Genomic DNA, 56,263 nt, shown 5'->3' on the forward strand with positions numbered 1-56,263 from the left:
CTCGACGATGTAGTCCTCCGGCTGCAGATCGGTGAACAGATAACGACCATCGACTCCGGTCAACTGTGTGGCCAGAACCGTGCCGTCCGGCAGACCATCGCCATCGGCATCGACGTACAGGTTGACCCGCACACCGGGCAGGCCCGGCTCGCCGGAATCCACTCGGCAGTTGTTGTCGCTGTCGACCCAGACCTGATCGCCCAGCGCCAGCGCGCCGACGCCCGAGGTGCCGATGCGGTAGTCCTCAACCTCACCATCGCTGGCCTCGCCCACCGGCGAACAGGTCGGATCGGTGCTGAGCCGGAACCGCGCATAGGCCGAGGCCACCGCGTTTGCGGGCACCAGGCCGAACTGCAGCTGCAGGCTGCCATTGCTGGTGCCGGCCGGCACGGCGATCGTGGCCTGTTCGCTGGCGTCGTTGAAATCGCCGTCGTCGTTCCAGTCGATGAAGCCGCAGACCTGCGCCGGCGCGACCAGCAGGTTGGTGGCGCGCACATTCACCCGCGCCGGGCTGCCGAGATCGTAGGGCTCCAGGAAGCTGACGCCGTCTTCATCATCGACACCCGCCGTGTCATCGCCGGTGGCAGTGACGCCCGGCGGGCCGTCACCCTCGGCATCCACCGTCGCGCCGAGGAGCAGCCCGCTGACGATCACATGGCGCGGGCCGTTCTGGGCCAGCAGGGTGGCGTAGTTGCCGGTGCCCTGCCCTGCGCCGGTGTCCGGCAGGTCGCCGAAGTCGAACACGCGGACCCGTGCCGTGTAGTCCTCGACTTCACCGTCGCGCTCCAGCCCATTCGCATTGGCAGCCGTGCACGCACCGGCTTCGGTGCTGAGGCGGAAGCGTGCATAGGTGGCGCCGCCCGTGGCGCTGGCCGGCACCGCGAAGCTCAGGCTGAACTCGACATCGTTGCTGCCGGCGGGCACGCCGACCTGGGCCACTTCGCCTGCGCCACCGAACACGCCGTCGGCGTTGAAATCGATATAGCCGCAGACGCGGGCTGTACCGGTGCTGGTGTTGGTGGCACGCAGCCGCACCGCCGCTGAGCGTCCAGCGATCAGATTGCTGTCGGTCAGGTCAACCAGGTTGACGCTGTCCTCGTCGTCGACACCGGCGAGGTCGTCACCATTGGCAGCGACGCTGGGCGCGCCGTTGAGCTCATCGTCCACCAGCGCCCCCATGCGCAACCCCGGCCGCAGCACGTGGCGCGGGCCGTTATCGGCCAGCAGGGTCGAGTAGTTGCCGGGCCCTGCGCCTGCAGCGGTGTCCGGCAGATCACCCAAGTCCAGGCGCTCGCTGATATTCACCACGTAGTCCTCGATCTCGCCATCCGGCGCCTCGCCATTGGCACTGCAGGCACCGGCCAGATCGGTGGACAGACGGAAGCGCGCGTAGGTGCTGGACGGTGCGCCCAAAGCCGGCGCGCCGAAGTTCAGCGCGGCGGTGCCTGCCACGGTGCCCGCGGGCACGTTGGCATTGGCGGATTCGCCGGCATCGTCGAAGTCGCCATCGCCATTCAGATCCACGAAGCCGCACAGGCGTGCCGCGCTGCTGGTCGGGTTGTTCACCCGCACATCGATCTGCGCCGGCAGCAGGGCGATCAGCTGCAGCTGCGCGGAGTCGACGCCATCCTCGTCATCGGTGCCGTTGAGGTCATCGCCGTTGGCGGTCACGCTCGGTTGGCCGTCGAAGTCGACATCCACGCCGAGGCCCATGAACAGGTTCGGGCTGGCCGGGAAACCGGGCAGCAGCAGATGCCGCGGGCCGCCGTCGGCCAGCAGGGTGCGGTAGTTGCCCGGGCCGGTGCCCGCGCCGGTATCCGGCAGGTCGCCGAGGTCATAGGCGTTGATCAGCACCGCGTAGTCCTCGACTTCACCGTCGAGCAGCGCGCCTTCGGCCGAGCAGGTCGCACCAGCGTTGGCGGCGCCGGTGTAGATGCGGAAGCGCGCAAAGGTGCTGCGCACGGCATTGGTCGGCACGTTGAACAGCAGGCTGCCATTGAGCGCATTGGCACCCGCCGCGACCGTGGCCTGAGCCAGCTCGCCGGCCTCGCCGAGCACGCCATTGGCGTTGAAGTCGATGTAGCCGCAGACCGTCGCCACCGCGCCGCCGAGGTTGGTCGCGTTGAAGCGCACCGTGTTCGGGCCACCGACGCGCAGCGCCAGATCGGCGACCACGATGCCGTCTTCGTCATCGGGCTGGCCGACCGGTGCACTGTCGTCGCCATCGGCGCCGCCGCTGGGCTGGCCATCCATCTCGGCATCGACCACCGCACCCAGCAGCAGGCCGCTGCGGATGATGTGGCTTGGCCCATTGCCGGCGATCAGGGTCGGATAGCTGGGCAGAGCCGGCAGGCCGGCAGGCAGATCGCCGCGGTCGATTGCGATGATCGATGCACGGTAGTCCTCAACCTCGCCGCTGGCCGAGGGGCCATTGGCGAACGCAGCGCTGCAGGCGCCGCCATCCAGGCTCAGGCGGAAGCGCACATAGGTCGGGTCAATCGTCGCGCCGGGAAACGGCACACTGCCCCAGTTGACGTTGACCACGGTGCCGCCGGCACCGCTGCCGCTGGGGATGGTCAAGGTGGGCGCCAGCTCCGCGCTGCCGCCGACGGTATCGCCGAAGTCGCCGTCGGCATTCCAGTCGACATAGCTGCACAGGCGTGCCGCGCTGCCGCTGTCGTTGACCACGCGCAGTTGGACGATGGCGGGCTGGCCGCGGAAGAACTGCAGCTGGGCCGGCGTGATCACAGCGTCCTCGTCGTCGCCGGCAGTCAAGTCATCGCCATCGGCGCCGACGCCGGGCTGGCCGTCGAGTTCGGCATCCCACAGCAGGCCAAGCGTGAGGCCGGTGGTCTGCAGATGGCTGGGGCCGTTGTTGGCCAACAAGGTGCTGTAGTTGCCCGGGCCGGTGCTGTTGCCGGTGTCCGGCAGATCGCCGAGGTCGGCATTGTTGATGCTGCCGGCAAAACCGATGTCGACGCTGTAGTTGGACATGCGGTCCGGCCACAGGTCGGTGCCGCCGCCGTTGTCGGGGTCGTCATCGGTGCCTGAGCCGTTGAAGATGCGCTCATTGGTCGGCTCGTTGGCGCTGGGGTCGCCGAGCGTCAGCACCGGAGTGGACACATAGCCCGGGCCGGCGCCACAGATCGCGGCAGCCGCCGCGCCCTGCGCGTTGTTGTCGTTGTCGGTGCGATTGTTCGGGTTTTGGCCATTGTTGTTGGTCGACACCTGCAGCCCGGTGAGCGCGGGCTGCGTGCTCGGAACGCCGAGGTAGTAGTCGGGCTGGCGCAGCAGCTCATCGAAGCGGTACTTGCCGCTGCGGCCACCGACCGTGGCGCTGACTGTGCTGTCGACCAGCAGGTCGCCCGCGCTGGGGCCGGCGGTGCCATCGGTGTCGCGGCACAGGCGCAGCTCGACGCCATCAATTCCGGGCTCGCCCTGGTCCAGCACACCGTTGTTGTTGGTGTCGCGCCAGACCCGGTTCCCCAGGCGATAGCGCTCGGGCAGAATCACGCCAGCCTTCACCGGCTCGGCAGTCGGCAGCAGGTTGGTCGGGTTCAAGGGCGTGGCGGTGGCGCGATAGGCGCGATGCGCGAAGCTGATCCAGGCCGGGTTGAACACATTCGTATTGGCAACCACCGAGGGCAGCGCGCCGCCGGCCAGGGTCGGCGCCACGAACACCGGTGCCGCCATCGGGAAATCGAACACCGCGGATTCCAACCGACCCCAGTTGTCGGTCGGGCCGTTGAAGGTTCCGTTCGGGTCGATGAAGGCGCGGATGCGGATCGCGCGCACATTGGCGAAGTTGCCAGCCGGCGGCGTCGCGCTCCAGTCGTTGGTGCAGCTGCCCTGCCAGCCGCTGGTGTCGTCGTCGTTGGAAACCTCGGGCCGGCACGGGTTGGTCGACGCCGAATACTCGATCAGATGGTTGCCGGCGATGTTGGCCGTGGTCTGCGCAGCGACCAGGGTCGGCGCGCCGGTCAGCAGCGGGCGGAAGCGGGTGTTGCGGGTGACGCCAGCCTGCGGCTCGCCGACGCCGGTGTCGCCGATGAAGGGCAGCACCTCGTAGAACACGTAGTTGTCGAAGGCCACGTTGCCCGCGTTCTGGATGCGCACGCGGTAATTGAACGCCGCGCCGAAGTCGGTGCGCGCCACGCAGGGGAAACGGGTGAAACGCGGGCTATCCACGCCGACGCCGGGGGCGCCGGCGAAGGTGTCGGCATACACCGGGCACGCGGCGGACGCGACCGCCGGCGGCTCGGTCGGGTCGTCGACCAGATCATCCGTCGGGTTCTGGTACGGGCCCGGGCCGCTGACCCACTTGGTGCCATCCAGCACCGCCGCCTGCAGGATGGTGAAACCGGCCGATCCGGCGCAGTACTCGGTGGTCCCGGCGTTGCCGTCGATGTTGTCGCTGTCGGCCACGAAGCTGGAAGAACAGGTGCTGTCCGGATCACCGCTGAACACGCCGATGCGGTTGCTGTAGCTGCCGTTCAAGGTGCCGGCGCGGATGCGCGTGCGGATGTCGATGCGCGGCATCTGCGCGGCGGTGCGCGGGAAGCTGCCGACATAGGCGATGCGCACCAGGGTGTGGCCCGGCACGCCGCCAAAAGTGAAGCCTGGCACGGTGGTAATGGTCGGTGTCGGGCTGCCGGGCTGGATCACCGAGGTGCCGAGGAACTCAAGCTCGGGCGGCAGCACATCGACGATGACAGGGTCGACGATGTCGCCGGTGGAATCGCCAACCGCATGGTCAACGCCCACGCGCCAGACGATCTCATCCAGCGGGCGCAGCGAGGACGGCGCCGACTGCACGGTCTTGATCGGGTTCAAGCCCGGCCGCGCCTCTTCAATGCGCTGGATACGGCAGGTCTGCTCGAACTGCGCACCGCCGGCATTCCAGCGCGCGATGAAGCAGTTCTGCGGATCGATCGAGCCCGGCAGCGGCGGCGGGTTGATGCTGGCGGGCACCGGCTGGCTGATCACCGGCTGGGTGGTGAAACCGAAATCACGCGGCAGCTCATTGGCCGGCGGCAGGCCCGGGCCGGTGTTGGTATTGGCGAAGCGCCAGCAGATGCCGGTGATGCCGCCCAGGCCGCTGCTCACCGTAATCGCATTGTTCGCCGGCGCAGCAGTCGCGACCTGGGTCCAGCTGGCGTCGCCGCAGTTCGCCGTCGGCGCGGGCTCAACCGTGCTGACGAACACATCGGCGACCACCGTGTAGTTCGGCAGGCCACTGTTCCAGTTGCCCAAGGTGAAGCTGCTCACCTGCAGGCGCGCCGGCACGCCGGTGTTGACCGTCGGCAGCACATCGAAGAACTGTACGCTCTGCACGCCGACGTTGGACTCGAAGCCCGCGCCGATGCGCCAGTTGATGCGGCCAACGCCGGAGTTGTTCGGGGTATCACTCGGTGTCGCGTCGTTGCCGGTCTTGCTGAACGGCGCCAGGATCGACTGCGGACCTCCGCGCACGCCGGGTGTCTGCCCGAAGCACTGCGGGTTGCCGGTATCGCCGACCGGCGGGGTGCCGAGGCCACTGGCCGAGCAGTAGACCGGATCGTCCGCCCGCACGTGCGCACGGTTCGGCGCCGGCGCCACGCCCGCCGGCAGGTCGTAAGTGACGAAGAACTCCAGGCACACCTGCGCGCCCAGATTCGAGCCCGGCGGGTACAGCGTGTCGATGGCAATGCGCGCGGCTGGCACCGTCCAGGTCACGCGGTTGCCAATGATCGTTTCGGTGATCGGCGGCGCGCCGGCCGGGATGACCGTGCGGATGTTGGTCGCGCCCGGCGGCGTGTCGTCGAAGATCTGGATGCCGTTCAAGGACACCTGATCGATGCCACCGGCGGCGCAGAAGCGCACGCGATCGGTGACAAAAGTCGGCTGATCGGAGATCACCAGGGCCGGGATCGGATCGAACCGCTGCTTGCTGATGCTGTAATTGCGCTGCGAGGCCGCGCTGATGTTGATCGGCGCGCTGATTGCCGTGATCGGCAGCGGCTGCCCGCCCGGGTTGTTGCTGAACACCAGGCTGGCCGAGTTGAGCACGCCGGTGGCGGCACCTGCACCCGGCCGCACCCGGGTCACGATAAACGCCTCTCCGGCGGTGCCCGAAGACACGTTGGCGCGCTGCGCGGTTACCGTGTTGCCACCGACCGGGCAGCTGAGCGTGCCGAACAGCGGGAAGTCGCAGCTGACGATTTCGAGCTGGGGCGGCAGGGTGTCGGTGATGCTGACATCGCCGCAACTCGGCTGAGCGACACCGTTGCAGGCATAGGTCAGGCGATAGCGCACCGTGCTGCCGGGCGGCACCGTGGCGTTGGCGGCGGGTTCGAGCAATTGCTTGCCCAAAGTCATGTTCGGGTCCTGCGCCAGCGCCGGAGCCACCAGGCCCCACAGCAACAACGCCCCCAACAGCCACCGGAGGCTCACGCCTCCGCACACGAACCCAAGCTTGCTCACGCGCCACCTCCAATCATCAAGATCGTTCATTGCCGAAACGCACGCAGCCCCCGTCGCGCATCATGCGGGCGCGGCTGCTCAGATTGACAGGGTTCGATGGCATCCCGCCGCACAGCGGCGATCGAAAGCGCCCCGCGAGCGCAGCGCGCAGGCCAGGATCAGACAGATAGTCATCAGATCCGTCGCCATCAGCGCCGCCCTCCCCCGTTTGACTCCCGACCGAGCGGCCAGGGTCGGAAAACCACAGCGGATCGGGTATGCAAGAGCCGTACCCCTCAGGCGCGAAGGGTGGGCGGGCACGACCTGCAAGTCAGTTCCGGAGACTTGCGCTTGCGCTCAACTGCGCGCGGGGCGAGAGGCTGAAGGGGAAGCCGCGGCTCAGCAGAGACACGTGGCGCCGGATCGCCAGCGAGCGTGTTGGCGAGGGGCTCGACCACGCGTCGCGGCAAGCCACAAGCACGAACCCGAGTGCCCTGACGTATCCCCAGCGACCCGGTCGCTCACAGCCGCAAGCGACCTCGCTCTCCTCGTCGCGAACGAGCTGGGCGATTCCTGTGCCTGCCAGCAGCCTGTCGGACTCTGGTTGGCCGGGCTGCAAATCCGTCTGCGCGATCCACTTTTCCGCCGATTCCTGGCCGAGCGCCCACCGGCGCCTGCACATCGTCGAGAAACTGTCCTCTGGCAGTCGACTGTCGCCTCGCCCCCCCAAAGCCCGACAGGCTGCTGGCCCGGGCTTTTCTCCGAGCAGCGCGACGCCCCTGCGCTGTCCTCACTCGCCCTCGCGCTGCTCGGCCTCGATGCGTGCAGCGTCCAGTTCGGCTTGAAGGGCGCTGGCCTGGTCGATGAAACCAGACAGCGGTCGCTCAGGCGCAATGCGCAGGGTCGCCGGACCCAGCTGGCCGAGATAGCGTGGCGCGCTGTCCCCGTCCCGTTGCGGCACCCAGTTCTCCATGCCCTTGACCAATATGGCTGACGCGGCCAGCAGCAGCACAACGCCTGCCTTCAGACGCAGATGTGTCGTCCCGATCACACGCAGATGCAGCCAGCAGACGAAGGCAAAGCACAGCCAGTATCCGATGAAGGCATAGTGACTGAGTGCCTCGGCACTGAAGGCATACGCCAGATTTGGTACGGCCACCAGCAGCACCGTTGCGAGCGCGCTGCCCACTGCAGCCACCCGCAGATGACGGGCGAATCGCAGCTGATGGGCGAACAACCGGTTGGCGAGGCTCCAGCCGAAACTCCAGATGACGGTGATGAGCACAGCCATGACGCCGCCGGCAACAAAGGCCTCGGCCTTGATTTCGCCGATCTGCTGCAACCAGTCGCTCAGAGCACCCAGCCCGACTGCCAGCAGCAGCCAGCTGGTGGCCTGCAGCCAACTTGGGCCCGGTAGTGGCAGCGCGCGCTCGGGCTCGATCGACGGTGCGCCGTCATGGATGCGCAGGATGCTATGACCGACCTGCAGAGCGAGTGTGCCGCTCACTGCAGTCCGGCTCGGCAGTGGGCGGCCACGCTCATCGCGCACACCGTTGCGGCTGCCGGCATCTTCGACCCAGAGCCGACCCGCTGCGTCCCGATGCACTCGCAGATGCAGGGCGGCAACAAAGGGATCGTCGAGCATCAAGTCGCAGTCGTAGCCGCGGCCAACGGCCAGGCTGTCGTTGGCTTGCAGCGGACGACGCAGGCGCTCGGCGACTTCGCCACTGCGGCCAAGCTTTTCGATCACCACCAGCGATGCTGCCGGATCAACGAGCACAGGTGCCGGATCCATGGTCTGAGGCTCGGCCATCAGGGCGACTCGCCCCAGCGGATGCCATCGAGGAAGCGCCGAGTCTGAGCCAGCGCATTCGGGTAGCTGACCCCGCGCATGCTGAGCTTCGCGATCAGCGCGTACTCGGTGGCATCCTGAGTCACCGCGGCGACCTCGACGTCGTACAGGTTGGCGAACTCCTTGTACGCCTGGGCGCAGAACAGCGCCCGCAGTGGTGGTTGATGAGCGGAATCCCCCTGGATGAAATCGTCATGGCATTTCGGCGCGGTCAGTCGCTTGCCGTCGTGGAAGCGCTGGTTGCCCGGCGAATACAGCTGACTCAGAAAGGCTGCGAACTGCCAGGCATTGAGCTGGTCAGTGCGGGCATGCCGGTAGGACAATTGCAGCAATCCGGTATCGAGATCACCGGAGATGAAAACCCCGTTCTGCATGGTGCATTGGTTGGACTGCAACCGCGCGCGCGGCTTGGGCCGTTCGTCAGCGTTCGTGCTGGCCCAGCAACTGAACCACGGCAGTTCACTCTCGCGCACCCGATAGGGCCCGAACGTCACTTCGGTCGGCGTGGCGTCGTTGGCGAGCTGCTGGTAGAGACCCTCCTGCCAAGCCAACAGCTGGCGCGAAATCTCGGCCCGGACATCGTCGAGGGACATCGGCGCGTTGCCGCGCGCTCGCTCCAGCAGGGCAGCCGCGAAGCGCGCCGGCACCAGAAAACTCACCAGCTCACCCGACAGCAGCTTGGCGACGTTGACGCCGGCGACCTGCTGCTCCGTGGTCAATGCCGGACCACCGCTCATGCCGGGGTTGATCGCGCCGGAGAAGTGCACGCGTTCGACGTAGCTCTTCTCGACCAGGCCGTTGTGCACACCCTCGACGATGGTGAAGCCAAGGTCGAGCGGATTGCCGATCGAGTACAGCCGCTCGCCCTTGGGATTGACGCCAGCTACGGAATCCGGATCAAAGCTGAGAAACGGCTGCTCTTTCGCTTCGAGCTTCACCACGGCGAGATCGGCGGCCACATCGATCGCAAGCAGGATCAGCGGGCCGCGCTCGCCATCGGCATTCAGATACTCCAGACGGTAACTGGCCGGCTCCAACGCGAACTGCGACACCACGTGGTAGTTGGTGATGGCAAGACCATCCGCGCTGACCAGGAAGCCAGAACCAATGCTCGACTGTCGGCCACCTTCGCTGACCAGGGTGCGGATTTGCAGCAGCGAGGCGCGGGCCCCGGCGAACACCTGCTCGGCATTGCTTTGCGCGCCGGCCTCGGGCAAAGGCAACAGCAGCATCAACAGCATCAACAATCGGGTCAGCACAGGGGGTCCTTGCGAAATCGGGCGCGCAGGGTGGCGAGCCACTCCACGCGATCGGGGTGAAGGTGAGCAGGGGGAGCGTCCGGCATCGAGCTTGCCAAGCGACCCGAGGACGAAGTCGTGCATGAGAAGTTCACGCGTCCGATAACGACAGTCTGCCGACGAGGTTGCGGTCACGCAATCGTCGTCACAGCGGTGCATTCGCAGTCAGGGCAAGGGATCCAAGGGTATCGGCCCCTCCGCGTTTCAGCGTCCGTACCGGTGCCACGACCACCTCACGACGGCGACTCAAGGCTTGCGCGAAGGCGAGATCGCACCAAGGAGCAAGAGTGCCGTTCTGGCAGCCTGGTCAACCAAAGCCCGACAGGCTGCTCGCAGCCGGATCCACCAGGCAGTGACGAAGCGCCAGCTTCGCAAGTTGCCGGCAGCGATCAGGCCCAACAAGGCGAACACCACCACCCGAAGATGCACGAACAGCACGGCATCGGCGGCGAGCGCCCAGGGCACGATCGCCTGCTTCAGAATCCGAACAGTTCTTCCGAGGCGCGCTCCCAGGCGCGCGTGACGACGTGACCACCGACGACGGGCAGTGGCGCCTCCTTGTCCCTGGCACCGGTGTGCACCCGCCACAGCAGGGTCGCGCTGTTCGCTTCAAGTCGACGCAGACGCGATTCACCACTGGCGTAGTTGCCGCCCTCGAGGCTCAGGGCCTGCTCCAACTCCAGCCCATGGCGGCTGCCATGATCGATGTCCACCTCGAACCAGACGAAGCCGTCCTCATCGACCTTGCCCTCGTCCAGCCTGCGAACCGCCGAGATCTGGGCACGCACGGCCGCACTGGTGTCGATACCGCAGGCCTGGCGCTGACCCGACTCCTTGCGGCTGGTAAAGACTTCACCGGGCAGGGGCTCGACCACTCTGTCCTTGGACGAGAAGCGCTGCAGATACACGGCGACGATGGCGCTGTCGAGTTCGACGGACTTCACCGTCAGCGTGTCGCGAGCCTCATCCGAGGCGCGCAGCACCATGCCCTCGAAGATCCCGTGGCGCGCGCCTTTGTCGATGCGATAGGAGGCCACGGTCGATCCCCAGGACCACTCGCGCGAGGCGGGGTCGTCGGTCGTCTCGACAATGCGCACCTCGATGGCGTCAACGCGGAGCAGGCTCCGCAGTGCCTCGGGCACGCTGTCAGCCGTGGGATCCGCAATCAGAAAGCCCTTGCCGTACAGTCCCGCGATCGGTGCTTCCGAAGCTTGCAATCCCTTCGACCAGAGCAACCTGCGGTTGATCCAGAGCGGGCCCTGGCCGTCCCAGGCCTGCGCGATCGGCGCCAGGTCCTGTTCGCGCAAGAGCAACTCGCCCGGGCCTAGACGCAGCCTGAGATAGCACTCCTCCGGCTTGGCGGCGCTCTCGCTCTCAGCGTTCGCCTGCATGGCTTGTTCGGCAGCGGCATAACTGCGCATCTGCGCTTCGATATGGTCGATCGCCTGGTCGACGCTGCTGCCCGCGGGAAGCTCGGCCAGCGATTCAGCCACCGCAATGGCTGCAAACTCCGGCGGAAACTCCGGCGTTGCGGAGAGGCTGCGCTCCTGCCACAGCTCAAGCCATTGGCCGCGAATCAGTGCCCGGCCCGTCGAGGCGTAGGTGGGCTGATCCTTCCTGACCGCGCCGGCTTCGTAGTCATGATCGAAATGCACCCGCGCATAACGTCCATCGGCCGCGATCAGCAGCTCGCCGTAGAAGTCCTCGAAGACCGCAACAAATTCGGACTGACGCAGCTGGTCCACCTCGGCCCAGTCATCTTTCGAGGGTGTGACTATCGCCTGCAGTCGCGCCGACTGTGCGGCGCTCAGCTCGGGCAGTGCGTCAGCATCAACAGGATCCGCGACCTGCGGGATCTCCTGCGCCCCTGCGGCAGCGGCCATGGCCAGGCACAGGCCCAGCCCGAAACGCATCAAGAACTTCATACCCAACTCTCCATTCAAGGCCCGAACAGGGCCGTGCAAGTCTGCCACACGGCTGGGTCCGCTTCGCCGGATCGTGGTCGGCAAACGCCGTCGAGATCGATCCGCCAACAGATTGGCCAGTGTCCGTGCAAAGCACGCCTCAATCGTTTCGCGCTGCAGGTTGACAGCCTCAGAGCGCTGCCTGAAGCAGTTTGCACAGCAGCTGCTGCAATCGCCCTGCCCGCACGGCGTCATAGCGCTGGCTGCGTTCGTCCATGTAGGTCAGCTGGGCGAGCTCAAGCTGGATGGCGTTGACGCCTGCGCCCGGCTGGCCGTAATGACGGGTGATGTAGCCACCCTTGAAGCGGCCGTTGGCGACCCAGCTGTAGTCGGCCTGCTGGTCCAGCAGCTCGGTGACCCGCGCCAGCCGCGCAGGCTCGCAGCTGGCGCCGTCGACGGTGCCGAGATTCAGATCCGGCAGACGGCCTTCGAACAGCAGCGGCACTTCGCTGCGGATGCTGTGGCCCTCCCACAGCAGGGCATGGCCATGCACGTGTTTTAACCGTGCCAGCTCAGCCTGCAGGGCCTCGTGATACGGCTGCCAGTAGCGCTGCCGACGTCGCTCGACCTCGGCGGCATCAGGCGCTTGAGCCTCGCGATACAGCGGCTCGCCGCTGAAACCGAACAGCGGACACAGGCCGGTTTCGGCGCGGCCCGGATACAGCGCTGCACCGTCCGGCGGGCGGTTCAGATCGATGACGTAGCGCGAGTAGCGCGGCACCAGGATCGAGGCGCCGAGCTGGCGGGCGAAGTCGTAGAGGGTGGCGACATGCCAGTCGGTATCGGGCACGCGCAGCGCGGCATCGTGCATGTGCGCGGCGATGTCCTCGGGCACCGCGGTGCCGTCGTGGGGAAGGCTGATCAGCAGCGGCAGGCTGCCGTGGTGAAGTTCGAGCACGCTGTCGCTACGGCTGGGGCTCACGCATCAGTCTCCGCGAATGCCGCGCTCGGCGCGGTGCATGAGTTCTAGCAAATCGGCGCGCTGCGGATCGGCCTGCAGGCCATCGCTGGCGCTGGTGCGGCAGGCATCCCACAGCGTGCGCTCGCACATTTTGGCCGCACGTGTGGCGTAGAACTCAGCCACCATGCGCAAGCCCTCGTTGGCCTGGGCGTTGTTCGGATCGAGCTGCAAGGCCTGCCGGAACAGGCCAACCGCCGATTCGTCGTCCGGAAACACCAGCCGCCGGCCGAGTGTGTTTTCAGACATGCCGTAGCTCAGGTACGACTCGGCCTGCAGCAGCAATGCATCCAGTTCGCTGACGTCGGTCGGCAAGCTCGGTGGCGTCACCACGGGCGGTGTGTCGATAACCACGGCCGGTTCAGTGACGCTGACCGTGTTGTCCTGCTGCCACAGCACAGCGCCAATGCCGATGCCGATCGCCACGATCACGGCCGCGGCAATCAGCCCCGTACGACGGCCGCTGCTGATCGTGATCTGCCGGGTGCCCAGCGGCACGGTGGCGGCACTGGCGATCGCTTGGCGGGCGGCGGTGTCATGACGCACCATCTGGGTCGCCTGCGCCTTGGGCATGCGCGTGCGAACGCGGTCGAGCTCCAGCGCAAAGGCCTCGCCGCTGGCGAAGCGCTCTGCCGGCCGCTTGGCCATCATCTTGTCCAATACCGGCTGCAGCCAGGCGAACTCGCTGGGCAGCATGGGAATCGGCTGGGTGATGTGGGCCAGCGCCACCGCAAATGGATCGCTGCCGTCGAAGGGCGGGCGACCGATCAGCATTTCGTAGAGCATCACCCCGAGGGCATACAGATCGGACCGGCCGTCGACCGGCTCGCCGCGCGCCTGTTCGGGGCTCATGTAATCCGGCGTACCGATCGAGGAGCCGGCCATGGTGGCGGTGGAGGTGGTGTCCATCGCCTTGGCGATGCCGAAGTCAGCCAGAACCACGGTGCCGTCGGACTTGAACAGGATGTTGCTGGGCTTGACGTCGCGATGCACCACGCCTTTTTCGTGGGCGAAGTGCAGGCCACGCGCGACCTCGGACACGATATCGAGGATCTGCGGCACAGACAGCCCTTCGCGGATGCGTTCGCTCAGGGTGCCGCCGGCGATGTACTCGGCGGCGAGGTAGTACAGGCCCTGATGCGAGCCGATATCGAACACGGTCACCAGGTTGCGGTGCGACAGCTTGGCGGTGATGCGGCCTTCTTTCAGAAAGCGCTCGGTGAACTCACGGTCGGCTGCCAGCTGCGGCGACATCACCTTCAGCGCCACCTCGCGATCCAGCGACTCCTGCACGGCCAGATAGACCGAGGCCATACCGCCCGCGCCGAGTGGCCGCAGGATGCGATAGCCCGGCACCTGCAGGCCACCGTTGCTGTGGATGATGGTTGCTGACACGACAGATCCCTGCGCAGGAAGCGGCTGCGGGGATTGTGGCCGTGCCGGCGGTGACTGTCACGCCGGCGCGGATTCGCCTGTGGAGAGCAGATCAGGCGTTGACGCAGGCGACTCGCCGCGCATGCCCTTGTAGGCGGCGAGCGCGGCCTCGCGCGAGGCTTTCAGATCGACCACCGGGCGCGGGTAGTCCGGCGCCACGCGCCGCGCCAGCTCGGCGCGCTCGAAGGGCGCATACAGGGCCTTGTCGGGCATCCGCGCCAGCTCCGGCACCCACTGGCGGATATAGCTGCCGCGCGCGTCGAACTTCTCGGCCTGGGTGACCGGGTTGAAGATGCGGAAGTACGGCGCCGCATCGGCACCGGTGCCGGCGCTCCACTGCCAGCCGCCGGTGTTGTTGGCGAGGTCGGCGTCGACCAGGGTGTCCCAGAACCAGCGCGCCCCGTGCAGCCAGTGCAGGCGCAGATTCTTGGTCAGGTAGCTGGCGACGATCATGCGCACGCGGTTGTGCATCCAGCCGGTGTGCCAGAGCTCGCGCATGCCGGCATCGACGATCGGCACACCGGTACGGCCACGCTGCCAGGCCTGCAGGCGGCCACCGGCATCGGCCCAGTTGAAGCCGGCGAACTGCGGGTTGAGGTTGTGATTGGTGGTATCCGGAAAGTGGAACAGCAGGTGCGCATTGAACTCGCGCCAGCCGAGCTCGCGCACGAATCCTTCGACCTGGTCAGCGACCGCGGCAGGCCAGTGCTCGCGCTGCAGTCGGCGGATGATCCGCGCCGGGGTGATCTCGCCGAAATGCAGATGCGCCGACAGCCGCGAGGTCCCCGCGCGGTCCGGCAGATCGCGCTGGCCGAGGTAGCTGGCCACCGCGCCTTCCACGAAGGTTTCGAGTGCCTCCGCGGCGCCGGCCTCGCCGGGCATGAAGCGCTCCCAGAAGCCGGCATCCCAGCCCAGCTTGGGGCGCAGCTGCAGAGCATCGATATCGAGCGAGATCAATGCCGCGGGCGGTGCAGGCAAACGCTCGGGCACGACGCGGGCTTCGCCCAACGCGATCTGGGCACGCGCATTGCGCCAGAACGGGGTGAACACCCGATACGGCCCACCGCTGCCGGTGCGGATCTCGTCGCGCTCGAACAGGGTCGCGCCGCGAAAACTCTCGGCGTGCAGACCGGCGGCCTTCAGGCCCTGCTTCAAGGCGGTGTCTCGCGCGATCACGGCCGGCTCGTAGCGGCGCTGCCAGTACACGCTGTCGGCCTCGCACTCGCGGGCCAGCTGCTGCAGGGTCTCAAGACTCGGGCCGCGGCGCACGATCAGACGCGAACCGCGCGCGCTCAGCGCCGAGTCCAGCGCCTGCAGCGAGTGGTGCAGCCACGCCAGCGAAGCCGCGCCCGGCTGCCACTCGCCTTCCTCTTCCGGCGCATGCACGTAGACAAAGACCGGCGCCTGCGCGCGGTCGAGCGCGGCGGCCAGGGGCAAGTGGTCGGCAAGGCGCAGGTCGCGGCGCAGCCAGATCAGGGCGCGGGGCATGGCAGGGTCACCGGGTTCGAGGCGCGCGAGTGTCGTGCACAGGACGTGAGTGACGCAGCAAGGGCGACCGCTGCATCATGCCCGCGCGATCGCTCACACTCTCGCCATGTACCCGCCCCTGAAGCTGCCCACTGCACGCGCACGCCCGCGCTGCCGCGTTCTGACTGCCGTGCAGTCACCCGCATGACGGCCCAACTCCATCGCAGCGGCCTGCTACTGGCTGCGGCCGGCGCCATTCTGTTCTCGGCCAAGGCGATTCTGGCCAAGTTCCAGTATCGCTATGGGCTCGACTCGCTGGATGTGCTGACCCTGCGCATGCTGTTCGCGATGCCGCTGTTCCTGCTGCTCGGCCTGCGCGAGCGGATGCGTGGGCCCGGGCCACGCCTGAGCGCGCGCGAGCGCTGGGTGCTGCTCGGCATTGGTTTGCTCGGCTACTACCTGTCATCGCTGCTGGACTTCTGGGGGCTGGAGTACGTGCCGGTTTCACTGGAGCGGCTGATCCTGTTCCTCAATCCGACCTTCGTGCTGCTGATCGGCCTGCTGTTCCTCGGCCACACAGTGAGCCGCCTGCAGTGGATCGCGGTGGCGGTGAGCTATGCCGGCATCGCCCTGGTGCTGGCCGAGAATCTGCGCGTGGAAGGCCAACACGTGCTGTTTGGCAGCGCGCTGGTGCTTGGCGCTGCGCTGTCCTACGCGCTGTATCTGGTCGGCTCCGGCGAGCTGGTGCGGCGGCTGGGCACGGCGCGGATGGTGGTGATCGCGATGAGCATTTCGACCGCGGCGATCTGCCTGCACTACCTGCTCGTGCGTGACCCGGCCCGGCTGCTCGATTGGCCGGCTGCCGCCTACGGCTGGGCGCTGGCGAATGCGTTCTTCTGCACCTTTCTGCCGGTTACCTTCACCATGTCGGCGGTGCGACGGGTGGGGCCGGGAATTGCGGCGCAGCTGTCGGTGATCGGCCCGGTATCGCTGATTTTCCTCGGCGCCTGGCTGCTCGACGAGGTGATCACGCCGCTGCAGATCCTCGGCACCGCCGTGGTGCTGTCAGCCGTTTGGCTGTTGACGCGGCCGCGGGCGACGCCGACCCAGAAGCCTGCGGGGGATCGATCGGCCGGAGGTTAGGCCCCCAAGGCGACGCGCTCGGTGGTTTCGCCCAGTGCCGCCAGCACCCGACCCTCGGGCAGATTGCTGAGCAGGCGCGAGGCGCCCGAACGCACCATCGCCGGTTCGCACCAGTCGCTGCTGCGCTCGGGCAGCGCATCCGCCCGTTCGGGGAACAGACCGATCCAGGCATTGCGGCCCGAGCGCTTGGCGGCATACAGCAGGTGGTCGGCGAGGTCGACCAACTCTTCCCAGTCGGCGCTCAGCGGCAGCTCTGCCAGCAGCGGGAACGGCGCGAAACCGATGCAGACGGTGCACAGCACCTGGCTGCCGTCTTCGAGCACGAAGGGTGCTGTCGCCATGTGGCTGCGCAGGCGCTCGGCCAAGTCGGCGGCGTGTTCGCGGTCGCTGTCGCGCGCCACCACCAGAAACTCCTCGCCACCCCAGCGCACCAGATGATCGGAGCTGCGGAACACGCCGCGCAGGCGTTCGGCGAACTGGCACAGCACTGCATCACCGCCGGCGTGGCCATAGCGGTCATTGATCAGTTTGAAGTGATCGAAGTCGATCAGGAACAGCACCAGATCGTTGTGCCCGGCCGCCGCCGGTTCGCGTGCTTCGATCCGTCGCAGACACAGCGCGACCTCTTTGGGCATCTCCTGCATGGCAAAGCGGCGATTGCGCAGGCCGGTCAACGGATCGGTCAGGCTGGCTTCCTCGAAGTCGCGGTTCTTGCGCTGCAGCTCGGCCGACAGCGCGCGCAGATCACGGGTGCGCGCCTGCACGTCGGCCTCCAGCCGCGACTTCGCCCACTGCAGGCGGCGCTCGCGCCAGACCACCAGCACGGCGGTCAAACCGATCAACAGCAGCAGCCCCAGTACCATCGCCAGCGGCGTCTGCCACCACAGCGGCAGGACCCGCACCGGCAGCTCCAGAGTCTGGCTGCTGAACCTGCCGCTGCGGTTGCTGCCCTGCACCTGCAGCCGGTAGTCCCCCGGCCACAATCCACCGACATTGGCGACCCGCGAATCCGCATCGACCTCGACCCAGTCGGTGTCGCGACCCTCAACGCGATAGCGGTACTGCAGCAACTCGGGGGCGCTGAAATCGAGCGCGGCGAATTCAAGTGCAAAACTGCGCTCGCCCGGCCGCAGCTGCAGGCTGTCGGCGAGCGGCCCCAGCGGGCGCGGCTCGCCGTCGACGCGCAGCTCGGTAAAGACCAGCGGCGGCTCGAAGGTCCAGGGCTCGAAACGATCCGGGTTGATGACCAGCAAACCTTCGGTAGCACCGAACACCAGCCGACCATCCGGCAAGGGTGCAAACGCGCGAAACCAGCCGGTGCCGGCATTGGCGCCTTCGGCGCGGCCGAGCCGATGCAGGGCATCGCCCTGCGGGTCGTACATGAAGCGGTGCGACCAGATCCGCCCGTCCGAGTCGTCCAGCAGGTTGGCGCCGAAGGCGACATCGACGAAGCCGTGGCGCGCGCTGATCGCATCCAAACGGACGCGGCTGCCGAGATCATCAACCACCCGGTGCAGGCCATCGGCGTCCACCCACAGCTGGCCCTGCCGATCCACCAGCAGACCCAGCACATCGGCGCGCAAGGGCTGGCCGGCCACCTCGCGCTCGACCGGGATCAGCGCGGCGCGCTCCGCATCCAGCCGGAACAACCCGGCACTGCCGCCGACCCAGCCACCGTCGGGCTGCAGCGCCAGCGCATTGATCGGGCCGCCGACACGCTGACCGCTGCTGTTGGCCAGGCGCTTGACGCGGCCATCGGCAGCGCGCCGGAACAGGCCGTCGCCGGTTGCTATCCAGAGTTCACCGGCGCTGCCGGCCCACAGCCTGCGCACCGCCGCACCTTGGAGAAAATCCGGCCCGGACACCAGTTCGAAGCTGCTGGCGCCAAGCGCTCGACGGTACAGGCCGCGCTCGGTGGCCACCCACAGCGTGCCGTCAGCCGCTTCCACCAGGCCAGACGGCTGCTGCCCGGACAGCTCGCCCTGGGCGGGATCATCGCTGCGCAGAAACTCACGAATGCTCAAGTCAGGCGCCATCCGCACCACGCCGTTCTGGGCCACACCGACCCACAGCCCGCCGTCGGCGGCCGCGCTCAGGGTCAAGGCACTGAGTTGGGTCAGCGGGGCATCCTGGAGCGGATCAAAACGCCGCGACTGCAGCCCCGGCGGGCGGGGGTTGATCCGCTGCAGACCCCCGCCGAAGGTGCCGGCCCAGACCCAGCCGGCGCGGTCGATCAGCAGATCACGCACTTCGGCATTGGCCAGGCTGAGCGGGTCGACCGCGCGGTGACGAAGTTGCTCGATCGGCTGCGCCGTGGTGGCGTCGAACACATCGATCCCGCGTGCATGGGCGATCCACAACCGACCCGGTTCGGGCTAGATCGCCGCATTCATGCCGTTGCCGCGCCAGCGCTGCACCTCGCTGGCCTGTGGCGGCTGCACGCGTCCCAGCAACTCCACTGGCAGCCGCGCCATCTGGCCCTGCTGCGCGCCCACCCAGACCGCGCCATCGCTGGCGACGTGGATGCCTCGAATGGTGGTGTTGGCAAACCCGTCCGGGTCGCCCGGATCCGACAGCACGCGCTCGAATACGCCGCTGGCCGGGCGGCGTCGGCTCAGGCCCTGCCAGCTGCCGATCCACAGGCTGCCGCCAGCATCCACCGCCAGCGCCGAGATGCGGTCATCCAACAGGCCGGTTTCATCGCCGTCCGCGCGGAACTCCTGCACCGTGCCGGTGCGATCGATGCGGACCAGACCGCTGCCGGTGGTGCCGACCCAGATCGCGCCGTCCGGGGTTTCGGCCAGGGCGCGCACCCCACCGGCCGGCAGGGGCTGCTGCGCGCCCTGCGCGGTGTCGAAGCGCTCGAAGCGATCGCTGACAGCGTCGTACACCGCCACTCCATTCGAGTGCGTGCCGACCCATAAACGACCGTCGCGCGCGGCGAGCAGCGCCTGGATCCGATTGCCCGGCAGGCTGCCGCTGTCGGCGCGGTCATGCGCATAGCGCCGGAAACGATAGCCGTCAAAGCGCACCAGACCGTCGGTGGTTCCGATCCAGAGCAGGCCTTGACCATCCTGCGTCAACGCGGTGATCACGCCATCCGGCACCTGCTCGATGTCGCCGACGCGCTCGAACACGTAGGGCGCGCGCGCCGGCTGCACGGTAGCCGCAGCAACACCTGCACCGGTCGAGCTCGACAACACCCACAGCACAGGGCACAACAGTGCTTGCAGGTAGCGATGGTGTCGGGCAGTGGCGCGCATCTGCACCCGGGGCGCTGATTTCAAGGCCGCTGATGATACGGAACCTCTGTCCGGACAAGCGAGCGGCAAAACCCACCTGCGCGGGCGGCGACGGAATTCTGCCGCAGCGCGCGCTGCGATCAGCTGCCCGCCACTGTCGCGCATGCGCTGCAGCACCTCAACGCGAGGTTGTGCTTTCGCTCAGCGCCGAGCACAGAACTTCGGTCGCGATACTGCTGAGCAGACGCACGCCACCGCGCTCGATCAGCGCCGGATCCAGCCAGTCGACGCTGCGCAAGGCGGTCGCGTTGCTGCGCTCCGGGTACAGCCCTGCCCAGGCGTCCGGCTGCACCCGCTGGACCAGACGCAGCACGCGGTCGGCCAATTCGACAACATCTTCCCAGGTCGCCATGAAGGGCTCGGTCGCCAGCAGCGGGAACGGCGCGAACCCGACACTCGCCGTCATCTCCACCGATCCGCCCGGGGTGACCGAGAACGTCTCCGCCGAAACTCGCGCGCACAGCTGCGCGGCCAGATCGGCCGCCGCTTCGCGATCGATTTCGCGGGCCAGCACCAGGAACTCCTCGCCACCCCAGCGGATCAAGCTGTCGGACGGCCGGAACACCTCGCGCATCCGATCGGCGAACTGGCGCAACAGCGGCTCACCGGCGTTGGCGCCGTGCGCGATCACGAACGGCACATAGCCATCCAGCTGCAGCCGGAACAGAACCAGCCCGGCGCCGGGTCTGCGCGCCGATTCCTCGCGCCCCTGCAGCCGCCGCAGCGCCTGTGCGACTTCTTTCGGCATCTCGCGCATCGCGAAGCGGTGATTGCGCAGGCCGGTCAGCGGGTCGATCAGCCGTGCCTGCTCGGACTCCGCGGTGCGCCGCTCCAGCTCGGCCGACAGCCTGCTGAGCTCAAGCGTGCGCGCCTGCACTTCGGCCTCCAGCTGCAGCTTGGCCGCCTCCAGCCGGCGACGGCGCAGGCGCACGATCAGCTCGACCAGCACACCGATGATGACCAGCGCCAGAGCAAGCGCGGCCGAAGTCTGCCACCAGCGCGGCACCACCACGATCGGCAGCTCCAGGGTCTGGCTGCTGAAACGACCGCTACGGTTGCTGGCCTGCACCTGCAGCAGGTAGTCACCCGGCCACAGCCCGCCGAACGCAGCACTGCGCGCGGTCGCATCCACCGCGACCCAGTCGGCGCTGCGGCCCTGCAGGCGGTATCGGTACTGCAGCAGGTCCGGCGCCGAGTAGTCGAGCGCAGCAAACTCGACCGCGAAGCTGCTCTCGTCGGGCTGCAGCACGACCTCGCTGGCGCGAGGCCCCAGCCGGCGCTCTTCGCCATTGATGCGCAGCGCGGTCACCACAATCGGCGGCTCGAAGGTCCAAGGCTCGAACCGCTCGGGCTGGACCACCAGCAGGCCCTCGGTGGCGCCGAACACCATCCGTCCATCGGCCAAGCGCGCATGCGCGCGAAACCAGCCAGTGCCGGCCAGCGCGCCTTCCGCGCGGCCCAGTCGATGCAGAACATCGGCGGCTGGATCGAACATGAAGCGGTGGCTCCAGATCCGGCCTTGCGCGTCTTCCATCAGGTTGGCGCCAAACGCGATTCCGGCGTAGCCGAAACGCGCGCTGATCGCCTCGAAGCGGGCGACGCCATCGGCTAATTCCCGCAGCCGCAGCAGGCCGCCGCCGTCCACCCACAGCTGACCGCGCTGATCCACCAACAAACCCAGCACATCGGCCTGCACCCGCCGTCCATCGACCTCGATCGCCACCGGCGTCAGCGCCTGGCGCTGCGCATCCAGCCGGAACAAGCCGGAGCTGCCGCCGACCCAGCCGCCGTCGGCATCGAAGGACAGCGCATTCACCGAACCACCCACGGTGGCGCCGGCGGCGGTCGCGAAGCGACGCACCTGGCCGCTGACATCACGCAGAAACAGGCCGTCACCGGAGGCGATCCACAGCTCGCCCGCGCTGCCCGGCCACAGTCGACGCACCACCTTGCCCTCGATGAACGAGGGATCGGTCACCAGCTCGAAGTCCGTTTCGCCCGGTTGGCGCCGATTGAGGCCGCGCTCGGTCGCAACCCACAGGGTCTGATCTGCGGCCAGCGCCAGGCCCTGGATCATGGTGCCGTTCAAGCCGCCGTTGGTGTCCGCCTCGGCGGCGATGAATTCGCGGATGCGCAGCTGAGCATCGAGGCGCGCCGCACCATTGCGGTCGGCGCCAATCCACAACCCGCCATCCGGCGTCGGGGCCATGCTGGAAACGCTGAGCTGGCGAAGCGGCGCATCCCGTTCGGCATCGTAGCGACGAGCGCTGAGCGCACCCGCGAGCGGATGGGTCCGCTGCAGGCCGCCGCCGAAGGTGCCAACCCAGAGCCAACCGGATCGATCGCGCAGCAGGGTGCGCACGCCGGCATCGGCGAGGCTCAGCGGCTCGGTCACGCGGTGGCGCACGGTCTGCCGCAGCTGTCCGTCCAGGCCGTAGATGTCGATGCCGCGGTAGTGGGCGATCCACAGGCTGCCGTCGCCCGGCTCGACCGCGCTGTTCATGCCGACCCCGCGCCAGCGCTGCACCTGCTGTGGCTGCGGCAAACCCGGTGCATCCAGAAAGGCGGCCGGCACGCGAGCCATCTGGCCCTGCTGCGAGCTGACCCACAGCGCGCCATCGCTGGCGGCGTAGATTCCGCGAACGGCGGTGTCGTAGAAACTCTCCGGGTCGTCCGGGTCGGAAAGCACGCGCTCGAAGCGTTCGGCGCCCGGCCGCAGCCGGACCAGACCGTTCCAGCTGCCAACCCAGAGGCAGCCATGCGCATCGACCGCCAGCGCCGAGATGCGATCGTCGATCAGACCGTAGGCGCTGTCCTGCGCGCTGTAGACGCGGGTGCTGCCATCCGGGTCCACCCGCAGCAGACCTCGACCGGTGGTGCCAATCCAGATCGCGCCATCCGGCGTTTCGGTCAGCGCGCGGATCGAGGCCGCTGCCGGCACCCGCGGTGCATCGGTCGGATCGATCCGCGATTCAATCGCGGCGAACTGATCGGTGCTGGCGTCGTACACCGCGATCCCGCTGGAATACGTGCCCACCCACAAACGACCGTCGCTTGCCGCCAGCAGGCTCTCGATGCGGCTGCCCGGCAGGCTGCCCGGATCGGCGGGGTCATGGCGATAGCTCTTGAACCGGTAGCCATCGAAGCGGATCAGCGCCTCGGTAGTACCGATCCACACGAAACCTTCGGCGTCCTGCGCGAGCGCGGTAACCACGCCATCGGGAATCCGCTGATGATCGCCGACGCGCTCGAACAGTGCGGTGCTGCGCTCGAGCTTGGCCTCGACCTCAACCTCCGCGACAGCGGGCAGCGTTGCGGCGAATGCCGTCATCAGCGCGAGCAGACGCAGCGCCCACACGACCGTGAGCTTGCGGCCATGAACACCCGGCGCGCCCCTCGCTGCGGCGTTCGACGTTCTCACAGGCTCGGGCTCCAGGACGCAACGCGGCGGCGGCTGCACCCCCGATCATACGAGGCGCCCTGCACTTCCGGCAAAGCGACCAAGGGCTGAGCTGCGCTTACCCGCGCGCCGCTTCCACCGAGAGTGACGCAGCCGCCGCCGAATCAGCCGCGAAAACCTCTCGCAACTGCTGTGCCTGCTCGGCAATGGCCGCGCGCTGCTCGGCAGACAGGCGTTCCAGGCTGCGCCACTGCAGGGCGGCCCGCGGGTGCTTGGCGAAGCGCGCCTGGTGCCGCTGCAGAAAATCCCAGTACAGGGTGGTGAACGGGCAGGCCTTGGGGCCGACCGCCAGCTCGGGTTTGTAGCGGCAGCCACTGCAATAGTTGCCCATGCGCTGGATGTACTTGCCCGAAGCGCAGTAGGGCTTGCTGGCCATCACACCGCCGTCGGCGAACTGGCTCATGCCCAGCACGTTCGGCAGTTCGACCCACTCGACCGCATCGACGTAGATCGCCAGATACCATTCATGCACCTCGCGCGGCCGCACGCCCAGCATCAGCGCGAACAGACCCGTCACCATCAGCCGCTGGATATGGTGGGCGTAGCCGTAGCGCAGGGTCTGGCCGATCGCGTCTTTCAGGCAGGCCATGTCGGTGTCGCCGCTCCAGTAGAACGCCGGCAAGGGCTGCTCGGCGCCGAGCGCGTTGTCATCCAGATAGCCCGGCATGCGCAGCCAGTACAGGCCGCGCACGTACTCGCGCCAGCCGAGAATCTGGCGGACGAAGCCCTCCACTGCCGCCAGCGGCGCGCGGCCGGCCTGCCAGGCGTCGATGGCGGCGTCGATCACCCGTTTGGGCGTGATCAGCTTCAGGTTCAGCGCCACCGACAGCCGCGAGTGATACAGCCAGGGCTGCTGCGTCCACATCGCATCCTGATAGCGGCCGAACAGAAGCAAACGCTGATCGATGAAATCGACCAGGGCGGTTTCGGCCTGGGCCGGCGTCAGCGGCCAGTCGAAATCGGCCAGCGCGCCGGGATGCGACGCGAAGCGCGACTCGACCAGGGCCAGCACTTCGCGGGTGATCGGATCGGGTTGGAAGCGTTGTGGCGCGGGCAGCAGGCCTGGCCCGCGCGCATCGAAGCTGTCGCGGTTGTCGGCATCAAAGTTCCACTGCCCGCCGGCCGGCTGCTTGCCGTCCATCAGCAGATCGAGGCGCTGACGCATCCAGCGATAGAAGAACTCCAGCCGCAGTTCCTTCTTGCCGGCCGCCCAGCCGGCGTAGTCGTCGATCGAACACAGGAAATGGCGATCAGGGCGCTCCAGCACGGCGACACCCGCGACCTGCGCTACGCCGAGCAAGGACTGCCAAACGCGCCAGTCGCCTGGCCGCACCCACACCAGTTCGCGGGGTTCGAGTGCGGCGACGTCCTCGCGCAAGGCGCTGGCAAGATCGGGCGCGCCGTGCGCATCGAGCTGTCGATACAGCACGCAGCGGCCGTGGGCGCGCTGATCCGCGGCGAAGTGACGCATGCCGGCCAGAAACACCGCGATGCGCGCCTTGTGCGACCAGACATGGGTGGATTCCTCAGCCACCTCGGCCATCCACACGGCGTCCTGCGCGGGGTCGAACTCATCGAACACGGCGCTGTCGCGATCGAGTTGATCACCCAGCACAAGGATCAAGCGACGCAGGGTTCGCGGGGTGGGTAGTTGCATCAGTGACCTATACTCGATGCCCCGACGGGCTGGACCAAAAACCAATGAACAGTGTGCGTGCGAACGCGTGGATGGCATGTGCGCTGGCGGCGGTGATCACGCTCGCACTCGGTGCCTGCGGCCGTGATGCAGCGCCACCTCCGGCCGTCCCGGCGACGCCGGAGCTTGAGTCCGCCAGCGTGCAGGGCTTTGGCCTGTCGCGCTGGGGTGCCGAGCGCTTCGATGGCCGGCCCGCCCTGGTGCTGGAGTTCTCGCAGCCGCTGGCGGTCACCCAGCCCTTCGACGAGATCCTCAGCGTGACCGGCCCGGATGGCGCCGCCGGCAGCAGCGGCTGGACCCTGGACCCCGATCGCACCCGTCTGCGCTATCCGTACATCGAGGCCGACCGCAGCTACACCGTGCGCATCCAGGGTCGGCTTACCGCCTCAGCCGGCGACAGCCTGGGCCAGGACATCGAGAAGGAAATCCACTCCGGCGCACTGCCGCCGCAGGTCGGCTTCGCCAGCCAGGGCAGCGTGCTGCCGGCGCGCAATACCGATGGCCTGCCGGTGGTGGCGGTGAATGTGGCCGAGGTCGACGTCGAGTTCCTGCGTGTGCGCGCCGCCGAGTACTCCAACTTCTTCGCCAACTACCAGCGTGCCGGCCAGCGCGGCTGGTGGGATCTGGGCACGCTGTCGAACATCGCCGACTCGGTGTATTCCAACCGCTTCGTGCTGAGCAGCCGCCCGAACGAGCGCACGGTCAGCTTTCTGCCGGTCAACACCGTGCCCGAGCTGCGCGAGGCCGGGCTGTACTTCGCGGTGCTGCGCCGCCCCGGTGATTTCCAGGGCCAGTACCAGACCACCTTCTTCTTCGTCACCGACATCGGCCTGCATGCGCGACTGCACGCGGGAAAGCTGTGGGTGCATGCGGCTTCGCTGGACAGCGGCGTCGCCCGCAATGGCGTGCGCATCGAGGTGATCGACGACACCGGCCGCGTGGTCGCTGAAGCCGCCACCAATGGCGATGGCGATGCCAGCCTCGAACACACGCCGCGGCCGCAGGACGTGCTGGTCGCGCGTCGTGATGCCGAAATCGCGTTGATCCCGTTCCGCCAGCCAGCGCTGGACCTGGCCGATTTCGAAGTCGGCGGCCGCCGCCACACTGCCATCGACGCCTTCGCCTGGTCGGGACGTGATCTCTACCGCCCCGGCGAAACGCTGAAGGTCTCGGCCCTGCTGCGCGACTTCGACGGCCGCGCGCTCGATCAGGCGCAGCCGCTGTACGCCGATCTGCTGCAGCCGGACGGCCGTCGGCTGAGCCAGCAGAAGCTGGAGCCGCAGGCGCTGGGCTATTTCGCGTTGGAAGAGCCGATCCGCGAGGACGCCCGCACCGGCCGCTGGCGGGTCGAGTATCGACTGGCGCCGGACGACAAAACCCCGGTCGGTGCCTTCAGTTTCCGGGTCGAGGAGTTTCTGCCCGAGCGGATGAAGCTGACCCTGAGCAGCGACACCGCGCCGCTGACGCCGGGCCAGAACCTGCCGATGACGGTCGAAGGCGCCTATCTTTACGGCGCCCCGGCCAGCGCCAGCCGCTTCAGCGCCGAACTGGCCTATCGCGTCGACAGCGAGGCCGTGCCCAGCCTGCAGGGCTATCGCTTCGGTGACCCGACCCTGGAGCTGCCGGCAGTCGCCGAAATTCTCGACATCGAGCTCGATGCCGACGGCCGCAGCAGCCAGGACATCGAGCTGCTGAAGGACGGTGCGATCACCCAGAGCCCGCTGCAGCTGATCGTCAACGGCAGCCTGTTCGAATCCGGCGGCCGCGCGATCCGCCGCAGCCTGGTGCGCAGCGTGTGGCCGGCGCCGCAGCTGGTCGGCCTGCGTCCGCTGTTCGAGCTCAAAGACGGCGCTGGCGCCAACACCACGGTCGGCTTCGAGCTGGTGCGCAGCGATGTCGATGGCGGCCTGCATGCCGCACAGGGGCTCGAAGTCAGCCTGATCCGCGAGCTGCGCGATCTGCACTGGAGCTGGGTCGACGGCAGCGGCTGGAAGACCGACTACAGCAGCCGATTCGAAGTCGTCGAAAAGCGCAGCGTCGACTTCGACGGTGCAACCCGTACGCCGCTGAACTTTGCAGTCGAATGGGGCGAGTACCGCGTGGAAGTGCGCGATCCCGCCACCGGCCTGACCACTCGCCTGCCCTTCTTCGCCGGCTGGAGCTGGGAAGACGACAACCGCGGGCTCGATGCCCGCCCCGACAAGGTCAAGCTGGCGCTGGACAAACCGAGCTACCGCGTCGGCGACATGCTGGAGCTCACCCTGACCGCGCCCTACGAGGGCCCGGGTGTGCTGCTGGTGGAAAGCGACCAGCTGCTGTACAGCCAGCCGGTCGAGATCCGCCCCGGCGCGAAGGTGCAGATTCCGGTCAGCGAAGCGTTCAACCGCCACGATGTCTACATCACCGTGCTGGTGCTGCGACCGGGTCAGCTGGCCGACCAGCCCGGCCCGAACCGCGCCCTCGGCGTGGTGCACGTGCCGATGGCGCGCGAGGAGCGCCGGATCGCGCTCAAGGTCGAGGCCTCAGACACGCCGGTGCGCCCGGGCGAGCAGATCGAGATCCGCGTGCAGGCCGACGACCTCGCCGGTGAAACCGCGCAAGTCACGGTCGATGCGGTCGACCAGGGCATCCTCAGCCTGACCCGCTACCCGCTGCCGGATCCGATCACCCACTTCCTGGCCCGGCGCGGATTCTCGATCGAGTCCTGGGACCTGTACGGCCGAGTGATCGAGCGCTTCGAAGGCCAGCGTGCGCGCCTGCGCTTCGGCGGCGACGCTGCCCTGCCCAACCTGCCGCAGGCACGTCGCCCGACGGCCAAGGTGCAGACCGTCGCCCTGCACTCCGGCCCGGTCGCGTTCGATGCCCAGGGCCGCGCGACGGTGAGCTTCACCGCGCCGGATTTCAACGGCGCCCTGCGCGTCGCGGCGCTGGCGTTTGCGGCGCAGCGCTATGGCCAGGCCGAGGACGAAGTGATCGTGCGCGCACCGCTGGTGCTCGAAGTCAGTACGCCGCGGGTGATGGCACCGGGCGACCGCGCCAGCCTGAGTGTGGATCTGCAGAACCTGAGCGGCGCGGCGCAGACCTACACCGTGAGTGCCGACAGCGACGGTCCGCTGCGGATCAGCGGCGGCCGCCAGCAGGTCGAGCTTGCCGACGGCGCGCGTCGCACGCTCACGTTCGATCTGTTGGCCCTGCCCGGCAATTCGGCGGCCAAGTTCAGCGTCAGCGCGGAAGCCGCGGGCAGCAGTCTTCGCCGCGAATTCGAGCTGTTGATCCGCCCGGGCTGGCCGGCTGAGCGCATCAGCCGCGTGCGCGTGCTGCAGAACGCCGAAACACTGCGCTACGACGCCAGCGATCTCGCCCCGCTGGAGATCGACAGCAGCAGCCTGCAGGTCAGCCTGAGCCGCCGCCCGCCGCTGCCCTTCGCCGACAGCCTGCGCGGCTTGATCAGCTATCCGTATGGCTGCCTTGAACAGACCAGCAGTCGGCTGTGGCCGCTGCTGTGGTTGGGCACCGAGGCCGGCAAACGCGTGCCGGTCACGCCGATGGCCGAACCCGAGCGGCGTGACGCGATCACTGCGGGCCTCGCGCGGCTGTCCGCGATGCAGGTCAGCACCGGCCACTTCAGTTTCTGGCCGGGCGATGGCGAGGCACAGCCGATGCTCACGCCGTATGTCGCCGACCTGCTGTTGAGCGCCCGCGAACAGGGCGAGTCGATCCCCGAAGCCGTGCTCGAAGCCGCGCTGAAGCGCCTGTCGGAAGATCTGCTGACCGGCGGCGATGGCTATTACAACTACGACCACGCCAACCACCTGCGCTTCGCCGCCCGCGCCTACGCCGGCTATGTGCTGGCGCGGGTCAATCGCGCACCGCTCGGCACCCTGCGCACCCTGTTCGACAACGAGCGCGGCCAGAGCCTGACCGCCCTGCCCCTGGTGCACCTGGCGGTGGCGCTGAAGCTGCAGGGCGATGCCCCGCGCGCGCAACAGGCGCTGGAAGCGGCCGAAGCATTGACCACTCCGCGCCCGGACTACCTGGGCGACTACGGCTCCGAGGTGCGCGACGCCGCGCTGATCCAGGTGCTACTGCGCAGCCACGGCCTCAACGATGCCAGCACCGACGAAGCCCTGATCGGGCTGGTGCGGCAGATCGACGGTCGCGGCCCGCAGCGCTGGTTCAGCACTCAGGAGCAGGCCGCACTGTTCCGGCTCGGCACCCTGGTGCTCAGCGAAGGCGATGACGTGCTCGGCCTGAGCGTGCAGCAGGGCGGCAGCACCGAAGCCCGCACGCCGGCCTTGATCCACAGCCTGCGTTTCGAGCCCGAGCAGCTGCGCGGCGGCGTCAGCCTGGCGCCCGAGGGCAGCGGACCGATCCATGTCGTTGAAGACCTAGTCGGCTTCCGTCGAGAAGCGCCCAAGCCGACCCAGGACGGGCTGATGGTGCAGCGGCAGTACTATCTGCCCGACGGCACGCTCTACACCGGCGAGCCGCTGAGCGAAGGCGACAGCCTGATCGTGCGGCTGACCGTGCAATCCGACGAGCAGCTGCGCGAAGCACTCCTGGTCGATCTGCTGCCCGGCGGACTGGAGGCCGAAAATCTTGATCTGGGCGACCCCAACCGGATCGGCAGCATCGTGATCGACGGCCTCGCATTGAGCGAGCGCGCCTGGCAGGCCGACATCAAGTACCAGGAATACCGCGACGACCGCTTCGTGGCTGCATTGAGCCTGTGGCCCGGCCAGCAGGCGCGCTTGTTCTACCTGGTGCGCGCGGTCAGCCCCGGCGACTACGTGGTGCCGCCGCCATTTGTCGAAGACATGTTCCGGCCGGAACGCCGCGCCATCGGCGAGGCGCTGCCGGCGCGGCTGCAGGTGGGTGAGCCCTGAAGCGTGCGGAACGATCGCTGACGGTGGAGGATTGAAAGTCCTCTGTCGTCAGCGAAGGCTTGCTCGTCGGGTGGGACAGCACGGACATCACTGGCGGGTTTCGATGCAGGCCATGCGTACTTCGCGCCTGTTCCACGCATAAGGACAGCGCATCCGCCGCGCCCTGCTGCACTCTCAGCGTCGCGGCGGCCAGCGCCACCAGGCAGCGAGCACCATCGCGCCAAACACGCTGTACGCAAGCACGAATACCCACGGCGGGGCATTGAAATACAGCAGGCGGCTCAGCCAGTGCTCGATGAAACCGCCGGCATAGGTGGCCTCGCCGGCTTGCGCGCGCAGCCACAGCTCCAGGGTGGTCAGCGGGCAGGTCATGCCCAGCCAGCTCTGCGCCACCACCACGCCGATGGTGGCGAGATGGGTCAGCCGAAACCACCAGGCATTGACGAAGCGCCAGCCGCGCAGATTGCCGATAACGATCAGCGCCAGGCCCAGCACCACGAACACCACGGTCAGTACGTGGGTGAACAGAACCAGGTCGGCCAGCAGCGACCAGATCATCGGCGAACTCCTGTAAGTGATGGCGGGATTACATCGGCGCGATTGAGCCTGCATGACGAAGCTTGAGCGCTTCGGACAGACCGCGCGCCGGTAAAGCACGCCACGCAAGCGCATGGCGCTTTTCGCGGCAGGCAGTCCCACGTATGGCGCGGCGATTAGAGCATCGCGCTGCAATCGGTCGCATGAATCGCGCGGCGGTCTCGCTGCATCCGCTCAATCCGCCAGCAGCACCGACAGCGCGCGCGCATAGTCCGCCTCGATCGCCGCGCGCTGCAGATGTTGGCCCTGCTCAACCCGCAGCCAACCACTCACCCACACCCGATCCACCGCCGGGCGATTGCTGGCGAAGATCCAGCGGTCGATGACGTCGCTCGAAGCGGCGCCGTACAGCGCCGGATGCGCGCGCTGCAGGCTCACCACATCGGCCTGTGCGCCCAGTGTCAGCACGCCGTTCGCATCGGCACTGCCCTGCCCGGCCGAGTCGGCGCCGGCCTGGGTCGACGCCGCCAGCAGGCTTTCGCCCACCGAGGATGTGCGGGCATCCACCGCCAGCGTGCGCTGCCGATGCAGCAGGCGCTGGCCGTACTCCAGCCAACGCAGTTCCTCGGTCAGCCCAACCGATACATGCGAATCGGTGCCAATGCCAAAGCGTCCGCCGGCGGCCATGAACTCGGGCAGTGGAAAGAAGCCGTCGCCGAGATTGCCTTCGGTGCTCGGGCAGATCGCCACCGTCGCGCCGCTGCGCGCCATCGCCCTGACTTCAGCCGCATCGACATGGGTCGCGTGCACCAGGGTCCAACGCGTATCGATGTCGGCATTCGCGTACAGCCATTGCACCGGCCGTGCGCCGCGCAGTTTCAGGCATTCGTCGACCTCGCCGGTCTGTTCGGCGATATGGATATGGATTCGGCACTCGGCCGGCAGTGCGCCCAACAGCTCACACATCGCAGTCGGCGGCACCGCACGCAGACTGTGCAGCGCGCAGCCGATCCGCACGTCCTCACCGCCTTCGCGGCGCAGGCGCTCCAGCAGCTGCAGGAAGGCCTCAACGCTGTGACCGAAACGCTGCTGGCGCGCGCTCAGCGGCCGCGCATCGAATCCGCCCTGCATGTACAGCACCGGCAGCAGGGTGATGCCGATGCCGGCCGCACGCGCTGCGTCGATCAAGGCCAAGGACATCGCCGCCGGTTCGGCATAGGGCCGGCCATCGGGCGCGTGGTGCAGATAGTGGAACTCGCAGACCCGTGTGTAGCCGGCCTCAAGCATCTCGGCGTACAGCTGGGTCGCGACGGCGCGCAGCGTGTCGGGATCAAAGCGCGCTGCCAGCGCGTACATGGTTTCGCGCCAGGTCCAGAAGCTGTCCTGCGGATTCAGCCGCCGCTCGGCGCGCCCGGCCATCGCGCGCTGGAACGCATGCGAATGCAGGTTGGCAACGCCGGGAACCGCCCAGGGCAGCGCGCTGTCCGGCTCGACCGCATTCAGCGATGCGACCCGGCCGGATGCATCAAGGCCGAGCTGGACAGATGCCGCCCCCTCAGGGCGCCAGAGATTCAACGGAGGCAGTGCGTTCATGGCCGGCATTCTCGCCGATGCGCGGCGGCGACTGCAGCGCCGCGCTCGCTGGCGTCGACATCAACGCCCGTGCCCGGCAGGGCGCGCGATCAGCGCCCCGCGCCGCAACTCGAGTTGTGGAGGCGCGCGATCAGCGCCCCGCGCTGCAACTCCAGTCGTGGAGGCGCCGGATCAGCGCCCCGCACAGCTTCAGTCGTGGACCGGCCGCATGTACGGGAACAGCAGCACATCGCGAATCGAGGCGCTGTCGGTCAACAGCATCACCAGACGGTCGATGCCGATGCCCAGGCCACCGGTCGGTGCCATGCCGTACTCCAGCGCGCGGATATAGTCGGCATCGAAGTGCATGGCCTCGTCGTCGCCGCCTTCCTTCTGCTCGACCTGGGCCATGAAGCGTGCGGCCTGGTCCTCGGCGTCGTTCAACTCGCTGAAGCCATTGGCCAGTTCGCGACCATTGATGAACAGCTCGAAGCGCTCGGTAATGCCCGGCTCGCTGTCGCTCTCGCGCGCCAGCGGGCTCACTTCAACCGGGTGGTGGGTGATGAAGGTCGGCTGGATCAGCTGGGATTCGACCGTCTTCTCGAAGATCTCCAGCAGCAGCTTGCCCCAGCCGTAGCCCTTCTTGACGGGCACGCCCAAGCGCGCGCAATGCGCAGCCAGCGACTCGCGATCACGGCAGTCGGCGGCGGTGATCTCCGGGTTGAAGTGGCGCACGGCTTCGTCCATCCGCCAGCGACGGAAATCCGGGCCGAGGTCGATGGTCGCGCCTTCCCATTCGCGCACCGGCGTGCCGAACACCTCGATCGCGCAGTGGCGGATCACCTGTTCGGTGAGGTCCATGATCTCGTGGTACGTGGCATAGGCCTCGTACAGCTCGAGCATCGTGAACTCGGGGTTGTGGCGGGTGCTCACGCCCTCGTTGCGGAAGTTGCGGTTGATCTCGTAGACGCGCTCCAGCCCACCGACCACCAGGCGCTTCAGATACAGCTCGGGCGCAACGCGCAGATACAGCTGCAGGTCGAGTGCGTTGTGGTGGGTGGTGAAGGGCTTGGCCGTGGCGCCGCCGGGGATGTAATGCATCATCGGCGTTTCGACTTCGAGGAAGCGCCGCGCGTCCAGCCAGCTGCGCATCGCGCGGATGATCTGCGAGCGCTGCACGAACACCGCGCGGGCTTCCGGGTTGACGATCAGGTCGACGTAGCGCTGGCGATAGCGCTGCTCGACGTCTGTCATGCCGTGGAACTTGTCCGGCAGTGGGCGCAGCGCCTTGGTCAGCAGGCGCAGCGACTTCACATCGACCGAGAGCTCACCGGTGCGGGTGCGGGTCAAGCCGCCGGCCACGCCGACGATATCGCCGATGTCCATCGCCTTGAATGCGGCATAGGCGGCCTCGCCGATGCCGTCGCGGGTCAGGTACAGCTGAAGCCCGCCGGACTCGTCCTGGATCTGCGCAAAGCTGGCCTTGCCCATCACCCGCTTGGCCAGCAAACGGCCGCCGAGCGCGACTTCACGGCCGGTCGCCGCGAGCGCTTCCGGGGTCCAGTGATCCTTGTCGGCGAACTCGACCTGCAAATCACCGGCGAACTCGACCCGGCGGAAATCATTCGGAAACGCCGGCCCCGCCTCGCGCAGTGCTTTCAGCTTGCTGCGGCGCTCGGCGATCAGGAAGTTTTCCTTTGCATCAGCGACCTCAGGCATCTCACCGAATCTGCTGGTGTCCTGAACGCCCGCGCCGCTAACGCTTTGAGTCGGAGGGGTGTCTTGCTTGTTCATTTGATCTTCCGAGGTGCTGCAACTGTCATCGAGTCCGAACTTCTCCCCTCTCCCCTGGTGGGAGAGGGGCCGGGGGAGAGGGGGTGCCTCACGATACGCCGCCCCCTCTCCCCAACCCCTCCCCCACCAGGGGGGAGGGGCTCTCCTGCGGCATTCTTCAAAGGTTCTGCCCTAGTCAGATGCTGTCGATTGCTCTGACGCAGCGATCGCACAGGCCGCGAAACGCGGCCACTCACATCGCATCAGAACGTTTTGCGCCAACCTCCAGCCCCGACTTCAAGCTGGCCTCGACGAACTCGTCGATATCGCCGTCCAGCACCTTCTGCGTGTCGGAGCGCTCGATGCCGGTGCGCAGGTCCTTGATGCGGCTTTGGTCGAGCACGTAGTTGCGGATCTGGCTGCCCCAACCGATGTCGGACTTGGTCGCTTCCACCGCGTCTTTTTCCGCGTTGCGCTTCTGGATTTCAAGCTCGTAGAGCTTGGCCGCCAACATTTTCATGGCGGTGTCGCGGTTCTGGTGCTGGCTGCGCCCGGTCTGGCAGGCCACCACGATATTGGTCGGGATATGGGTGATACGCACCGCCGACTCGGTCTTGTTGACGTGCTGGCCGCCGGCGCCCGAAGAGCGATACACGTCGGTGCGCAGATCGGCCGGGTTGATCTCGATATCGATGTTGTCATCGACTTCCGGCGACACGAACACCGAAGTGAAGCTGGTGTGGCGGCGGTTGTCGGAATCGAACGGCGACTTGCGCACCAGCCGGTGCACGCCGGTTTCGGTCTTGAGCCAGCCGTAGGCGTAGTCGCCCTCGACGCGGAAGGTGGCTGACTTGATGCCAGCCACGTCGCCGCCGCTGACTTCCATCAGTTCGGTTTTCCAACCGCGCGACTCGCACCAGCGCAGGTACATGCGCAGCAGCATTTCGGCCCAGTCCTGCGCCTCGGTGCCGCCGGCGCCGGCCTGGATGTCGACGAAGGCGTTCGCGGCGTCCATCTTGCCGGAGAACATGCGCTGGAATTCGAGCTTCTCGACGGCAGTGGCAAGGCCGGCGACGTCTTTCTCGACCGAGTGGAAGGTGGCCTCGTCGTTCTCCATTTCGGCGAGTTCGAGAAACTCGCCGGCGTCCTTCAGCGCCTGGTTCATGTCGCGGATGCCGTGCACCACTTTCTCAAGCTGGGCGCGCTCGCGGCCGAGCTGCTGCGCGTTCTCGGGCTTGTTCCAGATGTCCGGGCTTTCCAGCTCGCGGCTTACTTCTTCCAGTCGCTCGACCTTGTGGTCATAGTCAAAGAAACCCCCGAAGCAGGGCCAGCCGCTGCGTCAGGTCGTCGATCTGGTAACGGACGGGGTTCACTTCGAACATGGGGGCACCTGCGAGACGCGCGAAAAAGACCGCGAAGCTTAGCAGAGCCCGCCCCAAACGCCGACCCGAGCCAGCGGTTTCAGTTCTCGAACCCGTTGCCGAAGATGCTCCCGCCGACCATCGGTTGCAGCGAAACCCCGACGCCGTTGTTGCCGGGCGTGGGATCCGGCGTGCTGGAAGACGCCAGCACCTCGACCGTGTCGCCATCCGGGTTGCCGGGAAACTCGGCCCAGCATTCGATGAAGGCATTCATCGCCAGGCTGGGCTGGATGCCGGCCGGGCTGCAGCCTTGGCTCGCATTCGGCGGCAGGCGGGTGAAGCTGCAGCTGGCGTTCTGCGCCGCGCTCGGGCCGAAGTTCTGGCAGCGCGCCACCACCCGGCGGTTCAGCGGACTGGTCGGCGTCACCGACTGCAGGGAACTCACGCGCATGTCGGCCGAACCCGAGCCGCTGCTGGCCGGATGCACCAGCAGCGGCAGCACGGGATACGCCCACAGGCTGCCGAGGTCGCCCTGGATCGAGTTGATCGGCGCACGGAACCGCGTCGCCGCGCTGAACCCATCCAGCGGCTGGCTGCTTACGACCGGCACCAGAAACTCGTAGCTGGCCTGGCTGCCCATCGGCCACAGCGGCGAGTTCGCGGCCTGCGGATCGCGGCGCTGGATCAGAATCCCGCTGCCGCCGCTGCCGTCGCCCAGAGCGAAGATCGGCAGCGCCTGCTGTGAAGGCTGCGGGCAGCCGGCGACGCGCAGGCTGGCGCCGAAGCTCTGGTCGGTGATGACCTGATTGGTGAACTCGATATAGCTGCCGCTGCCGTCCATCGCCTTGTAGAAGCAGCGCAACGGCGTGGCCGCATTGGCGACGATGCTGACCCCGGCCGGCAGCTGCAGATAGGGGCCGACCAAGCGCCCGGTCGCGGGCACCGCGATGCCCGCGGCCAACACGCTCAGGTAGAACGGCTGGCCGACGGTGGGCTGCGGCGGGCTGGGGATATAGGCCTGGCTGATGTAATAACCGGTGCCGTTGGGCGTGTAGCCGGTGACGATGTCCTGCACCGGGGTGTACACAATCGGGCTGGAACGCCACTGCACCTGCGCGCGAGCCGGCGGCGCGACGGCGCAGGCCAGTGCAGCGAAGGCGAGCATCGGGATCATCAGATGGGCAGTCAGAAACTGGCGCATTGCAGCTCTCCAAAGCCGGTGCATCCGGCCTTGGCATCGATGACGAGATCACGCGGGCAAATCGATCATTCGCGTGAGCCGCGAAGGTTGTGGCGCTGGCAGATCTATTCGCAGAGCTGGCTGGAGCGGATCTGCAGCGAGCGCGGTGCGAGCCTGGCCTTACAAGTGCCGTGCCATGGCAGGCCGGGCATACAGGATCGATTCGTGCGCCTCGGGTGTCCAAGCAGCGTCGACCCGGCGAGTGCAGAACTCGGTGTCGACCGCCTTCAGGCACGCCGTAGCGGCCGCAACGTGACATCGACGCCGCCACTCGCGGCATGGCTGATACGCGTCCTGCCGCCGAACGACACCCAGAGCAACGCGCGCAGCGACCTGCGTGCTGACGCGGCGACGCCTGCGAGGCCACCTCGCGCCGCGCCGCGCTGCGAATCCCGAATCCCGAATCCCGAATCCCGAATCCCGAATCCCAAGCCGCTACAGCCCCTCGCGCTTGGTCAGCCCCCACAGCGCCTCCTGCTCCGCCAGGCTGAAGTCCGCCAGGCTGCGGCCCTGCTCGGCGGCGATCGCCTCCATGCGGCGGAAGCGGCGTTCGTACTTGGCGTTGGCGCGGCGCAGGGCGGAGCCGGCGTCGACCTTGGCTTTGCGGGCGAGGTTCAGTGCGACGAACAGCACGTCGCCGATCTCGTCTTCCAGCGCTTCATGGCCACGGCCCTTGGCCAGTTCCTCGCGCACTTCGTCGAGCTCTTCGTGCAGCTTGGCGATCACCGGTTCGGCATCCGGCCAATCGAAGCCGACCGAAGCACCGCGCTTTTGCAGTTTCAGCGCGCGCGCCCATTCGGGCAGGCCGCGGGTGATGCCGGCCAGTGCGCTCAGGTCGGCCTCACCGCGCGCGGCGCGTTCGGCGCGCTTCTGTGCATCCCACTGGGCGAGCGCAGCATCGGCCTCGCTGGCGCTGGCGTCGCCATAAACATGCGGATGACGGCGGATGAGCTTTTCGCAGATCGCCTCGGCCACATCGGCGAAGCCGAAGCGGCCTTCCTCTTCGGCCATGCGGGCGTGGAACACCACCTGCAGAAGCAGATCACCGAGCTCATCGCGCAGTTCATCGAAGTCGCCGCGGTCGATGGCGTCGGCGACCTCGTAGGCTTCCTCGATGGTGCACGGGGCAATGCTGCGGAAGTCCTGCTTCAAGTCCCAAGGGCAGCCGCCATCGGGATTGCGCAGCTGGGCCATGATCGCGCGCAGGCGCTCGACCGGGTCGGCGTGGGTGGGGATGGGTGCGGGCATGGCATTCCTTGCGCTGGAGCGAATCGACTTGAGGGCTGCGTGGCGCTACGCCTGCTGGCTGTGCTCCCCTCTCCCGTGGGAGAGGGGCCGGGGGGAGAGGGTTCGGGTGTTGGACCGAGTCTCAGAGCCACGAGAACCGCTGTTCCAGCCCTGTGTTGAACGGTCGAGCTTCGCCCCGCCCTCTCCCCAACCCCTCTCCCACGGGAGAGGGGCATTTGGCTGCGCGCCCATGGGTGCACCAGGTGAATACAAAGGCACTGGGTGAATCTCCCTCTACAGCCACTCCCGCCAAGGCAAGCCGAGGTCACCAAAGGCGATGAAATCGGGATTGATCAGCGTGTCGCGCGCGTTGTAGCGCAGCGGCTCACCGGCGAGGTCCAGCACGGCGCCGCCGGCGGCTTCCAGCACGCACTGGCCGGCCGCGGTGTCCCACTCGCCGGTGGGGCCGAAGCGCGGGTACAGGTCGACCTGACCTTCGGCCAGCCGACAGAACTTCAGCGAGCTGCCCAGCGGCACCTGCAGGGGCTGATCGAGGTGTTGGATCAGCCCAGCGCTGCGCGCATCAAGATGCGAGCGCGACACCGCCACCCGCAGCGGCCGTGGCGCCGGTCTGCGCGCGCTGAGCTGCACATCGCGGCCGTCGGACTGACGCAGAAACGCACCGAAACCGCGTGCGGCCCAGAACAGTTCATCCAGCACCGGCGCATAGACCACGCCGAAGCTCGGCGCGCCGTGTTCGATCAGGGCGATATTGACGGTGAACTCTCCGTTGCGCTTGACGAACTCGCGGGTGCCGTCGAGCGGGTCGACCAGCCAATAGCGCTGCCAGCTGCGGCGCTCACTCAGGTCTTCTGGAGCGGATTCCTCCGACAGCATCGGCAGCACTTCGTCCAGGCGCGCGAGACCGGCTTCGATGATCCGGTGTGCAGCAAGGTCCGCCTCGGTCAAGGGGCTGCGATCGGATTTGGCGGCGACCTCGAAGTCCTGCGCGTACACCTGCAGGATCGCGCGGCCGGCCTCGCGCGCCAGTTCGAGCAGGGCCTCGACCGGCAGCGCGCTCATGCGAGACTCCGGCGCTGGATCAGCTCGCGAACGATGAACATCGAGGCCAGCGAACGGCCTTCCGAGCAGTCTTCGCGCAACATCAGCTCGTGCAGACGGTCGAGCTTCCACGGGATCACTTCGAGTTCTTCGGGCTCATCGCCGGGCAGCCGCTCGGGGTAGAGATCCTCAGCCAGCACCAAGGTGGTGCCGTGGGTGAAATAAGTCGGCGCCAGGGTCAGATCACGCAGCACGGTGAGTTTGCGCGCGCCGAATCCTGCTTCTTCCTTGAGCTCGCGATTGGCGGCGGCGACTGCGTCTTCGCCCGGGTCGATGCGGCCCTTGACCAGGCCGAGCTCGTAACGATGCGGGCCGGCAGCGTATTCGCGGATCAGCAGGATGGTGGCGTCATCGGCCATCGCGGCGACGATCACCGCGCCGCGTCCGCGCGGCTTGGTGCGCTCGAAGCGGCGCCGCGCGCCATTGCTGAATTCGAGCTCCATCTGCTCGACCTGGAAACGGCCGCCGTAGTCGAGTTCCTGCACCGAATGGATGATCGGCAAGGCCGGTGCGGGCTTGATCTCACTCATGGCGTAGCCCCGCGCCAGCCGGCGAACGCGCTGCGGGCTTCCGCATGCAAATCAGCATTGCCGGCCAGCACCGTGGTGGTGGCGAGTGAAAGCTCGGCACCGTCGAGATCGCTGAACACGCCGCCGGCCTCGCGCACGATCACGGCCAGCGCGGCGATGTCGAGAATGTTCACGTCCGACTCGATCACCAGATCGATGCCGCCGCGCGCCAGCAGGTGGTAGTGATAGTAGTCGCCATAGCCGCGGGTGCGGCTTGCGCGGCGCACGAAGCCGGCCAGGGTCTGCCAGCCGGGTGCGGCCGCCAGGGTCTTGAGGTTGCCGAACGAGATCGCGCTGATCTCCAGCGGCTGCGCTGCCTCGACGCGGATCGGCACACCATCGAGGTAGGCACCACCGCCCTTGCGCGCCCAGGCCAGCTCGCCGACCGCTGGCGCCGATGACACGCCGAGCACCAGCTCGCCGCGGTGCATCAGCGCGATCTGGGTGCTGAACATCGGGTAGCCACGGACGAAGCTCTTGGTGCCGTCGATCGGGTCGACCAGCCACAGCCAGTCGCCGCTGCCGTGGTGGCCTTCTTCCTCGCCGTAGATGGCGTGGTCGGGATAAGCCGCCAGCAGCACCTTGCGGATTGCCTGCTCGCTCTCGACGTCGGCTCGGGTCACCGGTGAGGCATCGGCTTTGGTGATGACCTCGAACTGGCCGCGGTAGTACGCATTGATGATTTCGGCCGCTGCACGTGCCGCCTGTCGCGCGACCTCGAGCGCGCTGTCCAGAAACTCCGCGGTTGGCTGCTGGCTCATCCGCCCACCCGCTTCAGCTGGCCGTTGATCTGCAGGCGCGAGCTGCCGTCGGGCTGCAGCTCGCCGACATGCTGCAGCGCGCGCAACACCGCGGCATCGTCATTGCGGGCTCGCAGGGTGGCTTCGGCGCTGATCCCGCGGATGCCTGCGGAGAAGCGCCCGTCTTCGATCTGCAGCGGGCCGCCGCTGTCGGTCACCGTGCCGGCGATGCTGCCATCGGCCTGGGTGGCGAACTCCGAGCGGATCTCGCCGAGCAGGGCGTCGGCGGCGCCGGCCACCGCAGCATCCCGCCACACCGCGCTGCCTTCGATGCGGGTCGGGAAGTACTGCACGACCACGACTTCGCGCAGGTCGAAATCGACCGTGCCGCGCAGCTGCAGGGCCGGAATGTCCAGCGCCGGCTGCATGCGCTGGGCCTCCAGCGACAGCTGCATGCCACGCAGCTGCAGATTGCCGGGCTTGTCGATGCTGACGAAGCCGGCGGCCTTGAGCTCGGGGCCGTCGACGCTGACATCGGCATCCAGCCGCCGCGACAGCAGGGCCCAGGGGCTGATCGACCAGCTGACCGCGCCGAGCGCGCGCTCGCGCACCGTCAGCTGCTCGGCGCGCCCGTTCCACACGCTGCCGCTGACGGTCTCCAGCTTGACCCCGCCCATGCGGCCTTCCATCCAGCCGAGCGCCACCGATGCCGGCAGAAAGGCCACGATCAGGCCCAGGATCAGCAGCAGTACCAGGGCGAACACGAACAGACGAATCAGGAACTTCATCAGCAACTCCGTAGAAAACCCGCTGGCAACGCGTTCAACGCCGCTGCTCAAGACCAATGCGCGCATCGACCTGGCCGGTGGCGCCAGTCGACTGCACGTTCAATTCGGTGACGCGCACGCCATCGCTGCGCGCGAAGCTCTCCAGCCAGCTCATCAGCGGATCGAAGCCGGCCTGCTGGAACACCAGCCGCACCTGTCCGTCGGCGACCGGCTCGACCCGCAGCAGCGCGCCACCCAAGCCAGCCGCACGCGCGCCGGCATCCACCCGCGCCAGCAGCGAGCGCGAATCGGGCGTGGTGCTCCCAGCGCCGCCGGAGCGCAGCCGCTGCACTTCGGGGGCGGCCGACTGCATCCAGCGCAGGCTGGCGTCGGTCGCGGCCGCCTGCAGGCGCAGCGATTCGCGCGCGCGATCCAGCGGAAGCCAGGCCAGCGCGTACAGGAGCAGCATCGCCGCCAGCGCGCCGCCGATGCCGAGCACGCGGCGATCGCGCTCCGAAAGTCCAAGCCACCAGTCCTTCATGCGCCGCCTCCGGCGCGCACGCTGACGCGGCCTTCGACACCGCCCTGCCCGGGCGTGGCGGCGGTCAGTTCGGCCGCAAGCCCGAGCGCGACGAAGGTTTCGCGCAGGCCGTCGAGCGTGGCGACATCGGGCGCGCGCAGGGTCAGGTCGATCGCGCCGGAACGATAGTCGACCGCCTCCAGCGTGTAGCGCGAGCTGCCGGCCAGGCTGGGCGCGATCCGCGCCAGCAGACCGAGTGCGTCGTCACCGCCGGCGCCCCGCTGCAGGCGGTTGAACTCGATCTCAAGCTGGGCCCGCGGATCGACCACCACACTGGTGCCGGGCACCGCCTGTCGCAGCAGCTCGGCCATCTCGGCGCGCTGCGATTCGATCCGCCCCTGCAGCTGCTGGCGCTCGACCAGCGCATGGGCGAACGCCAAGCCGACCGCCACCGCGGCGAGCACCGCAGCGCGCTTCAGCCACGGCAGGGCGTCGCCGGCCTGACGACGCGCGAACTCGCCCTGCAGCAGATCGGGGCCGGCCGGTGCTTTCAGCTGTGCGGCGAGCAGCAACGCCAGCGCCGGTGCGGCTTCCGCGCGCATCGCCAGGGCCGGCGGAAGCTGATCACGGCGGCTGCCGGCGCAGACCAGCACACGCCAGCTGACGACCAGTTCCTGGGTGCCCGCCAGCAGATCCAACAGGCCGGGCAGACCGCCGAGGCTGTCGACCAGCAGGCTTCCCGACGCGCTACGCAGCAGCACGCGCTCGCCATCCAGAACCAGCACCGGTGCACCCGGCTGCGGCAACAGCGAGGCTTCGGAATACAGCGCGCGCAGCTCAAGCCCGGCATTGGCGGCGATGGCCAGCCACTCCTGCAGGCGCGCGCGTTCAACCACGGCGATATCGAGTGGATCGCCCGCACCAGCGAAGGCGATATGCAGCTGTTCGACGGGTGCAGCCAGCCGCTCTTCGATCGCGAACGGAAGAGCCTGCCGCAGCAGGCGATCGCTACGCGCGACCCGCGGCGCGCGGGTCAGCAGCACGTCCTCGGCCGGCGCCAGCACGGTGCATTCGCTGCCGGCGGCAGGCAGACCAGCGTGCACGCCGGACTGCGGACGGTCGAGATCGAGCCATCGGTGCTGGCCGTCCGATGCGAGCTGCAGGAGTACGCGCTGGGGCATGGGCCGGTGGGAACTCCGAAGTCGAGGGGCCGCCGCTCAAGGCCTGCGCAGCGAAGCGCAGCCAAGCCGGCGTGAACAAGCGCCGGATTGTAGCAACCCCCGCGGCAATCACTGCGCGCGCAGCGCATGCGCGGCCCTGACGTCGGGCCGCGCGCCAGCGTGAGCCATTCGGAGCGCATCCCATGGCTGGCCTCGACACGCTCGTCAGCGACGGACGTTCCTGCACACGCCCGTGCCCGCGGAAAGCAGCGGACCGGTTCGCGATACTCAGCCGGTTGAACACAGCCCGCCCGCGAACGCCGCCCCGGGACCATCGATAGCCACCGGTCAGGCGGACCTGTGGCGGTCGAACAGGTGGCGCGGGGCCCGGCAACGCGTCGAACTTGCCCCCGCGTCGCCCGTGCGACTTCGCTCAGCCGTCGATCCAGTACTTGCGCAGGGTCGAAGCGACGGTGGCCGCGTCGATCTCGGCCCCCTCGGCCTGCTTCTCCGCCAGTTCAAAGCTGGCCGCGTAGCGCGGCGTGCCATCGAGCTCGCCGCCCAGGGTCAGGCCCTGCGGCCGCGCCAGCGCCTGGCTGTAGAGGGCGCGGACCCGTGCCCAGTAGCTGGCGGTGCTCTGCCAGTAGGTACGGCCGGCACTGAAGTCGTAGTCGGTGATGCGCCGGTAGGTGTTCAGGCCCTGCTCGCGCGCCAGTGGGCGTACCGTGCCTGCGGCACCGACTACCAGCTTGGTGTTGATCTGCTCATGCGCCCAACCTTCGGGGGTGAGCAGGTGGCGGTTGACCGCGCCCATCACCTGATAGTCGTCGCGGGTGGTGTACTCGCGGCGCGGCAGCGGGCGCCAGCTGTAATCGGATTCCCACACCACTTCGCCATCCGTGTGGCGCCAGCGGCCCACGCCGCCGTAGCGCGGCGCGTCATCGACCTCGAACACGGTCTGTGACCAGGCGCCGAGGCGCTCAGCCTCAGCGACCGGCTCGGGTTGCCAGTGTTGCTGGCCGCGGTAGCGCAGCACGCTGGCCGGCTGATACTGCCAGTCCTGACGCCAATGCTTGACCACGCTGTGATCCTCACCGATCACCAGAATGTGCTGCAGCGAAATGAAATCGCCACGATCCTCGATCACGGTGACCCACTCGGTAGCGCCAGAGCGCTTCTGCTTGCGCGGCGTGTAGTCCGGGTCGAGTGACAGGGTCTCCTCGAACGTGAAGCGCACGCGGAACTCGCCGGCCATCGCCAGGATGGCAGCGCGGTCGCGCTCGAATTGTTCCGGCCGATTCAGCGTGACCGCTGCCGGTGGCGGCGGCGGCGCCACAGCGGCCTCGGTGCGCACAGCCGAAGGAGCGGCGCAGGCGGCCAAGACGGATACGAACAGCGCGGCGCAGGCTGCGCGGCACTGCTTGATGCGGGGAAGGATGGACATGTGGACTCCGCGGAATCGGTAGAGAAAGAGAAGACGCAGGGCGTGCGGCGGTGTCGCGCCGAACGGACTCGGTTGGCCTCAGCCGGCGCACGGCCCGCATTGGCAGCGTTGGCACCAGTCATGGATCGAGCGCTCGCCGCAGGCCGAGATCGAGGCACTGCCATGCAGGGCCAGACGCAGGTCTGAAGTCGCGACGAAGCGACCCGCGCGGGCACGCCAGCGCCAGCGGATCAGCCACGGCGGTTGACACAGCGGCGCCTGCGCAACGCTCAGCTGCCGTCGCTGCTGCAACAGCGCCAGCAGTCGTTCCCACGCGAGGAAGTCGCTGTCTGGCAGCAGGCACAGCTGGCACACCGCGACGCCATGGGCATCGACAAAGCGCAGCGCTTCGCGCGGGCCACTGCTGTCGATCTCGGCCTGCACCTGCAGGCGCAGACCCGCGAGCAGCGGGGCTGCGTCGATCGCCAGCTGCCGCTGGTCGAAGCGTCGATGCAGGCAGACCAGCGGACCGAGCGCCGCCAGCGCCTGGGCCAGCCAGGCCCAGGGCAGACGGTTGACTGTTGCGGCCGCATCGAACCGCGACGCGCAATCCGCTGCGGCCTCGATATCGTCGATCACGTGTGAGGTGCTGTCGTGCAGGCTCATGGTCGTCGCTCCTGCCGCGCCATGGCGGCGTGGGCTGTGCCAAGTGGAAGGTGTCGCGTCGGACGGGGCGCGCCCGATGTGTCGAAACCGCTCAGTTGTACTCGTGTTGCCTGGTCAAACACCGCCGATCAGAAGCGCACTTCGAGCTGCGCACTCAGTGTTCGGCCCGCTGCGCTGTAGCGATCCAGCACCGTGCTGCTGGCAGCGATCTGCGGTACTGCCGCCCAATCCCAGTAGTGGCGATCGGCGAGGTTGAACACGCCGACGTTGAGCCGTGCGTGCGCGTCCAGCTCGAATTCCAGCAGCAGATCGAGTACGGCGTAGCCGGGCGCCGCGAAGGCCGGAACGGCGGCGGTCGTACCAGCGACCTCACCCGGGTCGCGCTTGCGTGCCGCGCCGCGAGCGACCAGTTCGATGTCAGCACGCGCACCGCTCCAGCGCAGGCCGAGCACGCCATTCAGTGGATCGATCGAGGTCAGCGGCACGTCGGCGGTGAGGTCGGTGCCGTGCGCGCTGGCCGCGGCGAAACGCAGCTCGAAGGCCTCCAGCGCGGGCGACACGCTGCCCAGCGCCAGCCCGCCCTTGAGCTCCAGGCCGTAGATCTCCGCGCGCGAAATGTTCTGTGACTGGAACACCAGCAGTCCGCTCACAGGATCGGTACCGAGCCCTCGCAGCGATTCGATGAAATCGTGGTAGCGGTTCAAGTAGGCCGAGGCGCTCCACCAGAAGGCTGCATCGCGGCGGCGCAGACCGAACTCCACGCCATCGCTGGTTTCGGGCTTCAGCTCAGGATTCGGGATCGCCGTATAGCCGAACTGCAGATTGGTGAAACCGAGATTGACATCGCTGTAGGGCGGCGAACGGAAACCGCGCGCATAGCCGCCGAACACGCTGTAGCGCTCGCCGAAGCTGCGCACCACGCCAAACTTCGGCGCCACGCTGGTCTCGCTCAGCTCCACGGGCGCCAGCCCTGGGTTGTCGCCAGCGAAGATCGGATCCAGCCGCGGATCAAGCTGGTAGCGATCGATACGCAGGCCTGGAATCAGGCGCCAGCGGCTATCCACGCTGTCGATCTCGTCCTGCACGTAGATCGCCGCATTGGTGGTAGTGCTGAGCGGAAAGTCGCGCACCGGAAACGCATCCGGGCTGATCACCGAGGTCACCGCACCGGTGCCCAGATTGGTGGCGCGGCCGTCGCGCTTCTGGCGGATCTCGCTGCGGCTGAGCTCAAAACCCCAGGTCAGGCGATGCGCCCAGTTGCGGCTCTCGACGCTGCGATGGGCGGTCAGCTCAAGACCATACACACGCTGATCGAAGTTGAACTCTCGCTCGCGCAGGGTCGGGTTGGTCGGTCGCCCCGAGATCAGGGTGACGCGCTCCTCAAGGGTCTGCTGGGTGGTTTCGCTGTCCTGCCGATAGACCTGCCAACGCAGCGCGTCTGCCAACGCGAAGTCGAGGCTGTCGAGCTCGTGCTTCAGGGCGACACGCGCGCGGGTCTGGCGGTCATCACCGCGCAGATCCAGCACCTGTACCGGTGCGCCGAAGCCGGCGGTGACGGTACGCCCGCTGCGCACATCAGTGAGGGCCCGGCCTTCGTTGCCGTCGACGGTCAAGGCCCAGCGCTGATCCGCCGTCGGCGCGAACAGCAACTTGGCGAGCAGGCTGGTCTGGGTTGTGTTCTGCGGGTTTGGCGCCGTGCGCGTGCTGCCATCGGAAGCCGTGCTGCCCTGGTTGCGTGGCGCCTCGCCGTCGCGATGGTGGGCGATCACAAGCCCCGACCAGCGCCGCCCGGCGAATGCGCTGCTGACGCCGGCATAGGTGCTGCTGTCTTCGCCGGCATGGCCGACGCGCATCGACAGCGCGCTACCGCGACCGTTCTGTAGCTGATCGTCTTCGATCAGATCCGCCGGATTGACGGTGGCGAAGCTGACCACGCCGCCAAGCGCGTCCGAGCCATAGATCGACGAGCCAGGGCCACGCACGATTTCGGCGTTGGCCAGGGTCGCCGGGTCGACGAAGTTGCGGTTGGCATTGGCGAAGCTGCCGATCGAGAACGCGTCGGACACTGCGATGCCGTCGGTCTCGATCAGCACCCGATTGCCCTCCAGCCCGCGAATGCGGAAATCGCCCAGGCCGAAGCGGCCGAAGTTCGAGCGCACCGACACACCGGGCTCGTAGCGCACCAGGTCACGTACGTTCTGCACCAGCTCGCGGCGGATCTGCGCGCGGTCGATCGCGCTGATCACGCTGGGCAAGGTGGCGGCGACCGATTCGGTGAGGGTGGCCGACACGACAATGCGTTCAAGCGCATCGAACTGCGCGTGTTCGGCGCTCGATTCGCTGCCCGGCTCGGTGCCGGGGCTGGCTTCTGGCACCGGCGCAGAGTGGGCCGCGTGCGCAGCAAGAAGAGCCAGCGCGAGCGCGCTCGGACGCAGGCGACGGTGGAACATCAGATCAGCAGGACTGTGCATCAGAACTCCGTAGGGAACACGGAGCGGGCTGGCGCGCGGCGCTGGCTGGCTCGATCGGGGGATGGGGATGGATCAGCGCGGCACCGTTGCAGGCTTCGATCGCGCTGATGTCGGCTGCGCCTCGGCGCAGCCCGCGGACCCGTTGGCAGGTCCTGCTTGGCGAGGACTGCCTCGTCAGGATTACTTGGTAAGGATCAGCTTGTCATTCTGGGTCAGGCGCAGGCGGTACTCGTGTTCGCCGTGCTGAATCACCAGTTCGCGCCCGCCTTGCAGCAGGTCCTCGCTGGTGACGCAGACGCGCGGTGCCGCGCGGCTGACGCTGCGGATCAAGGTGGTCGGCATGGAGAAATCCATGTCTTGAGCGGTAAGGGTGTCGCCGGCAGCAGGGTTCAGCGTCATGGCGTTCTCCAAGTGACAGCGCGGACCAGCGCTGCGGATACAGATGATAATGATTCGCGTTTGCGTGTCAATTGGTTGGTAGCGGGATTTTGGCTCGGAGCTCGGATACAGAGCAGCTCAGTGTGTCCAAGGCCGCAGCGACCGCGTCGGCGAGCCGCCCCGGGACGCCCAGCGGCTGAACTAGCGGCCCGCCGCCTTTCCCGATCCCGCCAAGGCAAGTACCATCCAGGCTCCATCCATCGCGATAGAGCGATACATGCCTGCCCTGACCTCGCTGTCCTTCGAATTCTTTCCGCCCAAAACCGACGAGCAGCGCAGCCAGCTCGATCGCACCGTCGAAAAGCTCAAGCCGCTGTCGCCACGCTTCGTCTCGGTGACCTTTGGCGCCGGCGGCTCCACCTTGAGCTACACGCCCGATGCCGTGCAGGGTCTGAAGCAACAGCACGGGCTGGATGCGGCTCCGCATCTGTCCTGCATGGGCGGCACCCGGGCCGAGATCCGCGAGCTATTGGAGCGCTATCGCGCAATCGGCTGCCGGCGGCTGGTCGCGTTGCGCGGCGATCTGCCGTCAGGCATGGCCCGCCACGGCGACCTGCGCTACGCCTCGGAGTTGGTCGAGTTCATCCGCGCCGCGACCGGAGATACGTTCCATATCGAGGTGGCGGCCTATCCGGAGACGCATCCGCAGGCCGACGACGCACTCGCGGATCTGCGCCACTTCTGCACCAAGGTGCGCGCCGGCGCGGACTCGGCGATCACCCAGTACTTCTACAACGCCGACGCCTACTTCGCATTTGTCGATGCCGTCCGGCGCGAGGGCATCGAGATTCCTATCGTGCCCGGCATCATGCCGATCTCGAACTACAGCCAGTTGAAGCGCTTCTCGGAGATGTGCGGTGCGGAGATTCCACGCTGGATCGGCAAGCGCCTGCAGGCCCACGGCGACGATGCCGCCAGCCTGCGCGAGTTTGCGGCCGATGCCGTGGCCGGCGTCTGTCGCCGCCTGATCGAAGGCGGCGCGCCGGAGCTGCATTTCTACACGCTGAATCTGGCCAAGCCGACGCTGTCAGTGCTGGAACGATTGAGCTGATCCGGCATCTGAAACGGGTGCGCTGATCATGCGTCTCGGGGCAGTTGCTGCCCCGTGCGCGGACCTTACTCAACTGCGCTGTCGCAGGGCTTCGAACAGGCAGATGCCGGTAGCGACCGACACGTTCAGGCTTTCCATGCCGCCGGCCATCGGGATCTTGGCAAGGTAGTCGCAGTGCTCGCGGGTCAGCCGGCGCAGGCCTTCGCCCTCGCCGCCCATGGCGATCGCCATCGAACCCTTCAAATCGACCGAGTACAGACTGGCCTCGGCCTCACCGGCGAGCCCGACGATCCAGATCCCGGCATCCTGCAGCGCCTTCATGGTGCGCGCCAGGTTGGTCACCCGCACCAAGGGCACGCGCTCGGCACCGCCAGCGGCGACCTTGCGCGCGGTCGGCGTCAATGAAGCCGCGCGGTCCTTCGGCACGATCACGGCGGTAGCGCCAGCGGCCGCCGCCGAGCGCAGGCACGCACCGAGGTTGTGCGGATCCTGCACGCCGTCGAGGATCAGCAACAGGGGCTTTGCGGCCGCCTCGATCAAGCCGTCCAGGTCGTGCTCGTCGTACGTACGCATCGACTGCACGCGCGCCATCACACCCTGATGGCGCGCACCCGCGCCCTGGCGATCCAGCACATCCAGCGGCACCAGACGCAGCGCGACGCCTGCGGCCTTGGCGGCACTGCCGATTTCGGTCAGCCGCGGGTTCTTGGCCTTGCCGTCGATCAGCACCTCGGCGAGATCCTGTCCCGCCTCCAGCGCTGCCGACACCGCATTGATGCCGGCTATCCAGTCGCCTCCACTCATCGGCTGACTCCCACCTTCTTCGACTTCTTGCTGCCATCGACCAATCGGAAATCGATCTTGCGATCTTCGATCGAGGCACGCAGCACCAGTACCCGCACGCTGTCTCCGAGCTGGTGCACCACGCCATGGCGTTCGCCGCGCAGCAGCTTCTTGCCGGGATCGAAGTGGTAGAAATCGTTCGGCAGCTGAGTCACGTGCACCAGGCCGCTGATACGCGACTCGTTCAGCTCGACGAACAGCCCGAAGCTGGTGACGCCGGCGATGGTGCCGTCGAACTCGGCCCCGACATGGCGCTCCATGAAGGCGCAGCGGTAGCGCTCATCGACTTCGCGCTCGGCCTCTTCGGCGCGGCGGCTGCGCTCAGAGCACTGCAGCGACAGCGCCGCCATGTCGTGTGCCGCATACAGGTACTGGTTGGCGTGGCCGCCACGAATCGCGTGCTTGATCGCGCGATGCACCAGCAGATCCGGGTAGCGCCGGATCGGCGAGGTGAAGTGGGCGTAGGCCTCCAGTGCAAGGCCGAAGTGACCGATGTTCTCCGGCTGGTAAACCGCCATCGCCTGCGAACGCAGCAGAACCGTCTCCAGCAGCATCGCGTCGTCGCGCTTGCGAATCTTGCGCAGCAGGGCGGTGTAGCCGGCCGGGGTCACCTTCGACCACTCGGGCAGCTTCAGACCGAATCCGCGCAGAAACTCCAGCAGTTCGGCGTACTTCGACTCCGGTGGGCGATCGTGCACGCGGTAGGGCGCCGGCATGTGCGCGCCGAGCAGGCACTTCGCCGCCTCCACGTTGGCCGCGATCATGCATTCCTCGATCAGCTTGTGCGCATCGTTGCGCGGCTGTGGCGCGGCCTGGATCACCTCGCCCGCTGGCCCCAATCGGAACTCGACTTCGGTGGTTTCGAACTCGATCGCGCCACGGCGGTGACGCTGGTTCTCAAGCGCCTTGTACAGGGTGTAGAGCGTGCGCACATGCGGCAGTACCGCGCCGAGCTGGGCCTGTGCGGCGGCGTCGTCTTCACCGATCGCCTGCCAGACCTGGTTGTAGGTCAGGCGCGCGTGTGAACGCATCAGCGCCTCGTAGAAGCTCGAACGGATCACCCGCCCGTCGCGGTCGATGTCCATATCGCAGACAAAGCACATGCGGTCGACTTTCGGGTTCAGCGAGCAGATGCCGTTGGACAATGTCTCCGGCAGCATCGGCACCACGAATCCAGGGAAGTACACCGAGGTCGCGCGCTTCTGCGCTTCATCATCCAGCGCCGTGCCGGGACGCACGTAGTAGGAGACATCGGCAATCGCGACCACCAGACGGAAGCCGTTGCCGGTCGCTTCGCAATACACCGCGTCGTCGAAGTCACGCGCTGTCTCGCCATCGATCGTGACCAGGGGCGTTTCGCGCAGATCGATGCGCACGCCGCGCTCGGCCTCGCCCACTTCGATCGGCACCACCGCAGCCTGTTCGAGCACCTCCTGCGGCCACACGTGCGGGATGTCGTGACCGTGGATGGCCATCTCGACCGCCAGCGACGGAGTGAGGAATTCACCCAGCGTGGTCAGTATTTTGCCGAGCGGCAGCCGGTTCGACGACGGCGCCTGGGTGATCTCGCAGACCACGATCTGGCCGGTGCGGGCATCACCGCGCGCGGTCGGCGGGATCAGGATTTCCTGGTGGATGCGGCGGTCATCCGGCACCACGCTGGCGATGCCGTCGGTCTCCTGGAAGCGCCCGACCAGCCGCTGGGTGCGGCGCTCCAGCACCTCGACGATCGCGCCTTCCGGGCGGCCGCGACGATCAAGCCCGGTGACGCTGACCAGCACGCGATCACCGTGCAGCACCTGACGCATCTGCGCCGGCGGCAGGAAGATGTCGTCGCCACGCGCATCCGGGCGCAGGAAGCCGAAGCCATCGGCATTGGCCAGAACTATCCCGGGGACCAGATCCAGCTTGCGCGCCACCGCATAGCCGCCGCGGCGATTCATCAGCAGCTGACCATCGCGCAGCATCGCTCCAAGGCGCTTGCACAGGGCATCGAAGCGATCATCCGCAGTCAGCTGCAGATCGGCGGCAATGTTTTCTGCCGTGACCGGTTCTCCTTGCGCTTCCAGATGCGCCAGGATCGCCTCGCGGCTCGGTATCGGCAGCGCGTAGCGGCTGGCTTCGCGCTCGGCAAAGGGATCGACCACGGTGACCACCGGCGGCGGGCGCTTGCCACGCGGACGCGGCAGCACGGCGTCGGCGGAAACCGGTCCGCTCGGTGGAGGAGGCAGCGGAATCGGCGGCAGATCGGGCAGCCAAGGCGCGGGCTTACCACGCTTCGGCCCCTTCGCACCGGCGGGCTTCGGCCCGAGGCGTGGTCCCGGCTTCGGGCCGGCCTTGCCGGATTTGCCGGCCGGTGTTTTGGGGCCTGCAGGCTTGCCATCGGAAGGCGTGGTCGGGCCGCTGCCGCGGTGCGGAGGTGTGTTCGGGGTACGTTTGCTCATTCGCGCATGGTACACCGCGCCCAAAAATCCTCATGCACCCGCCGTTGACAAGCCGCATTCCGATCCGTAAAGTGCGCGGCTCTTCGGTGCCACGGCGCCTGAGACACCTGCCCAGGTGGCGGAATTGGTAGACGCACTAGTTTCAGGTACTAGCGGGGCAACCCGTGGAGGTTCGAGTCCTCTCTTGGGCACCAGACATTTCGAAAAAGCCCGCTCACTGAGCGGGCTTTTTTGTTTTCAACACCGCAGTCCCATCTTGTTGAACTTCAGCCAGATTGCGGCGGTTCGGGGCTCTATGTCGCTGAGGTTGGCCGGGCGCTGGTGCAGCTGGTGCTTGCTCCGACGGTCTGGCACGACTTCCCGTGCGGGTCTCCCCCGTGAACACTGGAGTCGGCTCAAAGCCGCGCACCGAAGCCGGCAAAGTCGCCACGCACCGCCTTCTGCCAAACATGCATATACACCCCGTCGGCCAACCGTTCCTTCTCCTCGACTGAGAATGGCGGAGACGGTAGATCCGAGTAGATGCGGTCCAGGATGAACACCCGGACGTCGCCCTTGGTCTGCTCCTTCTCCCAGAATCGGTCGAGCTCGGCGAGGCGGACCTCAATCGACGCAAGCAGCCCCTTGCTGGCAAGTTTGAGCCGCTCGCGCGTCGTCCTGTCGAGCGTGGCGGACTTGTCCCCTTTCAGCAGATCGAACAAGGCGAGCTCGTCCTCACTCAAACCCTCGGCAGCAGCCCGCTGCTGCTCCTGATCCAGCTCACGGACCAAGCCGGCCAAACGCCGGAAGGTCTCCTCGATGGTGGTCCGATCCTTCTCCAGGTTGTAGTCCGCGATGATCTGTTCGTACCTTCTCTGGTAGTCCATGCGCATCGGGTTGCGCGCAAGCATTAGAGCGAGCTTCCGCTCGACGATGTCGCAGATGTCCTGCAGTGCCGTGGCCTTGTGCTTGACCCTTCGGGCGAACTCGTCGCGCAGGCGTTCGATGTCGATCTGGCTGAGATCGAAGGTCACGCCCTCACTCTGATCCTCGCCGAGCGCCTGCGTGCGGATGGCCGCGTTGACGATGCGTTGCAGCTCTTTCAGAAGCTCGGTCACGTCCGCGGTATCGCGACGTTCGGTCAGCTTCTTGTAGATGGCCTCGATGTTGTCGTGGCGTTCGGCGTACTGGTATACCGTCGGCTCGACCAGCAGCGCCTTGAAGCGCACGAACACCTGCCGAGCCAGTATCTCGAAGCGGCGTTTGGCGTCCTCCGTGGTGTAGACCGCCTCCACCGCGTCTGCCAGCCCCTGGATGCGCGCAAAGCCCTTGCTGCCGATCAGTCCCGAGGGGTCGAAACCCAAGCCACTCAGATGCTCCTCGGTCGCCGCCAACGCCTCCAGCAGCGCCTGAACGCGCTCCTCGATCGGCGTGACGATCTTCTCGCCGTCCCCCGCGCCGTCGCCAAGCGCATATTGCGCCAGCGCCTGGCGCAGGCTCTTCAGCATGCCGTTGTAGTCGACGATCAGGCCGAAGTCTTTGCCCGGGTAGACGCGATTGGCGCGGGCGATCGCCTGCATCAGCGTATGCGCCTTCATCGGCTTGTCGATGTAGAGGGTGGACAGCGACTCGACATCGAATCCGGTCAGCCACATCGCGCAGACGATCGCCACGCGGAAGGGATGCTTCGGATCCTTGAAGGCCGTCTCAACGTCAACGCGTTTGCCGTCATCGGTCTCGAAGCCCTTCTTGATCAGAGCGCGGTGCGGAATGATGTCGAAGCCCCAGACCTTGAAATCGGCCACCTCGTTCTGGGCCTCGCTGACGATGATCTGGATGCGGGTTTCGTCCAGCCAGTCCGCCTGGGCTTCGAGCTGGCGAGCCTCCTGCTGGTGCTTTGCCCGCACATCAGGATCGACTTCAGCGGCTGCACGCGCCTGCGCGGCGGCAGCGGCCACTCTCGCCGATGCCGCTTTCGCCTGCCAGTGCGGGCCGATTCGCTGGTAGATCCGCGCGCAGGTGGTTTTGTCGATGCAGACCATCAGGGCCTTGCCGGACTCCCAGCGCGTGGCGCAATGCGCGACGAAATCCGCCGCGATCTTGTCCAGGCGCGCGTCAGCGGTGATCACCTCGTAGTCCTTGCCCAGCAGACGCTGCAGCAGGGCCGACTGGTCGGGGTCGAGATCGGCCTGTTCCACTTTCTCGGCGATCAGGTCATTGAGATCGGGCCGCGCCACGCCCAGCTTTTCGCCGCGGTTCTCGTACACCAACTTGACGGTGGCACCGTCCTCTTCCGAGCGCTTGAAGTCGTAGCGCGAGACGTAGTCGCCGAAGATCCGCTTGGTGACTTCGTCCTGGGAGAACAGCGGCGTGCCGGTGAAGCCGATGAAGGCCGCATTCGGCAGCGCCATGCGCATGTTGCGGGCGAAGCGACCGGCCTGGGTGCGGTGCGCCTCGTCCGAGATGACGATGATGTCGTCGCGCTCGCTGTAGGGCTCACCAAGGCGCAGGTCCTGGTTGAACTTGTGGATCAGGCTGAAGACGTAGGGGTGGTTCTCCTTCAGCACGGCCTGCAGATCAGGGCCGGAGGCCGCGCGCGGCGCTTGGTCGCTGACGATGCCGCAGCCGACAAAGGTCTTGTAGATCTGGCTGTCGAGATCGTGGCGGTCGGTCATCAGCAGGAAGGTGAATCTTCCGGGCAGCGTGCGGCGCACCTTTTCGGCGAAGAAGGCCATCGAGTACGACTTTCCGCTGCCCTGCGTATGCCAGAACACGCCGAGGCGGCCGAGGTCTGGGTGGGCACGCTCGATGATGTCGATCGGCCCCTTGGGCACATAGCTCGGCCGGGCATCCGCCACGGCGCGCGCGGGCACGTTGGGTTTCTGGCGCTTCGGCTTCTGTTCGGGGCGCTCCAGCGGCAGCTCGACCACCCGATAGCGCAGCCGCTCCTCGGGCGGGAACTCGCGCTTCAGCGTCTCCTGGCGGGCCACCGAGGCCACCGCGCGATTCACCCCCAGCACCTGATGGTTGCGCGCCACCACCTTGCGCGTGGCGCCGGCCTTGCTCTCATCGAACAGGATGAAGTTCTGCAGCAGGTCGAGCAGGCGATCGTGGCGCAGCATGCCGTTCAGCAGGGTTTCGGCGGCCAGGCTGCCGGTGTCGGCCTCGTCCTGACGCTTCCACTCGTTGAAGTGCTCCCAGGTGCTGGTGATCGAGCCGTAGCGGGCCTGGTCGCCGTTGGAGACCACCAGAAAGGCGTTGTGGTGGAAGGCATGGGCGATGACGTTCTCGTCCATGTAGTCGCGCAGGTTGTTGTCGAAGCCGGCGCGGATGTTCTTGTGCACCGCCTTCAGCTCGATGAACACCAGCGGCAGGCCGTTGACGAAGCAGACCAGGTCGGCGCGGCGGTTGTAGTTCGGCGTGCGCAGGCCGGCCAGCTTCAGCTCGCGCACCGCGAGAAAGCGGTTGGCCCCGGGTGCGTTTTCGAAGTCGATCACCCGCGCGCGCGCCGTGTGCTGGCGCCCGTCCGCATCGCGGTAGCTCACCGGCACGCCGCCGCGGATCAGCCGGTGGAAGTCGCGGTTGTGCTGCACCAGCGAGCGACTGACATCGAACACGGTCAGCGCGCGCAGCGCCTCGTCGATCGCGTGCGCCGGCAGCTGCGGGTTCAAACGCTCCAGCGCGGCACGCAGGTCGCGCAGCAGCACCGCCTGCTCGGTGCTGTCGCGGCCCAGGGTGCCGGTTGGGCCAAAGGTTTCATCGTTCCAGGCATAGGCGCTCTCCCAGCCCAGCACGTTCTGCAGGTGGCCGGCAAAGGTCTGCTGGACCAGACGGTCCTCACTGTTGATGCCAGTCAACGCCATGCAGGGCTCCTGATCGGGCCAGGGTCAGACAGCAATCTCCCCGCTCATCAGGCGGGGGAGGAGGAGGTCGCGGGCTTGGGAGAGCTTGTCACAGTAGGCATCAAGGGCTCTGATCTGAGCGAACATTGGCGCGACCGCTTCATTGAATTGCCTGCGGATCGCTGGCGCAGGAACCTTCAAGTTCCGACTGTAGGCAAAGTCTCGATTGAGTCCTGGAACGCCGGCATCCGTGTTCAGAAAGCCCACGCTGGGCAGCGTGAGGTACAGCCATAAGTCAGACTGTTCCTTCGGCACAAAGTAGACCGTGTCGATGGGCCAGAAGTCGCTCCATGACCAGTAGACGCTGCCCACGTTGCCCTTTCGCCCGACAATCAACGCTGGGCCCTCCGCGATCGCTGAGGCATGGGTTCCTACTACGCCGCTGGAGCCGTACACAGGTACCGAGCCTTCAAGGCGATCCTCCTTCTTCAAAGCGGAACGCGTCAACCCCTTTGAGACAGCCTGTTCACCAGATAGCTGTCATTCGTTCTCCTGAGTGGCGGATTCGCTCATGCTTGCGATCTCGTTGCTTCCGAGTTCACTGGGCAGGGTCACGA

The 56,263-nt window shown here is 67.4% G+C and carries 35 protein-coding genes and 1 tRNA gene (1 of these 36 cut by a window edge); 4 read left to right on the plus strand and 32 right to left on the minus strand.

Features of this window, described 5'->3' with window-relative positions; genetic code table 11:
* From ACIQ7H_RS03545 to ACIQ7H_RS03580, 8 genes are all read right to left on the minus strand, one after another.
* On the minus strand, window positions 1–6,432 hold the 5' portion of the coding sequence (locus ACIQ7H_RS03545; RefSeq protein ID WP_395788450.1) for a GEVED domain-containing protein. 765 nt of this gene lie to the left of the window's left edge; the window shows 6,432 of its 7,197 coding nt (coding positions 1–6,432); it begins with the start codon at window positions 6,430–6,432; its stop codon lies beyond the left edge, outside the window.
* Between the two features lie 799 nt (window positions 6,433–7,231).
* Window positions 7,232–8,236 (minus strand): FHA domain-containing protein, encoded by a 1,005-nt coding sequence (locus ACIQ7H_RS03550; RefSeq protein WP_395788452.1) that lies wholly within the window; start codon window positions 8,234–8,236, stop codon window positions 7,232–7,234.
* A 17-nt stretch (window positions 8,237–8,253) separates the two neighbouring features.
* Complete coding sequence (locus ACIQ7H_RS03555; RefSeq protein ID WP_395788454.1) at window positions 8,254–9,534, minus strand: S1C family serine protease; 1,281 nt, start codon at window positions 9,532–9,534, stop codon at window positions 8,254–8,256.
* 303 nt (window positions 9,535–9,837) lie between these two features.
* Window positions 9,838–10,056 (minus strand): hypothetical protein, encoded by a 219-nt coding sequence (locus ACIQ7H_RS03560; protein ID WP_395788456.1) that lies wholly within the window; start codon window positions 10,054–10,056, stop codon window positions 9,838–9,840.
* A gap of 11 nt (window positions 10,057–10,067) precedes the next feature.
* Window positions 10,068–11,516, minus strand: coding sequence for a hypothetical protein (locus ACIQ7H_RS03565; RefSeq protein ID WP_395788458.1), 1,449 nt, complete (start codon window positions 11,514–11,516; stop codon window positions 10,068–10,070).
* Window positions 11,517–11,685: 169 nt separating this feature from the next.
* Window positions 11,686–12,477 (minus strand): N-formylglutamate deformylase, encoded by a 792-nt coding sequence (gene hutG, locus ACIQ7H_RS03570; protein WP_395788460.1) that lies wholly within the window; start codon window positions 12,475–12,477, stop codon window positions 11,686–11,688.
* A 3-nt stretch (window positions 12,478–12,480) separates the two neighbouring features.
* The gene (locus ACIQ7H_RS03575; RefSeq protein ID WP_395788462.1) at window positions 12,481–13,908 is read right to left on the minus strand and encodes a serine/threonine-protein kinase; all 1,428 of its coding nucleotides are present in this window, start codon (window positions 13,906–13,908) and stop codon (window positions 12,481–12,483) included.
* A gap of 57 nt (window positions 13,909–13,965) precedes the next feature.
* Window positions 13,966–15,435 carry a cryptochrome/photolyase family protein gene (locus ACIQ7H_RS03580; RefSeq protein ID WP_395788464.1) on the minus strand — a complete coding sequence of 490 codons (1,470 nt, stop codon included), beginning with the start codon at window positions 15,433–15,435 and terminating at the stop codon, window positions 13,966–13,968.
* Between the two features lie 183 nt (window positions 15,436–15,618).
* Between ACIQ7H_RS03580 and ACIQ7H_RS03585 the strand changes: the two genes are divergently transcribed.
* Window positions 15,619–16,557 carry a DMT family transporter gene (locus ACIQ7H_RS03585; protein ID WP_395788466.1) on the plus strand — a complete coding sequence of 313 codons (939 nt, stop codon included), beginning with the start codon at window positions 15,619–15,621 and terminating at the stop codon, window positions 16,555–16,557.
* Here the strand turns inward: ACIQ7H_RS03585 and ACIQ7H_RS03590 are convergent.
* The 4 genes from ACIQ7H_RS03590 to ACIQ7H_RS03605 all read right to left on the minus strand — a co-directional run bounded on the left by ACIQ7H_RS03590 (window position 16,554) and on the right by ACIQ7H_RS03605 (window position 24,976).
* A complete protein-coding gene (locus ACIQ7H_RS03590) occupies window positions 16,554–18,917 on the minus strand; it encodes a diguanylate cyclase (protein WP_395788468.1) in 2,364 nt (787 codons plus the stop codon). The genes ACIQ7H_RS03585 and ACIQ7H_RS03590 overlap by 4 nt on opposite strands.
* A 15-nt stretch (window positions 18,918–18,932) precedes the next feature.
* A complete protein-coding gene (locus ACIQ7H_RS03595; protein WP_395788470.1) occupies window positions 18,933–19,844 on the minus strand; it encodes a two-component regulator propeller domain-containing protein in 912 nt (303 codons plus the stop codon).
* 133 nt (window positions 19,845–19,977) lie between these two features.
* Complete coding sequence (locus ACIQ7H_RS03600) at window positions 19,978–23,280, minus strand: two-component regulator propeller domain-containing protein (RefSeq protein WP_395788472.1); 3,303 nt, start codon at window positions 23,278–23,280, stop codon at window positions 19,978–19,980.
* A gap of 97 nt (window positions 23,281–23,377) precedes the next feature.
* Window positions 23,378–24,976 (minus strand): cryptochrome/photolyase family protein, encoded by a 1,599-nt coding sequence (locus tag ACIQ7H_RS03605; protein ID WP_395788474.1) that lies wholly within the window; start codon window positions 24,974–24,976, stop codon window positions 23,378–23,380.
* A gap of 44 nt (window positions 24,977–25,020) precedes the next feature.
* Between ACIQ7H_RS03605 and ACIQ7H_RS03610 the strand changes: the two genes are divergently transcribed.
* A complete protein-coding gene (locus ACIQ7H_RS03610; protein ID WP_395788476.1) occupies window positions 25,021–29,901 on the plus strand; it encodes an alpha-2-macroglobulin family protein in 4,881 nt (1,626 codons plus the stop codon).
* 174 nt (window positions 29,902–30,075) lie between these two features.
* On the opposite strand, the gene ACIQ7H_RS03615 is transcribed toward ACIQ7H_RS03610, so the two are convergent.
* From ACIQ7H_RS03615 to hemP, 16 genes are all read right to left on the minus strand, one after another.
* On the minus strand, window positions 30,076–30,459 hold the full coding sequence (locus ACIQ7H_RS03615; RefSeq protein WP_395788478.1) for a DUF2784 domain-containing protein: 384 nt from the start codon (window positions 30,457–30,459) through the stop codon (window positions 30,076–30,078).
* Window positions 30,460–30,672: 213 nt separating this feature from the next.
* The gene (locus ACIQ7H_RS03620; RefSeq protein WP_395788480.1) at window positions 30,673–32,031 is read right to left on the minus strand and encodes a formimidoylglutamate deiminase; all 1,359 of its coding nucleotides are present in this window, start codon (window positions 32,029–32,031) and stop codon (window positions 30,673–30,675) included.
* A 189-nt stretch (window positions 32,032–32,220) separates the two neighbouring features.
* Window positions 32,221–33,729, minus strand: coding sequence for a lysine--tRNA ligase (lysS, locus tag ACIQ7H_RS03625; protein WP_395788482.1), 1,509 nt, complete (start codon window positions 33,727–33,729; stop codon window positions 32,221–32,223).
* A 307-nt stretch (window positions 33,730–34,036) separates the two neighbouring features.
* Window positions 34,037–35,165 (minus strand): peptide chain release factor 2 gene (gene prfB, locus ACIQ7H_RS03630; protein WP_395788484.1). Its coding sequence is split into 2 segments (ribosomal slippage): window positions 34,037–35,089 and window positions 35,091–35,165, totalling 1,128 coding nucleotides; the frame shifts between segments, so codons are not numbered across the junction.
* A gap of 79 nt (window positions 35,166–35,244) precedes the next feature.
* Window positions 35,245–36,345, minus strand: coding sequence for a hypothetical protein (locus ACIQ7H_RS03635; protein ID WP_395788486.1), 1,101 nt, complete (start codon window positions 36,343–36,345; stop codon window positions 35,245–35,247).
* Between the two features lie 474 nt (window positions 36,346–36,819).
* Window positions 36,820–37,632, minus strand: coding sequence for a nucleoside triphosphate pyrophosphohydrolase (gene mazG / locus ACIQ7H_RS03640; protein ID WP_395788488.1), 813 nt, complete (start codon window positions 37,630–37,632; stop codon window positions 36,820–36,822).
* Window positions 37,633–37,905: 273 nt separating this feature from the next.
* Entirely contained in the window at window positions 37,906–38,694 is a 789-nt protein-coding gene (cysQ, locus tag ACIQ7H_RS03645) for a 3'(2'),5'-bisphosphate nucleotidase CysQ (protein ID WP_395788490.1), read from the minus strand.
* A complete protein-coding gene (gene nudE, locus ACIQ7H_RS03650; protein WP_395788492.1) occupies window positions 38,691–39,263 on the minus strand; it encodes an ADP compounds hydrolase NudE in 573 nt (190 codons plus the stop codon). The genes cysQ and nudE overlap by 4 nt, the downstream gene beginning before the upstream one ends.
* The gene (locus ACIQ7H_RS03655; RefSeq protein ID WP_395788494.1) at window positions 39,260–40,063 is read right to left on the minus strand and encodes an inositol monophosphatase family protein; all 804 of its coding nucleotides are present in this window, start codon (window positions 40,061–40,063) and stop codon (window positions 39,260–39,262) included. The genes nudE and ACIQ7H_RS03655 overlap by 4 nt, the downstream gene beginning before the upstream one ends.
* Window positions 40,060–40,830: a type II secretion system protein N gene (locus ACIQ7H_RS03660; RefSeq protein ID WP_395788496.1), complete on the minus strand. Its 771-nt coding sequence runs from the start codon at window positions 40,828–40,830 to the stop codon at window positions 40,060–40,062. The genes ACIQ7H_RS03655 and ACIQ7H_RS03660 overlap by 4 nt, the downstream gene beginning before the upstream one ends.
* 34 nt (window positions 40,831–40,864) lie before the next feature.
* On the minus strand, window positions 40,865–41,350 hold the full coding sequence (gene gspM / locus ACIQ7H_RS03665) for a type II secretion system protein GspM (protein ID WP_395788498.1): 486 nt from the start codon (window positions 41,348–41,350) through the stop codon (window positions 40,865–40,867).
* Entirely contained in the window at window positions 41,347–42,510 is a 1,164-nt protein-coding gene (gspL, locus tag ACIQ7H_RS03670) for a type II secretion system protein GspL (RefSeq protein WP_395788500.1), read from the minus strand. Before gspL ends, gspM begins: the two co-directional genes overlap by 4 nt.
* Window positions 42,511–42,922: 412 nt before the next feature.
* Window positions 42,923–43,933: a DUF6607 family protein gene (locus ACIQ7H_RS03675; RefSeq protein ID WP_395788502.1), complete on the minus strand. Its 1,011-nt coding sequence runs from the start codon at window positions 43,931–43,933 to the stop codon at window positions 42,923–42,925.
* A gap of 78 nt (window positions 43,934–44,011) precedes the next feature.
* Window positions 44,012–44,578 (minus strand): hypothetical protein, encoded by a 567-nt coding sequence (locus ACIQ7H_RS03680; RefSeq protein WP_395788504.1) that lies wholly within the window; start codon window positions 44,576–44,578, stop codon window positions 44,012–44,014.
* A gap of 128 nt (window positions 44,579–44,706) precedes the next feature.
* Window positions 44,707–47,049: a TonB-dependent hemoglobin/transferrin/lactoferrin family receptor gene (locus tag ACIQ7H_RS03685; protein WP_395788506.1), complete on the minus strand. Its 2,343-nt coding sequence runs from the start codon at window positions 47,047–47,049 to the stop codon at window positions 44,707–44,709.
* A gap of 180 nt (window positions 47,050–47,229) precedes the next feature.
* On the minus strand, window positions 47,230–47,448 hold the full coding sequence (hemP, locus tag ACIQ7H_RS03690) for a hemin uptake protein HemP (protein WP_395788508.1): 219 nt from the start codon (window positions 47,446–47,448) through the stop codon (window positions 47,230–47,232).
* A 265-nt stretch (window positions 47,449–47,713) separates the two neighbouring features.
* On the opposite strand from hemP, the gene metF reads away from it, so the two are divergent.
* A complete protein-coding gene (gene metF, locus ACIQ7H_RS03695) occupies window positions 47,714–48,538 on the plus strand; it encodes a methylenetetrahydrofolate reductase [NAD(P)H] (protein WP_395788527.1) in 825 nt (274 codons plus the stop codon).
* Window positions 48,539–48,607: 69 nt separating this feature from the next.
* On the opposite strand, the gene rlmB is transcribed toward metF, so the two are convergent.
* Complete coding sequence (gene rlmB, locus ACIQ7H_RS03700) at window positions 48,608–49,342, minus strand: 23S rRNA (guanosine(2251)-2'-O)-methyltransferase RlmB (protein ID WP_395788510.1); 735 nt, start codon at window positions 49,340–49,342, stop codon at window positions 48,608–48,610.
* Window positions 49,339–51,825, minus strand: coding sequence for a ribonuclease R (rnr, locus tag ACIQ7H_RS03705; RefSeq protein ID WP_395788512.1), 2,487 nt, complete (start codon window positions 51,823–51,825; stop codon window positions 49,339–49,341). The genes rlmB and rnr overlap by 4 nt, the downstream gene beginning before the upstream one ends.
* A 109-nt stretch (window positions 51,826–51,934) precedes the next feature.
* Between rnr and ACIQ7H_RS03710 the strand changes: the two genes are divergently transcribed.
* Window positions 51,935–52,019 (plus strand) — tRNA-Leu (locus ACIQ7H_RS03710).
* A gap of 201 nt (window positions 52,020–52,220) precedes the next feature.
* Here ACIQ7H_RS03710 and ACIQ7H_RS03715 read toward each other — a convergent pair.
* Together ACIQ7H_RS03715 and ACIQ7H_RS03720 are read right to left on the minus strand one after the other, a co-directional pair.
* Window positions 52,221–55,667, minus strand: coding sequence for a type I restriction endonuclease subunit R (locus ACIQ7H_RS03715; RefSeq protein WP_395788514.1), 3,447 nt, complete (start codon window positions 55,665–55,667; stop codon window positions 52,221–52,223).
* Window positions 55,668–55,691: 24 nt separating this feature from the next.
* Window positions 55,692–56,138 carry a hypothetical protein gene (locus ACIQ7H_RS03720; protein WP_395788516.1) on the minus strand — a complete coding sequence of 149 codons (447 nt, stop codon included), beginning with the start codon at window positions 56,136–56,138 and terminating at the stop codon, window positions 55,692–55,694.
* Between the last annotated feature and the right edge of the window lie 125 nt (window positions 56,139–56,263).

Origin of the sequence: Aquimonas sp., assembly GCF_044377145.1 — a bacterium.
Lineage (GTDB): Bacteria > Pseudomonadota > Gammaproteobacteria > Xanthomonadales > Xanthomonadaceae > Aquimonas.

Excerpts from the sequence above, each read along its gene's own strand:
- ACIQ7H_RS03550 (WP_395788452.1), bottom strand. The coding sequence starts at position 8,236 with ATGGATCCGGCACCTGTGCTCGTTGATCCGGCAGCATCGCTGGTGGTG.
- ACIQ7H_RS03555 (WP_395788454.1), bottom strand. The coding sequence starts at position 9,534 with ATGCTGTTGATGCTGCTGTTGCCTTTGCCCGAGGCCGGCGCGCAAAGC.
- ACIQ7H_RS03565 (WP_395788458.1), bottom strand. The coding sequence starts at position 11,516 with ATGAAGTTCTTGATGCGTTTCGGGCTGGGCCTGTGCCTGGCCATGGCC.
- ACIQ7H_RS03580 (WP_395788464.1), bottom strand. The coding sequence starts at position 15,435 with ATGCCCCGCGCCCTGATCTGGCTGCGCCGCGACCTGCGCCTTGCCGAC.
- ACIQ7H_RS03585 (WP_395788466.1), top strand. The coding sequence starts at position 15,619 with ATGACGGCCCAACTCCATCGCAGCGGCCTGCTACTGGCTGCGGCCGGC.
- ACIQ7H_RS03605 (WP_395788474.1), bottom strand. The coding sequence starts at position 24,976 with ATGCAACTACCCACCCCGCGAACCCTGCGTCGCTTGATCCTTGTGCTG.
- ACIQ7H_RS03610 (WP_395788476.1), top strand. The coding sequence starts at position 25,021 with ATGAACAGTGTGCGTGCGAACGCGTGGATGGCATGTGCGCTGGCGGCG.
- ACIQ7H_RS03615 (WP_395788478.1), bottom strand. The coding sequence starts at position 30,459 with ATGATCTGGTCGCTGCTGGCCGACCTGGTTCTGTTCACCCACGTACTG.
- ACIQ7H_RS03620 (WP_395788480.1), bottom strand. The coding sequence starts at position 32,031 with ATGAACGCACTGCCTCCGTTGAATCTCTGGCGCCCTGAGGGGGCGGCA.
- lysS (WP_395788482.1), bottom strand. The coding sequence starts at position 33,729 with ATGCCTGAGGTCGCTGATGCAAAGGAAAACTTCCTGATCGCCGAGCGC.
- ACIQ7H_RS03635 (WP_395788486.1), bottom strand. The coding sequence starts at position 36,345 with ATGCGCCAGTTTCTGACTGCCCATCTGATGATCCCGATGCTCGCCTTC.
- mazG (WP_395788488.1), bottom strand. The coding sequence starts at position 37,632 with ATGCCCGCACCCATCCCCACCCACGCCGACCCGGTCGAGCGCCTGCGC.
- cysQ (WP_395788490.1), bottom strand. The coding sequence starts at position 38,694 with ATGAGCGCGCTGCCGGTCGAGGCCCTGCTCGAACTGGCGCGCGAGGCC.
- nudE (WP_395788492.1), bottom strand. The coding sequence starts at position 39,263 with ATGAGTGAGATCAAGCCCGCACCGGCCTTGCCGATCATCCATTCGGTG.
- ACIQ7H_RS03655 (WP_395788494.1), bottom strand. The coding sequence starts at position 40,063 with ATGAGCCAGCAGCCAACCGCGGAGTTTCTGGACAGCGCGCTCGAGGTC.
- ACIQ7H_RS03660 (WP_395788496.1), bottom strand. The coding sequence starts at position 40,830 with ATGAAGTTCCTGATTCGTCTGTTCGTGTTCGCCCTGGTACTGCTGCTG.
- gspM (WP_395788498.1), bottom strand. The coding sequence starts at position 41,350 with ATGAAGGACTGGTGGCTTGGACTTTCGGAGCGCGATCGCCGCGTGCTC.
- gspL (WP_395788500.1), bottom strand. The coding sequence starts at position 42,510 with ATGCCCCAGCGCGTACTCCTGCAGCTCGCATCGGACGGCCAGCACCGA.
- ACIQ7H_RS03675 (WP_395788502.1), bottom strand. The coding sequence starts at position 43,933 with ATGTCCATCCTTCCCCGCATCAAGCAGTGCCGCGCAGCCTGCGCCGCG.
- ACIQ7H_RS03680 (WP_395788504.1), bottom strand. The coding sequence starts at position 44,578 with ATGAGCCTGCACGACAGCACCTCACACGTGATCGACGATATCGAGGCC.
- ACIQ7H_RS03685 (WP_395788506.1), bottom strand. The coding sequence starts at position 47,049 with ATGCACAGTCCTGCTGATCTGATGTTCCACCGTCGCCTGCGTCCGAGC.
- hemP (WP_395788508.1), bottom strand. The coding sequence starts at position 47,448 with ATGACGCTGAACCCTGCTGCCGGCGACACCCTTACCGCTCAAGACATG.
- rlmB (WP_395788510.1), bottom strand. The coding sequence starts at position 49,342 with ATGAGTGGAGGCGACTGGATAGCCGGCATCAATGCGGTGTCGGCAGCG.
- rnr (WP_395788512.1), bottom strand. The coding sequence starts at position 51,825 with ATGAGCAAACGTACCCCGAACACACCTCCGCACCGCGGCAGCGGCCCG.
- ACIQ7H_RS03715 (WP_395788514.1), bottom strand. The coding sequence starts at position 55,667 with ATGGCGTTGACTGGCATCAACAGTGAGGACCGTCTGGTCCAGCAGACC.